Consider the following 45,441-nt stretch of genomic DNA (forward strand, 5'->3'; position numbering starts at 1 on the left):
GCCAGGCGAGTTGCATACGAGGCCAGTTCAACACTTCGGCATCATAGTCCCGAACCGACTGACCTCCCTCACATCGAACTTCGCTCTACCTGAACATCCAATCAACGAGATTTATAAAAAGCTTACTTACTGTTACATTCAAATGATGGATCGTGTACCAAGGCTATTATTCGGAAGCTTTTCTCTTCCAACATGCGCCGTCCACCACTTATGAATAGCGCGACGAGTTGAACAACATCAATCGCCGTCCTCATTTGCCAAACAAATCATGCCATGCTCCGCAGGAGCAATACTAAGTGTTTAAGCTCGATGAACTATAAATAACATTGGAAATCTGGTAAACAGGCAGGAAAGACGGCTTAGCGCCGCACGATTTCTATAAATAGAGGCGACCCATGGCCTTGGAGCACGCGCCGACATCGTTATTCGCTCCATGGAAGCTTGGACGGTTGACCCGCCGTTAGAGAAGCTCGTTTAGTACAGGGTTCAAAGGTGGATACAATCGCTACGGGACTTACGCCGATCCCATAGGGCGTCGGAGGCACCACTCTTAACTTTTAGCCCGCCGGCCCGCATGCACAAGCTGGTACTGCGGCAATCATCGCGCAGATGGCGACCTGATCATCCTACGCCTCAAGTGAGAGGCGCAGCCACCGCTTCCGCCTGCTGGCGCGGGTCTACAGCTCCTGCCCACGCTTTCTAGCAAGCGTCCAGCCCGCCTTCAATTCCTCCAGGCTGCTCGCGCCCGCTGTTGAACCGGCAAAAGTGGTGATTGAGCGTAAGAGTGCTGATCAGTATCCCGTCAGTTCATTGGCCGTGGGGGGTCGTGGGACTTTACCATCAAGCACGCGCGACATAATTGTCGTCAGCGTTGAGGCGTCATTGTCGAAACCGCCATGACTTGTCGATTTCGTATCGTCACTTCTGGAATAGCTGACGGACAGCCGCTCCGACTTGGGCATCTTCTTGGCAAATAGCTCCATTCCAGCTAGAGCGGTATTCGCCTCATTCTCGTAGGCACGTGAGACTAGGTAAAGCAGCGACCGGCCGTAGCCCGGCAGCGATCCGATGCCAACCTTGTCCTCCAGTTCAAGCTGACCGCTGAGGTTATAGAGATAAATCTTGTCCTCCAGCGGCAGCGCGCCGTCACCCGTCAGGTACTTTCCGTAAAACTTTGTAAAAAAAGCGACTGTGCAGGCGGGTGCCATGAGATGGATACTGCCTAGCTGCATGTTCGTCAGTTTGAAACGCTTCAAGGCGCCAAGGAACTGGCCGAGCATGATCGCGCCTGCACTGTGCCCGACGAGGTGCAGCTTTGGGCGACGCTCGGCCTTATCGAGGCCTTTCAGCAGCAGAGAAAGGCCGACGAAGCCCCCGTCATACTCGCTGTCCGGCGTGAACGCTGCGCTGGCATCCTGCTTCATGTTGCGCCACGCGGCGCTACCGAACGGTTTGCCGATGGTTTCAAAAAGCAGGTCGCCGAGAAAGCCACCCGCGCGCCCGGTCTCGGTTTGCGAAAGCCGCCCGAAAGCCTCGTCGACGAAGCCCGAACCCCACATTAGGTGGAAGTTATAAATTTTGTTGCGTGCGAAGATGTCGTTGCGCTTCCAGGTGGCTATCCGGTGCGCTTCGTCGTCGAGCGTGTTGAGGCCGCCATGCGCATAGATAACGAGATGATCGTAGCCCTTGCCATTTTCGTCGCCGGGGTCCTTGTTGGAGTTCGGATCCACGAGCCGCTTGACCGTTTCTTTCATCTCAAGTTCGTTCGGTGATGCGTAGCGGCCGCTGGTGATGTAGCGGCCGTCGTCGATGTTGATAAAGTGCCCGACGATGTCACCGCGGTTTGGCCCGGTGGCGACGTACGGCGTCGTGGCACCGGCCGGCACCGCACGCGGAAGGGCGCTGAACGCCGTGGGCGCGCGCACACCTAGCTGTAACACCCAGCCGTCCATCATTGTGGCGGCCCAGTCCTCGTATAGCCAGTGCGCCATGCCGTTGCGGCCCCATTGTGGCCCCCATGAATTCAGCACCCAAAACCCTTCCGCGTCATAGCCGACGATAACGAAGGCGTGGCCACCCGCCGGGGCGCCGCCGGGCTTGATCTGGCGCTCTATTGACGAACCGCCAGCCTGCGTCGGCCAAGCGCCCGGGTTCTGCCAGTTGGTATGTATTTGGGCGGAGGCATAGATCGCGCCTATCTCCTCAAGGGCGGCATGATAGTCTGAAAGGTCGGGCTGCAGGCGATAATATGCGCCGAGGCGGGTTTCGCGCGCTTCTTTGGCCATCTCGTAGGTCAGTGTCCATTCGCCCTCGGTGCCGTCGGGGGCGAGCGCCTCACTGCAGATGCCGTTCCGAAAAAAACCTTTGACCGCGCCGCGGACGCTCGAGCCAAAATAGGTCGTGCCAATCCATTCGTCGTTGCGCTTAGCCATTTCGTAGAGCATGCGCGCACTCACCCGCTTCGGGGTCGTCAGCAGGTTCTCCCGGTGGAGCAGGCCGTCTATCACGTGAGCCAGAGCATGGCCGGTGCAGCTGGATGCAGCGCCCTGGTCGCGCACCTTGAAGGCAATGCGAGGATAGATGCTCGGGCTCAGCGCTCTCAGACGCGGCTGGTAGATGCGGTCGCGGACGTCCGGGAGGTCAGGCAGAATGTCGAGCGTCCGACCACCGAGCTTCGTCGGCGCGGCACTGAACGTTCTATTGCCAATCTTGATCGAATCTCCGGGCGTCTCCGTCGTGCTGGCCGCAGCATCGGCCGGGATGTTCGCGGCGTCCAATGGCGAGGGTTCGCCGCCGAGCATCTCCTCCGCTTTCTCGGTGGTTAGTGGATCAGGATGAGGGTGCCCGGTTTCGGGCGGCGTGATGGCGGCCTGACGGCGCACTGCCGCTCTGTTTTTGGATGGAGACCTTGCCATGATCAGCCCTCGTTCTTTGCCATGAGCTATGGCTGTTTATATCTGCAACGCCGAAATACCCGCGAACGGCGTCGATGGTCTGTCCAATCAGGGCGAGCTCACAGTCTCAAGCAGCTCTAAGTCGTCCCGCCTGGCATGTATTAACTAGGGGATCCAAGAATCTTCAATGACATTCACAGCTCCAACGTACGTCAGGCGGCTACACTGCGAGGTGACGCCGACAACGCGCGCCCCAAACCTCATGCTGTTCGATATCGCAAAAATAATCATACTATGAGATCGACAGCAATCGGCGAAGAAATGTCTCTGACATATAAATCTGATATCTGACCTTCAGATTGCCAAATGTATGGCTTTCCAAATCATCCCGTAAAGCGCATGATCGTCAGCTGGGGTCTAGGAAGTCCGGAGGAGCTTGTATGACGCATGCGTTGAATCTCACATTGCCGTTGAAACAGGACCGCGCCTCGAAAGACATGTTGAGGGGACTTGCGGAGAACTTCGCAAATACGGTTCAGCCTGAAATTGAGAGGGCCCTCAAGGAATCCCGGATCGTTCACTTCGCTCGCGTTCTAGTTATCGATGACAAGTATATCCAGGTGATCACCGAATACGAGGGCGATCATCAGGAATATACCGAATTCTTTAGGGATAAGCTTACCCCGGTGTTCGCCGCGATTTTTGCGCTCGCCGAAGAGGCGCCCGATGTCAACGACACTAACAAGTTCTGGGACTACGCAAAAAAGCATAACGTTCACAGCCTGGGCATGGCGACCGATGGTGCGCTCGATTTCTCGGGCAGCCCCGCGGGATGGCTGTTTTCTGCCTATGACCACAAAACCGTCCGAACACTGCAGGACGCGCTCGTTCACGCCGGATAATTCTGGTCAAGGGTCAAGCCGCGAACCAGTGAGCAAGGAGGCTGGAATGTTGAGCGGTGTACGTCCGTGATGAAGCCCCGACTATCAAACCTGCAGGGCCTCCTCGTCCACCGCTACCACCAATCCCACTACGCAGTGCTGCTTTTCGGTATCGAGGACGGACGACGCGCGCAGCGGTTTGTCGCAAGATGGCTCGCCCATACGCCGCACGGGGCTCAGGATCCGCTAAGGCTCGCTGGACCAGTGCTAAATTTCGGCTTTACCTGGCTCGGACTGCGCCTGCTGCTGGCCGATCACGTAGCGCTTGATACCGAGACCGGTCGGCTGGAGCTGGATTTCGGGTTCACTGACCAGACGCCACATCACCCGGCCGTGCGGGAGCAGCTTGGCTTTATCGGCGCCAGCGCGCCTGAGCTTTGGTGGGATGGCCGGTTCGGGAGCGACGCCATCCATATGGCGGTCTATGCCGCATTCGATGATGACGGCCAAGCGGCAAGGACGCTGTCTGATCTTCGCCAGTCAGCAAAAACTTCAGGTCTCATAGAATTAAGGCTGAACGCCTTCAGCAACGGCGCGCTGAGCGGGCGGCGTCCAGACGGTGGCGTGCTTCACTTCGGCTATCGCGACGGTGTTACGGCACCCGTGGTGGACTGGGACGATGGGAAGGTGCAGGGAACCACCAACTTCCGGGAATTCGTGATGGGATATCCCAGCCCCGGCTACAAGGTTTCGCCGCAGAGTGCAGGGCCCTGGCAGGACTTCGCCCGCGACGGGTCGTTCGCCTGCTTGGCCTGGATCCACCAGGACGTTGCGGTCTTTAACCGGTTCTTGGACAATAATGCGGCGGCGGGTGACGGAATCGTGTCGCCACAACATCGCCGGGATTGGCTTGCGGCCAAGATGATGGGACGCTGGCCGGACGGCTCGCCGCTGGCGCGGCATCCAACGGCGCCTCCGGCCACCGCGGACCTTGATGACCACTTCGGGTTCGCTGATGATCCGAATGGGGTGCGCTGCCCGTTGTCCGCACATATTCGGATCGTAAACGCTCGCGACGACGAGTTAACATTTCCTAACAGAAGCCGATTCCCCAACGGCCCGCCAAAATTTATTCGTCGCGGGTTCAGCTACGGCCCTCCCTTCGAGGGCATATCGGACGACGGCATAGAGCGCGGTATTGTCGGCGCATTTCTGTGCGCTCGCGTGAATGAGCAGTTCTACACCGTTCTTCGCTGGATGCAGCGCACAGGCTTCGCCGAGCATTTCCACCGAAAGCCATACTCGGAACTGATGCAAGACGCCCTGTTTGGCAACAGGTCAAAATCTGGGGCCGACACCTCATTTCCAATTCGGCGCGAGAACCATGAAGCTGATAACTTAAAACTCTCAAGTTTCATTAATTTTCGCGGCGTTTCGGTACTGCTGGTGCCCAGCATGTCAAGCCTTCGAGTTCTGTCTGCTGGCACAGCATAACTAGATTTTTTGAATCTAAGGGTCCGCGGAAAACGTACAGATCGCCGCCGTGGGGATCGCGCTCCAGGTGCTGCTGCACCAGCAAAGCCAAGCCACGCATACCCTTCCTCATGTCGGTGTGGCCCATCGAGAGCCACACCCGCGCGCCCGGCTACAACTTCTTGCTCCTGCTCAACTGGCTCAGGCAGCTTTTTAGGCTTTTGCTCGCCGAGCTCCAGATCAGGCCGATTTCAATCGCCGCCAAAATCCGCTCATTGTTCACGGTCGACCAGTTAACTTGAAAGCCTGAGCGACCACATTCTCACGTTTAGTGCCCAGTGGGCCGAAACAGCCGCATTCTGGCAATAAAGAGCCAAGAGACACTGCTTAACGGAGGCGGATATCCTCAAACGCTTCACTTTTCCTTATTTGCACAATAGCGCTTTTCAAGCGTCGCTTGTAGCTGTATGTTCCAGAGCTAATTTAATTTGCAACCATTGCTTAGAGCGCGACGATGCCGCTTAGACTCAAGCTGGCTATGCTGTTGTGTGCAACCATTATTATGTTGTTGGGGCGCGCGGCGCTGGCGCAAGTGCCACCACACTATCCCGGCGCAATATGCTTTACCCCCTCTTTCTGGTGTTGGGCGAATCCTCCAGGACCGCCTGGTGCCCCATGTGGCTGCCCGGGGCCGTACGGCTTCGTTCCAGGCGTTCTAGGTTAGGAAGGATCGGGAACCATGTCCGCGGATCCACCGCCTTCGGTACCACCAATTGCTTCTCCCGCGCCACCTGCGGCGCAACCTCAACGATTTTGGCATCGCCTTGCATCATGGGGACAATGGAGGGAAGGCCCGCTACCGAAACCCGCCGTTGATGAACTGATCGAAGAAGCAGAAATAATATCAAAATATGCGGTTCGCGCCGGTTTGCTGGCTGATGGCGAATTCTTCAGGAAAGTCGCGGCGGCGAAAGCCCTGCCGGAGCCGGAACGGAAGTTGACGAATGCAGCAGTGAGTGACCTGCAGGCCGCTATAGCCACAACCCGAGAAAAAATTCCGCTGGCAACCGTCTGCGCACTTCAATCGGGATGGCGGCCGCACCAAGACCGACTTCGCGAAAAAGCTAAGAACTTTGGGTTTGTTGTCGTCGCGTTACTGCTGATGTTTGCCGTTGGGCATCTCACGCTCACCTACAAAAACGGCGTAAATCTCTTCAGTGAGCTCTCATTGCTCAGGGATAGGAGCCCGGGATTGCAATACGGGAGGCTTGAAAGGCAACTTCTAGTCGCACAGCAACGATTGCCGGCAGACATCCTTCGCAAAGATCATGCGCAAACAAACGCAAACGGGACTGTGCCTACACCGACGCCACCAGACGTAAATGCGGCCGCGCCAGCCCCGGCGCAGGAAAGCGGCGACGTGGGCATAACCGAGGAGATCCAACGAGATCTCATCGCCCAGGATGCGTCATTCCAGTACGCTCACGATCTTACTACGCTTGATAAGGAGTTGAGGCTGGTCAAAGAGAAGAGCGATGCCTTCCTGTTCGCTGCTGACGCCCAGCTCGCGGTTCCACAAATGCTGTGGAATTTCAGCGCACGGTTATGGGTAAACCTTAGAGAAGCTGCCGTCTGTTCATTGCGTGTTTTAAAAAGGATCGAATGCACAACCGCCGACGGAAAACCACTATCCGAAACGGAACTCAAGATCCAAAGTGCCGCGATCACGCAACAGTATGAAAAGCAGTATGCCTCGGTCGATGTCAGTTCGGTGCAGAATTTCTGCCAGGATCTTCGACATATCGAGACAGCACAATCGAATGACTGGGATCTGAAAAAAGCAGGTCTCACCACCTTTCCTGCCGATAAATTGGCGTTCATCGGCAGGTCCACATATCTCTTCGAGGACAGGCTCGGCATCAAGACAATGGACCTGATGCGTCAGAATTGCCGTATGAATCTGAGCTATTATTCGCAGTCGATACCAAATATCCTCGACATACAAAACAAGATATCCGGGCGGCTCGCCACTTACTCATACCTAGCGCTTCCAGCGCTGTATGGCGCCCTCGGATCGCTGATGTACTTCATGCGACGGATACTGGACCCGCTTTTACCAAACCCGCCCTTGCTGCGCATGATCTACCGTGTGGCCCTAGGGGCTTTGGCCGGAATGGTCCTAGCGTGGTTCTGGGACGGAACGTTCAACAACAACGAGGCGTTTCAGACCATCGGCTTCGGCCTGTTCTCGCTTGCGTTCGTCTTTGGCTTTGCGATCGACGTGTTCTTCACCTTGCTTGACCGCTTCGTAAACATATCGACGAACGCCGTCAGCAAGATCGGAGCCACCGGATAGCAAATCCGTTGTCATATCGCATTTGAGACTGCGAGATGTATCCAAAAGGGGGATGTCACCGTTAACTCAGAATAGTGCTTTTGGCGGTTCACCACGCCGTTTCGCAAGCCGCTAAATACCTGATTTCATTGCCATGAGATTTTCTGCATGATGAGTAGAACGCAGTACTTCTTGTTAACGTGACATTCCGCAGCGGAGAGGCATTTCCCTAACTGCGGCGCAGTGCAGGTTCGCTTGGCCAGTATAGCACGGCGCGAGACGCATCCTGCTTGCGCCACCCTGCACCGCGCGACCGCTTCGCGCAGATTGGCATCCGGGATGACCGTTTCGGGGCCGTTAGCGGTCGGTCGGCTTGCGGTGCAGGGGATAACGATAGCGGACATTCAACCTGCAAGGCCCCGATGTCGTGGCCTCACCCAAACGCGACCTTCCGGAGCTGTATTCTCTCCTCCGAAGCCGACATTGGCAACGACCAGCACTCATGACCCAATCCCGACCTTCATCAACTCATTTTGCTACCCGATCGCCGACATTCGCGGCAACCAACGCTCCTGACCCGAGACGGCCTACGATAGTCTGTGTTTGAGTGTCAGCTGTGCGCCCCGTTTCGCGACATAGAGGGGCACCCCGCTTCCCGAAGCGGATCAAGGATTTGAGATTTGGCTCCGCATGCATGGCGAATATGGCCCGAGCCGCGACATGGCGTCAGTCGTCCGCCTTCAAATACCATCGACGCGCCACAGCCATGTCCCACATCTACCGACGCGCCGCAGAGCTGACGGTCTGGCCGCATCGCTACAAATGGCACCGACCCTCATGGCTGTCGAAAGCCCAAACCGCCTATGTTCATTGCCGAGGGAGAGGACCAGACCTAAGTAATGCCACTAACCAACTAGTGTCTCCAGGCGACACCTACAATGTCATCCCGCCTCGGTTAGGAGCGTGCCATTGCTGGTCATCGCAATGTGAATCAACTGCTCACTTCGGCGTCCGTGCGCTCGAGGTCGGCTTAGGGCTCCATTGAGCTGTTCGCGGAGCCGACACCAATGGCCACTCCTGGCGCATTGTGCAGATTCGGAATGGATGCCCTGGGGCAGGATCGCTGATCAATATAGGGTCAAGGTTGCATAAGCAGTGCAGAACTCAACCGTGAGGAGCCGTCGCCGCCGCGCGATCCTGATCCTACCCGCCGCGTCAACAGCTGTATCGCAGTGGATAAATTAATTGCACGGTCGCTGCTCCACGCAGCCGGGCTGCCCCTCACCTACGAGCCACCTACTTTGGGCTGGGTGCATCCTTTCCCAAGTCCAACAGCGCCACGAAATTCGGATCAAGAGCCAGAGCGGCGGCAATGTCCTGTGCGGAGACGGTCTGTCCATCGACGCCCTTCAGGTCACGGCCGTATTTGGCGTAGACGGCATCGGCGACAGCGGCCACAACTTCGGGCATGACTGCCAGTTCCCTGTACCGGGTCTCCCAGATGGTGTTCGCGACCTTCCCAACGACGTCCTGACCGATCAACTCCGCAAGAACGGAATCCATCTCGGGCATGGGGCCGGTTTCGCCCTTCAGAAGCTCCACCTTCGCCGGATCTTTGGCAAGCGATGCGGCTATCTGTTCAACCAGCTGGGGCATTTCGACCACCAGTTTGGCGACATCCTCGGTCGAGCCGAGTGCGGCCACCTTCTCGCCTTGCAGTTTCTGCGCCGCGCGCAGTTCATCGACGATCTTGGCCTGGTTTGCCTCGGTGTCACGCAGCTTTACCTCAAGCGCAGTGATGCGCCTGTCCAGCTCTTTTGCCTGGGAACCGAGGTACACGGAAATCGATGCCAGTCCAAGAAAGAGCCCAGCCAGTATCCATCTCATTGCAATTGTCATAACTCTCTCTCCCTGCTCAACTGTTGCTGCCTTTCGATGGCACTTCTTGTTGTTTCAGAATTGCCTGAATTGCGGCGATCGAATTTTCACTTGAAAGCTGCGCAGCCAGAGCGATTAGGATGGCGACCTGCGTCGCCTCGCGCGCCACCCGCACGGCAAACCAGATAAGTCCGCTGATGGAGACGCCGGACGCGCTGGACACCGCCAGCAACACGGTCGTATTCCCGGAATTCACGACCAACAGGTAAAGCATGACGACAAATACGGTCAAGATCATACTGAGCGCGACATAAAACATCTTGTTGGTTTTGCTGGCCTCACGGAACAGTCTGTCTTTCAGCGCTCCCACTTTCTCCTGTGTATCGTCTGGACCTAAATGTCCTTTCGCCGGGGTAACCTCCTCGACCAGGATTGCTCTCAATCGCGGGGACAAAATTTCGTTCATCATTCATACCTCCAAAATCATCGCGCCATAGGCGCGCGAGATTTCTGCCCTCAACTTGATGTATGGCTGCGGCCTTTGTGCCAGACGAAGAAATGTCTCACGAAGCTCCGCTACAGCCCGATCCAGATATTTGGGTTTCCGGTTGGTGATCATACGCCGATCGCACCTGCCGGCGCGCATCTCTTTCGCCAATGCCATCGAGTGACAGACCGCAAGGTCGCATATGCCCGACCAATCGTTCGGCAGGGCGGTGGCCAAAAGCGCCGGCTTATGCACAGCGTCGCGAAACTCAACGGCGTTGCCGGGCGCCAGCGCATCCCCCAACACGGCGTCCAGGGCGTCGCGGACGACGATTCTGCTGCCATCTTGACCGGGAGGGTCGAAGCTCTTGATAAAATCCGAGAGAATGTCGGCAAGCCTGCCGGATGGAATGGCGTCTTCCTGGACACCGCGCCCGTTAAGGAAGGTCGAGAACTGACGTAGAATGCTGGTGGTGTTCTTCGCTATTTGGGACCGCGCGATTGTCCATGCATTTTCGGACAGATCGCGCATTGAAACCGTCGCGCCTCGCCAATGGGCGAGGATCACAATAACCTTCGCTCCGCTTGTTGCTACGTCATCTAGCGCGTCGAGCGTCGCGGCGCGAATGCGAAACTCCGGGATACCGGACCGCCGCGCCGTTTGAAGCAGGTCGTTCACCGCGGCTATCGTATGGGAGCTATCGCCCTGGTTCGTGGCAAAGTCGCCACGGCCATCTGTCGGTGCCTTTTCCCGGAAGGCCAGGTCTGCGGAAAAGGCACCGTTGTCCTGTGGCAGGCCGATCAGCAGCGCCAAATCCTCGACGCCGGTCTCCTGCTCGAAAAGATCAACCCCGTTCATCGCCGCGCCGAACGCCAATTTGATTTTCGACGACAAAGAAATCGTCCGTGCCGTCCCGAAGATGGAACAGCACCTTTTCCGGAGCATCGTCGCCCAGCTTGTCCAGGAACTCGTGCCGTATAAGTTCAATCTGCAAGCCAAGCATTTGGCCGTCTGCTTCGACCGCCACGGTTTCGACCGCTTGCTGGAGGACGGTGGCATCGGCATCGGTCGGCGCGCGACGATCAAACATCGCCACTATTTTTGTGAATATCGACCTTGGTCCGGTCTCGACCGAGCGGAAGGGAATCTCAATGGTAGCATTCAACTGTCCACCATTGCCGGACGCTTTGATACGAATTTCGCCAATGAGGGCTGTCTTCCAGTCGGCGTCGACGCGACCCAACTGTCTGAAGGCATTGCCTCTCCTCGACCAGTAGCCAAGGAATGGACGTCCAGCCCAAGCACCAAACCTAGATGTCCAGCGCTTTGGCGGCTCGCCGTCAAAGACCATGACGCCGCTACGTCCTGTCGGCGGAATCCCGGCACCACCCCGACCCGCCGCGGGACGTCCCGCCCCAGAGTATTTGATGGCTGCCATATCCGACAACGAGAACGAGCCGCTGAGGTCGACAAACGTCATAGTCTGCTTAGCGTGTTTCGCGTTGCCTGCGGCATGCTCTAGGATGCGCATCGTCGCGGCAGGGATATCCTCACGTGAAACAACGTGCACTGCGATGGGTGGGCGTCCATCGGGAAATGAGACCTCTATAACGCCGTTCTCAAGGACCCGGTAGGCACCCTGCGCCCCGGCGGCCTCCACCTTCTGCTTCAACTCCAGTGCAAGCGGGTCGTCCAATAGAATGGCCTCGGCCCGAGCGGTGCGATGAATCCGGGCCGATCCCGTAGAGGAAGCGGCCGTCTCGATTTGATAGCCGCGTTCGGCCTCGACTGTATTCCCCGTTCTTTGAAGCGCGATCACATCAAAGGCTTGAAGAGCGCGGGTATCATGTGCAAGCGCCGCTTCGACGCGCTGTTCGACCTTTGCCTTGAAAGCAGCATCGCCTTCAGCGTAGCGCTTATAGTCGCGTTCAAATGTGCGCACCACGGATGGCGCCTTGTTCATATCGGCGGGGTTTAGTCGGATTGTGCCTGCGTTGTCGTCGATTTGGACCTTGCCCGCCGGCACCGCCTCATCCGGCAATACGCGCGCCGACCGGCCATCTAGGTTGTGCCCGCCGACCGCATCGACAGCTTCACCTGCGGCGTTCGACACCACGATTCCGGGTGTCCGGTAGACTGCCTCCGGAAGCGGCGGAACGCTTTCAACCACAGATCGCCATCCCTTGCTGCAATTCGCAAAAGGCCGCGCCAACTCTCCTATCTGTCTCGCCAAACTGCCAACCTTTTGCGCTGTGGCCTGAAACACCGCCCTTCGCTCGAAAAAGCCTTCTACATCCCTCTCAAATTTGGCCCTTTCCTCATCCAGGTCATTCTTCATCGACTCCAAAATAAATTCAAAACAATTTCTATTTATATTACACTGATCCACTTTATCATTAAAATTTTTAATGCTATCAATTAGGCTTTTCTCTCCATCTATTAGAGATTGACGTTCTTTCTGATCTTTATCGTAAAAATCCCCAGCAACCCTCGTAAAATCAACGCTCATTTCCACCAATTCATCCATCTTCTCCGATTTTCCAAGAAGCGATCTTATTTCCGATTCCTGTTTAGAGTTCTTTAGAAAATCAAAGGTTGAGAAGAGGCAACTGGTTGACGGATTTACAACCAATTTGGGGTTCGTGAACGCGCTTAAACTGGTTGGTATACCAGCCCCAAGATTGCGTAGCATTTCCGCGATGGCGCTCCTGACAACAAGGGTTAGCCCCTGCATCCGGTCGCGATAGGCTTGCGTCGAAACGATGGGTTCAGTCCGCGTTGCTTTGATCGGCACGGCATTGAAGACGATGTGAAGTGCCGCGTAGTGTGCTGCCCGCTCCAGATATGGGTCGCCAAGTCCCGCAAAGAAAGACCAGTATTCGTCCTCGGCCCGCTTGAGCGTCATCTCTGCATCGTCGTCAATGACGAAGGTGCCCTCATCGGGGAAGTAGGAGACCGGCAAAGACCCGGTGCGATATTGGGAAAAGATCTGAATATCGCCAAACGAAGTCCACGAGCCAAATCCCGAAGTGTTCCAGTTGAAAGTCAAACCTTCGAAAGCTTGCGGGAGTTCGGCTTCGAGACGCGAACGAAGACCTTCCGCATCCGGATTTCCAAAAGGCCGCGGATAAGGATACCTAGCATAGCTGATCTGATTGGCCATCGACCAGCCTTTCAACATCTGATCGGTGATGTTCAGCAGCTGCCCATATTCCGTGTGTGTCAGCTCGCGGCTAAGGAGAATTGGCGCCCAATCGACAGCGGTTGAGTAAACAGATCGAATCTCGTCCATATTAAACAGTGAGACGAGAGCTTTACCGTCCTTGCGCAAAGACCCACCTTCCGAGCCGAAGCGCGATTCGAACGCTTGGACGCTCTGGGGATCGTGCATCAAAGACAATAGCGCGGAATCGGTAATAGGCCCAGCGAGGGGCGCATTTCTCTCGTAACTTTGCGCAAGATCCGTGACACCGCTGGACGCAAGTGTCAGCACGGTATCGGTTCGTAAGGGCTCCATCTGGTCCAACGGGGTCGTTCGCTCCCGTCCCACTAGGATGAGCCGATCCTCGTCGGCCCGGGTGACGGCGCCGACCAGCGCATCGGTGTCAACGAGATAGCGGCGAAGAAGCGCGGTCGCGTCGTTCAGGGGCTTGGAGCGAGGTAACGTCAGCACCACCAGCCCCGCCGGGTCGCTGTAATAGACGCCATGCCGATCCAAAGGCAGCCGCAGCAGCGCTACCTTCGAAGCCTGCGGCGTTGCCGCGTCGAGAGGATCAGATGAGAATCGAAGAGCGTTCGGGCCGAATAGCCAGTTGTGGATCGAGGCAGCAGAAATATCGAGACTGGGCGGACCAACCTTGCGGGAGGGAGGGCGTTCGGCGTCCCAGCTCTTGGGTTCGAAGAGCCGGTAGGTCGACTTGTAAGACGCACCGAAATAGATGTGATGTATTTCCTCAACATATTGCCGTACATCGCCTTCGGACGTCGCGGTGGTCTCGACGACGATATCCCGTGCCAGCCCATCAAAGCCTATTGGCTGCTCCTGCACCGTGAAGCCAACAAAACTCGGGCCAAATACGCGTGGCACCCATTCCTCTCGCTTGGCGAACGCGAGTGCCGGAGGCTCCGTCAACACGAAGGTGCGTCGCCCCGCTTCATTCGGCGACACCACGATATCCTGAATAAGAAACGGCTCTGTCTTGCGGAACGATTGTGCGTACTTGATGCTTCCTTGCGAAACATCATTCGCCCTAGCGTCACAAAATGTAAAAACTTGAATAAGTGAGTAAACGACGATGCTGATAAGTCTCATCGCCAGCGCCCTCCGGAAAATCCCTATTCCCATTATTATCATCTTTTTCACATTATGGAAACATGACTCACTTTGATCGTTTTTTTGTTTCAACGAAGTTGCATGTGCAACGCGATGGGGCGGGGCGAAGGGAAAAGGCGGTTTGATGCCGTTGCAAGGACGAACGGTCTGCTGCCGGAACGGCAAGAAAAGGCCGCCGCGGTTGCACGTCCGTTGCGAGAAGAGACAAAAATGTGCAGCGCGATGCGGCAAGAGATTGAGGATAGTGCCCCACGATGAACTGGCGGAACGGCTTCATGGAAAGCTTCAACGGTCGCCTCAGGCCCGCAAGCAGCTGACGTTCTACGGCGAGGATAGCAATGTACTGGCACGGTTTTATTCTTCCGGCGACCAACGGTTCAACGGGCAGTTGACCAGCGGTCAAGCGACTACACTCTCACGCTGAGCAATCGCTCACTCCCTGCTGTCGCTCCTGGGTTATGTGACGGTTCCGCCTACCCACATCCAAGAGAAACACGCGCCAAACAGGAGTCTGCTGCCTTTCTGCTTAGCCAGCGGCGCGATGATTCGAAGGTAGGATGAGACGCTTCGCCAGACCGCTCAGATTTCGCGAGGGGCCCTGCAAAAATGCGGGACCGACTGTGCCGGTCGGCCCCGCAATGAGCGTGCATCGTTTGGAGGAAACGACGCGCCGCGGTAGTAGCTCCCTGTAGTTCGAGGCGCTCGTCTCGCCTCGCTAGGCGGCTTGAAGCGCCGATCCGCGTCTGAATATCTCTTTCACCTTGTCGGCGATTGCCACGTTCACCTTGTCGGCGATTGCCACGCCAAGATCGAGGTTGTTCTGTTCGGTGAAGTGAATGCCATCGCAACCATCTGTCGTGATTAAGTCACCGGCGTTGAGGAAGTCGACTTTCATGAAGTCAGCCATGTCCCTGTACTGCTGTCCGAGCTGAGCCGACTTGTGGGTGGCCATCACCGAACATTCCCTGAAAATAAGGATGGGGCATGGGAGTGAGCGGCGGGGGCGCGACCACGAGACATTTGGGTGCCGGATAAGGCGTGCCGATGCCACCGCCGCCGGTCAGCACCTGCCCCACCAGCTTGGCCATGCCATAGCTGATGTCGTAGGGCGTACGGTTGAAGAACGGTTTAGTGTCGTTCGTACCCAGCATGATGATGACGAGATCGAGCGGCAGGTGGCTGGCGATCGCCGCGGGCAGATACTGGCTTCCGTTTAGCCGCGGATCGTTGGGATCGTCAGCACTCGTGGTACGAGTGCTGAGTCCCTCTTCGATGATATGATAGCTGTCGCCAAGATGCGCCGCCATCGCTCCGGTCCAGCGCTGTTCGAGTGGGTACCGCCGGGTTGGCGATCTTCGCGTACGGGGATCCAGCCCCAGGTAAGCGAGTCGCCAAGGTATAGTATGGACTTCGTTTCAGACATCGACTCCTCCTCGAAATGAATTGCGTCTGGTCAATGGGACTTCGCGGTTCTCACGCCGTAGAAGACCGCGGCCAGCTAGACCTTGCGCGATCAGCTTGCCGGGCTCGCCAATTCCGAGGGTCGTCATCACCACAAATAGCAGCGCAAAGGATAGGACCCCGAAGAAGGGCCCCAGACTCCCCCCTCGCCGCGCCCAAAGACGACGCCGCCGAGAATGGTCGCGGCGACCGCAAGAATCGGCAGGTCGAGCGGCGGATTCCACCAGCTTCTCAGCATAGCTGCTAATCTAGCGCTGAACATTGCGACAATAGCAATGACGATCATTGCTGCTGACGAACAGGGCCGCGAAATGGCCGCTACAAGCGCGTTGCTGCTCGGTACAGCTCTGACGGTTGCAGCGGTAACTCCTCTCATTAACTTTTACGAGGTGGGGTACAGCCTGATGAGCATTGCGGCGCAACTCGTCGTTCCAGGTGGTATGGGCGGCACCGAGATTAGCATAGCCAGCCTGATGCACGATTTCCAGTTGGTGGCGGGTGGCATGGCGACCAAACTTGTACAGGCTGCTGGGGGCTGGTGGATTATCCTAAGCATCTCATTGAACGCATCTGCTCTTTGGCTGCTATCACGCTTAGCCAGCAGTATCAGCGTTCGGAAACCGCTAAAAAAAGCCGTTTCCGTAGGTCCTACTGTGGTCGCAATCCTCTTCTCGATAATAGGATCTTACGATCCTTCGCGTGATCAGTTTTATGCCGCCGATCCTTTTAAGATCGCCCCCATTTGGCATCGATGGAGCGAGCTCATTCCTTGGCTACGACTGAGCGCACCTTCCTTGGCGGCACTCTTCACACTTTGGATTGAGAGTTTACTTGTCTCAAGTCCCAAACTTAGGTCACCTCGGTGACAAGATCTCCGATGACGAGCCGCTGCGCAACTTGGTGGAAGAGCGCAGCCACGACTTCACGGGCCGCTCGTCGATCCAGCAGCGCCCGACATAAGCCTATCCCCAAGGATATCCTTGAGCCTTTCCGCTTACGCCAGGTGTCCGGTCGAAACGGGGCAGTTCCCGTCGGGAAAAGCGGCTTTCGCGAACCGAACTGATGGCAGGAGCGAGGCTCTGAGACGCTGGCGAAGGCCGACAACCGTGCGGGCAATCTCCAGCTTCTTCACTCGGCCTGCGCGGCAACTGCGCGCTACTGTGCAACGCCGAGGCGGACAGTGGTAAAGGGTCCGCTTGCGGCCAGAAATCGGCCGTTCAGGGGCGCTCTTCCAAAGTCAGCTTTTGTGCAGGCGACACGCGCATCAGCCACTTAGCATGCCGAGGAGAGCGTCAAAGCACCGGATCGGGCACAGAGCGGTCATTGGCGAGATCGGTGGTCATTCGAATCCCAAGCTTCGTATGGAAATCCCGGTCTCTGCAAACCAGCGGTTGACCGTCGGGTCATCTGACGTCCAAGTTTGCACCCATTCGTCCGTAGAAGCTTGCTTGAAGTCTGCGATGATCTCCTCTTTCGGGCGGCCCAGATGGACTCGGCATATCGCACGGTTAAATTCATACGCACCGTATCCGGTTTGACCGATACGATCCCGAATCTCAATTGCTTTCGTAAGCGCTAACTCAGCAGCCTCCCAATCCGGCTTCGATTTGTCCTTCAGTGCAAACCCCAATTCGCTGTGGTTCCTGTGGAACCGTTCCTGTTTGTCCGTTTCGATTAACGCCTGCAATACGGGAATTGACTGCTCTCGGCGTTCATCGTCGTTGCGAGCCTTTACCGCCTCATAGAAGATCTTGACTTTCGTTAACTTTGTGGTTTGTGCTATCGCATCGGTTAGGTCCTTTTGAAGGATCCCGGTTTCGCCGCTAGGCGCTATATTCAACTGACGGGTTACTAACAACATTGCCTGATTATCCGCTCGAAGATCTGCTTCAAATTTCTCGATACGCCTGCCGATAAGTCCTTGATCTGCCTCTTTAATTGCGAGTCCAAACGAAAGCCTTGTCCAAAGGTACCCAATAAAGAAGCCAACGCACACAAAGTATACTAATATTCCGAGAACAAATGCTTGCCCAAACACGCCATTTCCGAAACCTATACCCATCTCTGCCGAGAACGACTTCAACCAAGAGCCGATGCTACCAAGTTGGACCAATCCAACGCCTACAATAATCTTTGTGAGCCAATCCGAGATTTGCTCGAGGTTGGTGTTGATTTGATATCCAATCGACTCCTGTCCGGTTGCTAATTGAGTCGCCTGCGGAGCTATATCGTGCTGGAGCGTTCGCGGTATGCCGAAGACGAACCCCAGCAACGAGCCGAGAACCACAGCGCTAAGCGCGAGCGCCAAGCTCGCTCCCACTCGAGCCAAAAAGGTCTGTCCTTCAGAGATGTTGGCCGCGAATAGCAGAATGCAGAGCGTGCCGATCGCCAGCGAAGCAATAGTATAATTTCGAAGCTTCACGTTCGGCCCAGCTAGCTGCCGGGCGCTCGTAGTGACATCCGTCGTCGGCGCAGAATGCTCGCGCTGTCCGATGACCCAGGACCAAATCGACCAAAGCATCATTCCCCCCTTTTGCTGGCTACCTTACATTGAAAACTCTCCACGGGAAATCGTCGGGAGCGCTATTGCCGCACTGATCGGCAATAGCCGGCGACTGAGCGGCAAAATGGCCGGCGATGGACGACCGCAACGTGAGCGTGCCCTTCTTTGCGAACACCGCTTCGGGCTCGACTCCGGCCGTAGCGCGAACGTCTGCAATGGTGACACGCCGCGAACGCCCGCTTCTGGCGCAACTACGACGTCCAGCGTCATCGCCGGCAAGGTCTGCTTCAGGAAGCTGCGAGGCCGATCTCTACGGCTGAGATGCTGAAGGGTTTCGGGTGTCGTCAGGCGTACGAAAGTCTCTCATGCAGGAACCCGCGGGCCGCAGACGATTGCCTATGGGGATTTGTGCCTCGGGATGTGCCAGCGCCTGTCGCGGACTTCCGCATAGGACGTGCCTGGGAGGTCGTGGAAGAAGCTTCCGGGCCAGGTCGCAGAACCTGGAGCGTTGATTCCGGCGGGATTGATGCGCGTGATGACCGGCTTCACGGCAACGTGCACATAGCGTCCCGTTGACCGGCGCCGGCGTGGCGCGGTCGTACGAGCAACTTGGTCATGCCGGGTCATGGCGCGTTCTCCCGGTTCGGCGCTCGTGAGGTAGGCGGCGCACGAGGCTGGCACCACCGTTCGAACCTCTCGATGACGACCATGCGTCCACCGCAGCAAGGGCAAGGCGGGTGGACGTCAGCCGGTCCTTCCGGAGTATCGTCTTCGGGCGGCGGAGTGACGTTCAGCAGTTCGCGCGCGAGTGCGAGGCTGGCCTTGCGGGCGGAGCCGGCAAGCAGCCCATAGTGACGGATGCGATGGAACCCACGCGGCAGGACATGGAGCAGGAAGCGGCGGATGAACTCATCGGCGGCAAGCGTCATGGCGCGCTGGCGCTCGACACCATCGCGACGATAATCCTTGTAGCGGAAGGTGACTCCCTTTTCGTCGAAGGCGATCAGGCAGCGGTTCGAGATGGCGACTCGGTGAGTGTAGCGCGATAGGTAGGCAAGCACCGCTTGGGGTCCGGCGAAGGGCGGCTTGGCATAGACCACCCAGCGTTTGCTGCGAACAGGCTTCAGATGACGCAGGAAGGCCCGACGGTCGGCCAGGTGCGCCGCCGATTCGAAGAAGGCGAGCCGACGGCGTCGTGGAGCGCGACCAGCCGGGTCAGGAACAGGCGGCGGAACAGCTTGCCCAGTACTCTGACTGGGAGAAGGAAGGCCGGCCGCGACGATACCCAGCGTGACCCGTCCGGCGCGATGCCGCCGCCCGGCACGATCATGTGGACATGGGGATGGTGGGTCATTGCCGAGCCCCATGTGTGGAGCACGGCGGTGATGCCTATGCGCGCGCCGAGGTGCTTGGGATCCGCCGCGATCGTCAGCATCGTCTCCGATGCCGCCTTGAACAGCAGGTCATAGACCAGCGCCTTGTTGTGGAAGGCGATGACGGCAACCTCGGCCGGCAGCGTGAACACGACGTGGAAGTATCCCACCGGCAGCAGGTCGGCTTCACGCTCGGCAAGCCATGTACGCGCGGCCGCGCCCTGGCACCTGGGACAGTGCCGGTTGCGGCAGCTGTTATAGGCGATCCGACGACATGGCCACCCAATGCAGCGGTGCGGCAGTGTTCGATCGCTGACATGACTTTGAGCTGCTGCAGGCTCAGATGCCGGGCGTAGGCGACCCGGTATCCGGGGGCCGGCAGCACGGAAGATATCGGCGACCTCCAGGTCAGCGCGCACCCGTTCAGCCGGGAGGCGTCTTGCCTTCCATCAGCGCCATCAGCCGGTCGAGCGGCCCTGCGACCGCGTGGATCGTCCGGGTCGAGACCTTGGTGTAGAGCGCGGTGGTCTCGAGCTTGCTGTGCCCGAGCAGCACCTGGATGACGCGGATGTCGACATCCTGCTCAAGTAAGTGGGTGGCGAAGCTGTGACGCAGCGTGTGCGGGCTGACGCGCTTGCGGATGCCGGCGACTTCGGCTGCTTCCTGGACCGCGCGATGCAGTTGCCGCGACGAGATCGGCGCGATGCAACTACGCCCCGGGAACAGCCAGCCATGTGGAAGCATCACCCTGCGCCGCTTGCCTTCGCGCCACCACAGCCGCAGCAGTTCCAAGAGTTGCGGCGAGAGCATTGCGTTGCGGTCCCTGCGTCCCTTGCCCTGCTCGACGCGGATCAGCATGCGTGTCGAGTCGATGTCGTCGACTTGAGGTGCGCGACCTCGGACACGCGCAGGCCAGCGCCATAGGCGACACCGAGCGCGGCCTTGTACTTGATGCCTGGCGCCGCCTCGAGCAGCCGCGCCGCTTCCTCGACGCTCAGCACCTCGGGCAGCTTGCGCGGATATCGCGTGACCACCAGCGCGCGTGCCAGATCGCGCCGCTTCAGCGTCACCGTGAACAGGAATCGCAGCGCCGAAACCGCGCCGTTGATCGTCGCAGGGCCCACGCCGTTCGCGTGCTGATACAGCTGGAAGCGCCGGATGTCCTCGGGCGCCGCTGTGTCGGGCGCGCGGCCAAGGAACGCGGCGAAGCGCCGGACATGACGAACGTAGTCCTGCTGCGTATGCGGTCCCAGGCCCCGCATCAGCATGTCCTGCTGCATGCGCTGGCGAAGCGGGGTTATCGGAGCATCGGTCGACAAGGTAGCCATGGCAAGTTCCTCTCGTTGAAGGGAACTCCATGGTCGGATCGCGGTCTCTACCCGCTCAAGACCTATGAATGCCGCGCCATCTCAGAATCAGGCGCCCCTCCCGCGAAGCGGGTTCGTGCTTGCGGCGCAAAGCGGCCATCCACCCGCTTCCCTCCGCCCCTTTTCGGGTGTCAAAAACGGAGCTTATGTTGCTGTGTAACAAACTGAGTAACAGGGAACGAAAAAACACAAATATTTTCAATGCGGTGGCTCGGGAGTCGAAAGACGCTCTCTACGTCGAACACTCCAGCATTTGCCGGAGGAGCAAGAGACTCGAACGTCTGCGCGCCGACGGACCCTAACCCACTGTTCCCAAAATGAGAATGCTTGAGAAACAGGCCTGAGGTTCCGCTAGGGAATGCTCCCCTTGATGAGGTCTTGGTCAAAGACGACGATGTGGTCGTAATTGAGAGCTATATCGGAATTGGGGCAGACACGCGATCATTCGCTCCCAAGGAGTCTTCCCGGTCATAGACATGGTCAAATGGCAGAAGTCTATTCAACCCGAAAGCTGCCAAAGCATACCAGAAGACGGGTCCCTCCCCGTTTTGCCGCACATTCAGGCGCGACAAGTCGTGCGCACTGTCCGCCGGTCACAATTGCGAGAAATCGTCCCCTTATCGGACACGACCATTTATGAGATGGAACAGCGTGGCGAGTTCCCACAACGCTTCAATCTGACCCCCCGCTGTGTTGTTTGGGATCTGGCGGAGGTCGAAGCCTGGGTTCAGGCAAGGCGAAACGCATCGTCTGCCGGCGCGATCGAAATTGCCCCAGGTCCTGACGTGCGGTCGCGGAAGACGAGACCTGTCAAATCGGATCGAGGATGATCGCCGCCCCGGCAGCCGGCTGGAGTACGGGCTTGTGCTTCTTGCCGGCCGCCCATGCCTCAACCATGTCCGCCCATTCCTGCAGTATATGACGACGCTGCGGCTCATATTCAGCCTTGTTATAAACACCGCGCGAGGTACGGCTGTCTTCGTGGGCAAGGCATTTTTCGATCCAGTCGCGATTGAATCCGATCTCGTTTAGGAGTGTCGAGCCGGTCCGCCGTAGGTCGTGCACTGTAAAGGGCGCAAGCTGCAATTCTTGTTTTTTTGCGCGGTCGACAATGGCCATGGTGACCCGATTGAAGGTGGCGCGCGACATGGGTTCGTCGGCGTCATAGCGAGATGGCAGCACGTATCGCGAGTTCGCTGCGCAAGTCTTGAGCGCAATCAGGATATCGAGGGATTGGCGGGACAGGTAGACGTTATGCGGCTTTTTCCGTTTCATTCGCTCTTTGGGAATGCTCCAAACAGCGTTCTCAAAATCGACCTCGTCCCACGTCGCGTCCAGCAGCTCACCCTTCCGAACCATCGTGAGCAGGATCAGCTTTAGGCCGAGCCGTATCGTCGGCAACGTTGGCACATTTTCCAACTCGTTCAGCATGATTCGGATTTCTGCGGGGGACAAGGCTCGGTCTTTTGCCTCGAACGTGGCAATCGAGGCCGGTCCTACCTCGTCCGCTGGATTGGGAATCTTCTCGCCGTGCAGAATTGCATGATCATAGATCTGCTTAACAATATCCCGGACATGAATGGCTGTTGCCGGCGCGCCGCGGTCGCGCACCTTTGCGCAGAGCGCCCGCAAGTCGTCAGCGGTTATTTCTGTGAGGAGCCTTTTGTCCCAAATCGGCAAGATGTCTCGATCGAAGATGGCTTTGCGCATTGAGCGCGTGCTATCCGCCATCTTGGCCTCCTTAAACCAGCCCCCGCCGGCATCGCCGAAGGTGGCCATTGCAGACAGGCGCCGCTTTTCACGCTGCTTTTCATGCGCCGGCGATCGTCCGGCTGCCACCATTTTTCGGGCGGCAATGCAGCGGTCACGCGCCTCTGCTAGCGAGATGCCACCCTCACCATAGCGGCCCAGCGTGACTGTCTCTCGCCTTCCATTCATTCGGTAGTCGTATCGGAACGAGATCTGCCCGGCCGTGGACACCGTGGCGTACATACCGTCACGATCAGCGACCTTGTATATTTTGTCTTTTGGTTTCAGCTTCTTAAGTGCAATGTCGGTCAGCATGGCGAGGGCAATCCGAGCGCGTGGCCGCATATCCAGCGCCAGATTTTACCGTCATCAATTTTACCGTCAAGGCATGATAATTTCGTTTGAAATGCAATAACTTACCTAAACATTACCCAACGCGCTAGGAAGTAAGGTGGTGACGGTATTAGCTTCGAGTGAGAATGATGGGGAAAAGGATGCCGTCACGTCTACCGCCAAATGATTCCGCTTGCGGGCGATAGTTAGCGATAGGAAACGAGGGGAAAATGATTACAAGTCAGCTAGTTACGTATATGGCGTCGATAGCCATCGAATGCTGGCGAACGACCGAGCTTTATTCCCACTCGATTGTGCCCGGCGGCTTGCTCGTCACGTCGTAGACGACGCGGTTGATGCCGCGCACCTCGTTGATGATGCGGGTGGCGGCGGCGCCCAGGAACGCCATGTCGTAGTGGTAGAAATCCGCCGTCATGCCGTCGACCGAGGTGACGGCGCGCAGCGCGCAGACGAATTCATAGGTGCGGCCGTCGCCCATGACGCCGACGGTCTGCACCGGCAGCAGCACGGCGAAGGCCTGCCAGATGGCGTCATAGAGGCCGGCCTTGCGGATCTCGTCGAGATAGATGGCATCGGCCTCGCGCAGGATCTCCAGCTTTTCGCGGGTGATGCCGCCCGGGCAGCGGATGGCAAGACCGGGTCCGGGAAACGGGTGCCGGCCGACGAAGCTGTCGGGCAGGCCGAGCTCCTTGCCGAGCACCCTGACCTCGTCCTTGAACAGTTCGCGCAGCGGCTCGACCAGTTGCATGTTCATGCGCTCGGGCAGGCCGCCGACATTGTGGTGCGACTTGATCGTCACCGACGGGCCGCCGGTGAAGGAGACGCTTTCGATGACGTCGGGATAGAGCGTGCCCTGCGCCAGGAAATCGGCGCCGCCGAGTTTCTCGGCCTCTTCCTCGAACACCTCGATGAACAGCCGGCCAATGGTCTTGCGCTTCTTTTCCGGATCCGACTCGCCCTCGAGCGCGCCGATAAAGCGGTCCGAGGCGTCGACCAGGATGAGCGGCAGATTGTAGTGCTGGCGAAACATCTCGACCACGCCTGATGCCTCGTCCTTGCGCATCAGCCCGTGGTCGACAAGGATGCAGGTGAGCTGGTCGCCGACCGCCTCGTGGATCAGGAGTGCTGCGACCGAGGAATCGACGCCGCCCGAAAGAGCGCAGATGACCTTGCCCTTGCCGACCTGCTTGCGGATCGTCTCGACCGCGTGCTCGCGGTAGGCGCGCATCGTCCAGTCGCCTTCGATCCCGGCGATCTTGTGGACGAAGTTTTGCAGCAGCCGGGCGCCGTCCGGCGTGTGCACCACTTCGGGGTGGAACATGATGCCGTACATCTTGCGCTCGACATTGCCGAAGATGGCGAAGGGCGAGCCTTCCGATTTGCCGAACACCTCGAATCCCTTGGGCAGCGAGATGACCCGGTCGCCATGGCTCATCCACACCTGGTGGCGCTGGCCGGGCGCCCACAGGCCCTCGAACAGCGGGCTGTCCTTCTGGATCTCGACGAAGGCACGGCCGAATTCGCGATGGTCGGAGCTTTCGGCGACGCCGCCCATCTGCACGCACATGGCCATCTGGCCATAGCAGATGCCGAGCACCGGCACGCCGGCGTCGAAGACAATCTGCGGCGCGCGCGGGCTGCCGATGTCGCCGGTCGAGGCCGGGCCGCCGGAGAGGATCACCGCCTTCGGATTGATGCGCATGAACGCCGCTTCGGCCGACTGGAACGGCACGATCTCGGAAAAGACGCCGGCCTCGCGGATGCGCCTGGCGATGAGCTGCGTGAACTGGCTGCCGAAATCGACAATCAGGACGGTGTCGGGCAAGACGGTGTCGGGACGATTGGCTATCTTCATGGCGAGCGTTTAGAGAAAGAAACGAGTCGGCGCAATGGGTTGCGAAGGCGTCTCCCTCACTCCGTTTCCGCGTCATGCGATGGTCCAAACTGCAGCGCATCGGAGCCGATCGCCTGTTCCAGCCGCGTCACCGCATCCGCCAGCTTCTCGTCGATGACATGGAGATACTCCTTCCAGTCCCCGACATGCCTGAGATCGGCAGCCCCGTCGGAAATGCCGCGCAGGCCGACGAGCGGCACGCCGAACAATTGGCAGGCACGCAGGCAGGCGAAGGTCTCCATATCGACCATGTCCTCGCCAATCGCATCATAGGCGCTGCCGGAGATGATCGCCGCGCCCGTCGACAGCGTCGCCTCGCCTATGCCTGGAATCCTGAACGGCAGCGGCACCGTCACCGGCAGGTCGAGAAACGGCGTCGCGCCCTTCTCGAAGCCCAATGGCGAGGCGTCGATGTCGCGGTAGGCGACCGAAACGGCCTGGTAGATTTCCGTTTGTTCCAGTGTCCGGCTGCCGGCCGAACCGAGCGAGACGACGAGATCCGGCAGCGCCTTTTCAGCTTTGAGCCATGACAGTTCCGCGCCCAGCCTGACACCCGCTTCGACCGGCCCCACCCCTGTCATGACAGGCGTGAACAGCCGCTGCAGATGCGGCCCGTATTCGGCCTGCGCCGCCATCACGAAAAGGACGTCCCTGCCGGCAATTCTGACGGCCTTGTGCATCGGATCAGCCTTCGATGCCATCGCGACCGACCACCGTCATCATCGTTCCAGTCATGGTGGCGATCAGCTTGGCCTCGCCGTCGACGGCGAAGGCATAGGCCTGGCCGTCGGCAACGATGATGGTGCGGCCGGGCTTGGTCACCGAGCCGCGGAACAGAAAACGCTCGCCCCGGCCCGGCGCCAGCAGATTGACCTTGAACTCGATGGTCAGCACACTGGAGCTTTCCGGCATCAGCGAGAACGCGGCATAGCCGCAGGCCGAGTCCAGCGCCGTCGAAATGACGCCGGCATGGAGGAAGCCATGCTGCTGAGTCAGCGCCGCCGAATAGGGCATCTCGATCTCGATGATGCCCGGCGTCACCAACGTCAGCTCGGCGCCGATCGTCATCATGGCGTTCTGGCGCGCGAAGGACGTCCTGACACGATCCTCATAATTGGGGGCGGGTACGATCTCTGCTGCCATAGCTTGTCACGCTCCTGTCAGAAAAGCTTATTGCAGAGGTATGAGCGGCAGGCAATCGCTATTGCTGCACTGCAGCAATCAGCCCGCCGGCAAGGTTCAGCCACCCTTGCGCAGTGCGCAGACATAAAACCCATCGGTACCGCTCAACGCCGGCGACAGCGAAATGCCGCCTGCGCCGATACGCGCTGCCGCCTCGTGGCCCGGAAAGCGGCTGTCCCAGAGCTGGCGGTGATCGACCGGGACAAAGCCGCTGTTATGATCCCTGAAGGCAGCGACCTGCTCGCCATTCTCCTCGTCGAACACCGAGCAGGTGATATAGACCAGCAACCCGCCCGGTTTGACGAAGGTTTTGGCGACATCGAGGATCGCCGATTGCTCGCCCTTGCGCGCATCAAGCTGCTTCTGCGTCAGCCGCCATTTTGCATCGGGCCGGCGCCGCCAAGTGCCGCTGCCGGTGCAGGGCGCGTCGACCACGACGATGTCGATGTGGCCCGCGAGAGGCCTTAGCTCCGTCGGCTTGGTGACGATTTGGACGTTGCGGTTTTCCGAGCGGCGGATGCGGTCGAAAATCGGCGCCAGCCGCGCTTTTTCGGAATCATGGGCAAACACCTGGCCGCGATTGTCCATCGCCGCCGACAAGGCCAGCGTCTTGCCGCCGGCTCCGGCGCAAAAGTCGAGAACCTGCATCCCGGCCTCGGCGCCAGCCAGCGTGGCGGCAATCTGCGAGCCTTCGTCCTGAACCTCGAACCAGCCTTTCTGGAAGGCCGGTTCGGCCTGCACGTTCGGGTGCCTGCCGTCGCCCGCGATCGGCGGGATGCGGATGCCGTGCGGCGCAATTCGTGCAGCCTTGGCGCCGGTCTCGGCCAGTTCGGCGAGCACCTTGTTGCGATCGGCCTTCAGCGTGTTGACCCTGAGGTCGAGCGGCGGGCGGGTCGCCAGCGCCGCACCTTCATCGACCCAGCTGGCACCGAAGGCCTGCTCGAACAACGGTTCGCACCAATCCGGAATATCGGCGCGCACCGCCGGCGGCGCATCGTTTACCTGGCGGTCAGCGATGGCCTTCAGTTCATCGTCGTTCAACAGCGGCGGCGCAAACTTGTCACCGTCGAGCGCTTCGTTCAACGACTGCGCCGTCTGGTTCCATTCGAGCAGCAGCGCGCCAAAACCGATGGCGCGCGGCGTATCTTCGCCCAACAGCCAGCCGGCCGAGCGCTTTCGCCGCAGCGCGTCATAGACGATGTTGCCGATCGCGGCGCGATCGCCGCCGCCTGCGAAGCGGTGCGACAGGCCCCAATCCTTCAGCGCATCGGCGACCGGCCGGTGCCGCCGGCCGATATCCTCCAGCACTTCGATGGCTGCTGCCAGCCGTCCGCCCAGTCGCATCTTGTTATTCCGTTACTCAGCAAATCAATTCCGGGGTCCTGCTCTAAAGCGCGCGACCGGCGCGCACAAGCGGGGAGAGTCTTGCGGGCAGAGGGCGCTCGCTTCGGGTTTGCGCTGCCCCCTCACCCTGACCCTCTCCCCGTGAGAACGCCAGATCAAACGCAGCTTTCTTGATATCAGCGACCCTCGCATTGCTATGCTTTCAAACTTTTGAAGTTGCGATAGTCTTCCGCTGCGTGATTCGCCAAGAACTGCAAGCGGATCGGCGGGAAATTACAAGGAGAGGGCAATGAAGACTTATCTGGCGGAAGTTCTAGGCACATTTCTACTGGTGTTCATCGGCACGGCTTCGGTGGTGACGGGCGGCTTCGGCGGCGCGCTGCCGCTCGGCCAGGAAGGCATCGGTCTGGCATTCGGCATCGGCCTGATCGCGGCGGCTTATGCGATCGGCCCGATCTCGGGTGCACATCTCAACCCGGCGGTGACGCTCGGCGTGTTCCTCGCCGGCCGAATGGAGGCTAAGGACGTCATCCCCTACTGGATCGCGCAGGTCATCGGCGCCATCATTGCGTCGCTGGCGCTGTGGATCATCGTCTCCGGGCAGGTCGGCGGCCATACCGGCGGCTTCGGCGCCAACGGCTGGGATGCGACGAAGTGGGGTGTCAGCTCGGCGCTCCTGTGGGAACTGATCGGAACCTTCACCTTTGTCACGGTCATCCTCGGCGTCACCAGCGGCAGCCACGCGACGGCCTTTGCCGGCCTCGTCATCGGCCTGACGCTGGCGGGACTGCATTTTGCCATCATTCCGGTGACCGGCACGTCGCTCAATCCGGCCCGCTCGATCGGCCCGGCGCTGTTTTCGGGAAGTGCGGCGATCGGCCAGCTCTGGCTGTTCATCGTCGCACCGCTGATCGGCGGCGCCATCGCCGGCGTGGTCGCCAAGACCCGTATCTTCGAGAAGGACTGATTTTCCAAGGCTTCAATACAAAAAGGCGCGGGTCAAGGCCCGCGCTTTTTTGTTAGAGAATCACTTGCCGCCTCAGGATCGGGCAAGATCGAAGCGGTCGGCGTTCATCACCTTGGTCCAGGCAGCGACGAAATCCCTAACGAACTTCTGCCCGGCGTCCGCCGACCCGTAGACCTCGGCAAGCGCACGCAACTGCGCGTGCGAGCCGAAGATCAGATCTGCGCGGGTGCCGGTCCACTTGACCGCCTTGGTCTTGCGGTCGCGCGCTTCGTAGACTTCATCGGAGCCGGCGGCCGGATCCCAGACCGTGTCCATGCTGAGCAGGTTGACGAAGAAATCGTTGGTCAACGTGCCCGGCCTGTCGGTGAACACCCCGTGCTTCGACTTGCCGGTGTTGGCGCCGAGCACCCGCAACCCGCCGACGAGCACCGTCATCTCCGGCGCCGTCAAGGTCAGCAGCTGCGCCCGATCGACCAGCATCGCTTCGACCGACATCGGCTGCTTGCCCCGGACATAATTGCGGAAGCCATCGACTTTTGGCTCGAGCGCGGCGAAGGACTGGACATCCGTCTGTTCCTGCGAGGCGTCCATGCGGCCTGGCGTGAAAGGCACCTCCACGTCATGGCCGCCGTCCTTCGCTGCCTTCTCGACCGCGGCGACGCCGCCGAGAACGATCAGGTCGGCAAGCGAGACCTTCTTGTCGCCTGTCTGCCCGGCGTTGAACTCGCTCTGGACGCCTTCGAGCTGCGCAAGCACCTTCGACAGTTCGGTCGGCTGATTGACGTCCCAGTCCTTCTGCGGCGCCAGGCGGATGCGTGCGCCGTTGGCGCCGCCGCGCTTGTCGGAGCCGCGGAAAGTCGAGGCCGAGGCCCAGGCGGTCGAGACCAGTTCGGAAACAGACAGGCCAGAGGCCAGGATCTTCGCCTTCAGCGAGGCGATGTCCTGCTCGCTGATCAGTTCGTGATCGATGGCCGGGACAGGGTCCTGCCAGATCAGCTCTTCCTTCGGCACGAGCGGGCCGAGATAGCGGACAACCGGACCCATGTCGCGATGGGTCAGCTTGAACCAGGCGCGAGCGAAGGCATCGGCGAAGTGATCCGGATTCTCATGGAAACGCCGCGAGATCTTCTCATAGGCCGGGTCGACCCGCAGGGCGAGGTCGGTGGTCAGCATCGCCGGCGCGCGGCGCTTCGACGGATTGTGCGCGTCCGGCACGGAGCCTGCACCGGCGCCGCCCTTCGGCGTCCACTGATGGGCGCCGGCCGGGCTCTTGGTCAGTTCCCATTCGTAGTTGAACAGATTATCGAAGAAGTTGTTGCTCCACTTGGTCGGCGTCGTGGTCCAGGTCACCTCGAGGCCCGAGGTGATGGCGTCGCCTGCAATGCCGGTGGCATGCTTGCTCGACCAGCCGAGGCCCTGCGCCTCGATGCCGGCGCCTTCCGGCTCCGCCCCCACCAGCGATGCATCGCCGGCGCCGTGGGTCTTGCCGAAGGTGTGACCGCCGGCGATGAGCGCCACGGTTTCCTCGTCGTTCATGGCCATGCGTGCGAAGGTTTCACGGATGTCGCGTGCCGAGGCCAACGGATCGGGCTTGCCATTCGGCCCTTCCGGGTTGACGTAGATCAGCCCCATCTGCACGGCGCCGAGATGGCCCCGAAGTTCGCGGTCGCCGGAATAACGCTCGTCGCCGAGCCACTTGGTTTCCGACCCCCAATCCACGTCCTGCTCGGGCTCCCAGACATCGGCGCGCCCGCCAGCGAAGCCGAACGTCTTGAAGCCCATCGATTCCAGCGCGACGTTGCCGGTGAGGATCAACAGGTCGGCCCAGGAGATCTTCCTGCCGTATTTCTGCTTGATCGGCCACAGCAGCCGGCGTGCCTTGTCGAGATTGGCGTTGTCCGGCCAGCTGTTGAGCGGCGCGAAACGCTGCTGGCCGGCGCCGGCGCCGCCACGGCCATCGCCGATGCGATAGGTGCCGGCGCTGTGCCAGGCCATGCGGATGAAGAGCGGGCCGTAATGGCCGAAATCGGCCGGCCACCAATCCTGCGAATCGGTCATCACCTGGTGCAGGTCCTTGATCACCGCATCGAGATCGAGGCTCTTGAACTCCTTGGCGTAGTCGAAGTCCTCGCCCATCGGGTCCGAGACGCTCGACTGCTGGTGGAGAACGGCAAGGTCAAGCTGGTTTGGCCACCAGTCACGGTTGGTCCTGCCGGCCGACCCATGCGCGACCGGGCATTTGCCGGCGCTGGTGTCATCGGTCTTTGCGTCCATCGTTCTCTCCGACTTGTTGATTTCCGGGATTTGTTGATTTCCGGGATTGTTGATTTTCCGGACGGGCCCTGAGCCACGCCATTCTGGAATGGTTCCAGACTAGGCCGCCTTGCCGATAAAAACAAATTGCCTTTCCTGTTTGTTGCGATAGGTTTTGCTTATGATAGGTCTCACCGTCCGGCAGATGCAATATTTCGAGGCACTGGCGCAGACGCTGCATTTCGGCCGTGCCGCGAAACTGGCCGGCGTCAGCCAGCCGGCGCTGTCGTCGCAGATTGCAGAAATGGAGTTGCGGCTGAATTGCCGGCTCTTCGAGCGCGGCGGCAAATCGGTGCGGATGACCGACGAGGCACTGGCCATGCTGCCACGTATCGAGCGCATTCTTGCCGACATCCGCGAGATCGAGACCACGGCCCGGCGCGGCCGCCCCGCCATGGAAGGGCGCTTCCGGCTCGGCATCATCCCGACGGTGGCGCCCTATCTGCTGCCGCATGTGCTGCCGGAACTAAAACGGCATTTCCCGGCCTTGCAGCTCGAATTGCGTGAAGCGGTGACCGCCTCGCTGGTCGAGGACACCGCCCTGGGAAAGCTCGACGCCTTCATTGCGGCCCTTCCCCTCGATCAGCCCGGACTGATCACCGAGCCGCTTTTCTCCGACCGGTTCTTCCTTGCCGTGCCGGCCGGCGATCCCGCCTTCGCCTCGCCGCCGGTGCCGCCGGAAAGCCCGGCATTGGAAAGGCTAATGCTGCTGGAGGAAGGCCACTGCCTGCGTGAACAGGCGCTTGCCGTCTGCGGCAGCGTGCGGCCGGTGGCAATGGCGAGCTATGGCGCGACCAGCCTGACGACGCTGCTGCAGATGGTGGCGCACGGGCTCGGCGTCACGCTTATTCCGGAAATGGCGGCAGGGCCGGCCAGCGCCATGCGCGATTTGAAGATCGTGCCGTTCCAGGAGCCGATGCCGCAGCGTACGATCTGCCTCGCCTGGCGACGCAACAAGGTCCGGCATGACGAATGCGTCGAACTGGCCAAGATCATCCGCGGCCTGGACGAGGCGGTGCTGGCGGCGTGAGGGTGGGGATGTCGGCCAGAGGGTCCGACCGCCTTGGCATGCCGCGCAGCAGTCCTACATTCGTTATGGAGGCCAGAACAAGGATAAGCGCCGACTAAAAAATCGTCGAATGCGGAAACATATTGGCGCCTGTGCCAGACCGAAGCCCGATGCCCGATGTCACTGGCAGCGAAACTGGTTGCGCAAGGGGCGAGTTCGCATATTCTGGTTGTGGCAGAAGCGTTTACAACATGGGAGGAGTAAATGTCCGACAAGAAAATCTCGCGTCGCGGGTTCCTGGAAAAGTCCACAGCCATCACCGCCGGTGCGGCTGCAGCGACGACGCTCTCGGCCCCGGCCGTACTGGCGCAGGCGCCGGTCACTATCAAGATGCAGACCTCCTGGCCTGCTTCGGACATCTGGATGGATTTCGCGCGGCAATACATAGAGCGCGTCGAAAAGATGTCCGGCGGCCGGCTGAAGTTCGAGCTCCTGCCCGCGGGTGCGGTCGTCGGCGCGTTCCAGGTGCTGGATGGCGTCAATGACGGCGTCATCGACGCCGCGCATACCGTCCCCGTCTACTGGTACGGCAAGCACAAGGCCGCGTCGCTTTTCGGAACTGGCCCTGTGTTTGGCGGCAGCGCCACCACCATGCTCGCCTGGTTCCACCAGGGCGGCGGCAAGGATCTCTACCGCGAGCTGACGCAGGAGATCATGGGCCTCAACGTCGTCGGCTTCTATGGCTTCCCGATGCCGGCGCAGCCGTTCGGCTGGTTTAAGAAGCCTGTCACGACCACCGCTGAACTGCAGGGATTCAAGTATCGGACGGTCGGTCTTGCCGCCGATCTCATGCAGAACCTTGGCCTCAGCGTGGCGCAGCTGCCCGGCGGTGAAATCGTGCCGGCTATGGAGCGCGGGGTTATCGACGCCTTCGAATTCAACAATCCGTCGTCCGACCTTCGCTTCGGTTCGCAGGACGTCGCCAAGCACTACACCTTGTCATCCTACCATCAGGCGAGCGAGTCGTTCGAATTCCTGTTCAACAAAGACGTGTTCGACGACCTCGACGATGATTTGAAGGCCATTCTCGAATATGGCGTCGAGGCGGCCAGCACCGCGAACACCGCGCTCGCCCTCGACAACTATTCGGCCGACCTGCAGAAGCTGCAGACCGAGCACGGTGTCACCGTGCACCGCACCTCGAAGGAGATTCTCGACGCACAACTCGAGGCTTGGGACAAGATCATCCCGACGCTGGAGGCGGATGAGTTCATGAAGCGGGTGCTCGACAGCCAGCGCCAATGGGTCGAACGCGTCGTCTACTACGAGCTTATGAATTCAGCCGACCTGACACTGGCCTACGAACATCATTTCCCCGGCAAGCTGAAGCTCTAATTCGCGCCTCCGCTTCGGCAAATCCGGCGGTCTTGCGGGCCGCCGGATTGCACCTGACGGAACCCTGCACATGCTCCGCTACATTGCATTCGCCGATGAACTTTCGGCATGGTTTGGAAAGGTGTTCGCCTGGAGCGTCGTCGTCATGACGCTCGGCGTGAGCTATGAAGTTGTCGTGCGATACCTGTTCAGCGCGCCGACCGCGTGGGCATTCGACCTCAGCTACATGCTCTACGGCACCATGTTCATGATGGCCGGCGCCTACACCTTGTCGCGAGACGGGCATGTGCGGGGCGATTTCATCTACCGTCTGTGGAGGCCGCGCGTGCAAGCGGCGGTCGAACTTGTCCTCTACATCATCTTCTTCTTCCCAGGCGTCACGGCGCTGATTCTGGCCGGCTGGAAGTATGCCGCGCGCAGCTTCCGCTATCTCGAGGTAAGCTCGAACAGTCCGGCCGGGATTCCGATCTTCCAGTTCAAGGCCGTCATCGTGGCGGCAGGCATCCTGCTCTTCGTGCAGGGGATTGCCCAGGTATTCCGCTGCGTCGTCTGTCTGCGAACCGGAACATGGCCGCGCGCGGCTGAAGACGTGGAAGAAACCGAGAAGGTGCTGATGGAAGCCAAGACGCTCGATGTTCTGCATCACGGTTCGGAAGCAGTCGACCTCCCATTCCTCCATCCCGACAATCAACCCGACCGCGACGGAGAAGACAGATGAGCGATCCTCAGGTCGCCGTCGCGATGCTGCTCATTCTGCTTCTGGCGATCTTCCTTGGCTTCCCGGTTGCGTTCACTTTGATGGCGCTCGGGGTCGCCTTTGGCTACTACGCTTATTTAAATCCGGGGCGGATGTGGCGCGCCTACGAACGGGCGGTTGAGGATGGTGCCGACGGCTGGACGCTTGCGGAGCATTGGGTCGGCGGCTTCTTCAACAACCGCATTTTCGATCTGTTCGTGAATCAGACCTATTCCGTGATCTCGAACGACGTGCTGACCGCCATCCCGCTGTTCCTGTTCATGGGCTACATCGTCGAGCGGGCCAATATCATCGAGCGTCTTTTCGGCACCCTCTATATCGCCACCCGGCACGTTCCTGGCTCCATGGCGGTCGCCGCCCTCATCACCTGCACGCTTTTCGCAACGGCCACAGGCATTGTCGGGGCGGTCGTGACACTGATGGGCCTGCTGGCATTTCCCGCCATGCTGAAGGCGCGTTACGACATCAGCTATGCCTCGGGAGTGATCTGCGCGGGCGGAACCCTCGGCATCCTCATTCCGCCGTCGATTCTGCTCATCGTCTATGGCGCGACGGCGGGTGTGTCGGTAGTTCGTATGTATGCGGCAGCCCTGCTTCCAGGACTGCTGCTTGCCGGCCTTTATCTGATTTATGTGGTGACGATGGCGGTGCTGCAGCCGCAGGTGGCGCCGAAGCCGACCCGAGACGAGGTAGGGCACTATTCGGTCCTGCAAATCAGCTGGATGCTGCTGACTTCTTTCGTCCCTCTGGCGGCCCTGATCCTCGCGGTGCTCGGCGCCATCCTCTTCGGCCTCGCCACGCCCTCGGAGGCTGCCGCCATCGGCGCGCTCGGCGGCGTCGTGCTGGCCGCCGCCTACCGGGCGCTGACGTGGCAACGCCTGAAGGAGTCCGTCTATTTGACGGCGCGCACGACCGCGATGGTGTGCTGGCTGTTCGTCGGCTCCGCGACCTTCGCCTCAGTCTTTGCCTATCTGGGAGGCCAGCAACTGATCAGCGATTTCGTCACCGGCCTCGACATGTCGCCGCTGATGTTTCTGATCGTCGCCCAGATCATCATCTTCATCCTGGGCTGGCCGCTGGAATGGACGGAGATTATCGTGATCTTCGTTCCGATCTTCCTGCCGCTATTGGCGCATTTCGAGATCGATCCGCTGTTTTTCGGCGTGCTCGTCGCAGTCAACCTTCAGACGGCCTTTTTGTCGCCGCCCATGGCGATGTCGGCCTACTACCTCAAGGGCATTTCGCCGCCGCATGTTCAGCTTTCGGATATTTTCCGCGGAATGATGCCCTATATGCTGATCGTTATCCTGTGCATGGTCATCATCTACGTCTTCCCGCAGATCGTGTACGGGCTGCCCAACATGATCTACGGGGGCTAAGGACGGGCGAATGGAGGACAACAGATGAATTTGAGCCGCTTCCTGGCCGTCCTGGCGTTTGTAGTCTTTCTGGCGTTTTTCGGCGTCGTAGTCCGTTTCGTCCCACATCCCGATCTGGGCGTTGCGGTCGGCATCGGCGTCCTCCTTGCGGGCTACGATCTATGGAGCCAGTTGAGGTCTCGCGCGAGGTAACAGCCGGCTTGGGGCGGTCGTGGAAAGCTGCATGGCTGCAGCGTCGATGCGGGCAAAGAGCCGAACCGTCAGCTCGGCCGAGAAACATCAACTTCAATCAAATCCTCGTGAATTATACCCGACGTCCGGAACCGCCGACGCGTTCCCAGCATTGATTTTACGGAGGAATCTGCATCCAGAACAGGGAGCAGTGCTATGGCTTACCGTGATTATGTCCATACACCGGTGACGCCGCGCGAGATCCGATGGGGTTTCCAGCAGGGGGCTGTTGCGGGCATCGTCGCTGGCCTCGTCTTTGCGGCATTCGAAATGGCGGCGAGTGCGTTCATGATGGGGGCGGAAGCGTTCTTCATGCCCCTGCGCATGATCGGCGCTATCGCGCTTGGATCGGAAGCCCTCGATCCCGGTTACCCGCTCTTGACGGCCAGCATCGCCGGCGTTGTCGTGCATTTGATCCTGGCTATCGTTTATGGGATCGTGTTCGGGGAGATTGCCGCCATGCTGCGAGGGCGAGCCGCCTTCATCGGTCTCGGGAGCGTCTTTGGACTCGCCTTGTGGCTCGTCAATTTCTATGTGATCGCGCCGATCGCATTCCCCTGGTTCCTGCAAGCAAGCCCGGTCGTGCAGTTCATTGCCCACACATTCTTCTTCGGTACCGTCCTCGGCTTGTACCTGTGGAAGTCGCACGAGAGAAGCGGGCTCGAAGGACCGGCGGTTTAGCATTGCCAGCACCGAGCTGGCACAGTCGGATTGAAGCGGAAAGACAGCGGTGATCACCGGCGCTTCTTGGCATCGGGCGTGCGCTTCGCACGAGTGTGCGAAGGTCGCTTTGATCGCCCGCGACTCGACGCTGCTGCAGATGGTGGCGCATGGGCTCGGGCGTCACGCTCATCCCGGAAATAGCGGCAGGACCAGCCAGCGCCATTGCGCGATCTGGAGATCGTGCCCACTCCAGGAACCGATGCCGCAGCGCCATCTGCCTCGTCTGGCGGCGCAAGAAGATGCGGCACGACGAATGCGTCGAAGTGGCAAGATCATCCGCGCAATGGCTGAGGTGGTGTGCAATTAATCAGGTAGAGTAGAAGAGAAACTGAGCAGTCAATCGACGACACGTCGCGGGCCGTCCGTGAGCAGACGCTCGGCTTGTCCGATCATGTCGTCGATCACGCGTCCAGCCGACTCCACGCTTCGGATCACTCCGGCCACTTCCCCCATCAAAACGCCGGTGTTCTCGGCATCGCCAGCGTAAAAGGCGTCCCAATAGTCGCTGCTCTGGATGGCCAGCGTCGGCGCTTCAGTCAGCTGACCTTCGCGGCCATGCCAGGCGGCGACAAATCGAGTCCTCAGCACGCGCGCGACGAATTCGTCTGTCGGCCAACGATAGTTGCGGGCGATGTCGACAGTTGTGGTCTTGATCGTCGCATCGCCATCGGCGGCGATGATAGCCTCCTGGAATCCGCGCGGCGCAGCGGACTCTGCAGTCGCCATGAACCGCGTGCCGACCAGGACGCCGTCGGCGCCGAGCATCAATGCCGCGGCAAGCGCTCGACCGTCGCCAACGCCACCCGCCGCCACGAGAAGCGTCTGAGGCGCCTGTTTCGCGAGAAGATCGGCAATCTCGGGAACGAGTGTGAAGGTCGAGCGGGGACCGCTGTGGGCCGCCGGCTTCATTGCCCTGCGCCACAATTGCATCTGCGCCGACGTCGAGCGCCTCGCGGGCGTGCAACATCGACTGGACTTGGCAGATGAAAGGCACTCGCGCTTCTCTGATATGCGCGGCGAAGGGTGCTGGCGAGCCGAATGAAAGCATCAGCGCCGCGGGTTGCCGCTCCAGCACGCGGTCGAGCAGATACGGCCTGGTTGCCAGCGACCATGTAATAAACCCACATCCGACACGGGCGTTGACTGCGGCGGCAAACTCCTTGTCCAGCCAGGCTTCGTCGCCGTAGCCGCCGCCGATCAAACCGAGCCCGCCGGCATGCGACACCGCTGCTGCAAGCCGTCCGCCTGCCATCACGCCCATAGGAGCGAGGAGGATGGGATGCCTGATCGCAAAACGTTCGGTCAGTCGGGTTTTGAGTGGCACGGTTCGCGCTCGCCAAATCATCGAAGGGATACCGAAGATGCAGCATACGCGACGCACTGTAGCAGGATAGTGGTCCCGCTTGAGACTCGAACCGGAAAATCAGACCGTTTTTAGTGGTAAGTGACTGATGGTCGCCGCAACGCAAAGCTGGCGGCTGGACGGCCGCACTGGGTGGCGAGCTGACACACTCTGGCAGCAATTTGGCAGCAAGACGCGATTGAGCATCAACCGCGTCGCGCCGCCTCGATCGCGGCGACGTCGATTTTCTTCATAGTCATCATGGCATCAAACGCGCGCTTTGCCTCGTCGCCGCCAGCCGCCATCGCGTCAGTCAGCACGCGCGGCGTGATTTGCCAGGAAATCCCCCATTTGTCTTTGCACCAGCCGCACACGCTCTCCTGGCCGCCATTGCCGACGATGGCATTCCAATAGCGGTCGGTCTCCTCCTGATCGTCGGTGGCGATCTGGAACGAGAAGGCTTCGTTGTGCTTGAACTCGGGACCTCCGTTGAGGCCGATACAAGGAAGGCCCGCGACTGTGAATTCGACCGTCAACACGTCGCCCTCTTTGCCGGCCGGGTAGTCACTGGGTGCACGGTGCACGGCACTCACCACGCTGTCGGGAAAGATCTCGGAGTAGAAGCGGGCGGCAGCCTCGGCGTCCTTATCGTACCAGAGGCAAATCGTATTCTTTGCCATTTGCGGGTTCCTTTCGCTTGAGGCCAAGATTTCGGCCTTGTTTCCCCATCCGCTCTCTTCCGAGATAGGTAGCCAACCGCTTTTCTCCACCCCGGAAGCGTCCGTCTCGCCCGCGCGAACGCAAAGAGCAGCTTACCCTAATGTCGCTGTCGCTTTGGCACGGGTTCCGGACGATAAGCGAAGGCCCGCCCCTGAAATGCGTCGCGAATGTCTGGAAAATCCACAAAGCAGACCAACTTTCCGACCAGACGACAGGGCCACGATCCGGCACCCGCAGACCTCGCCCACCGGCGCTCCAGTCCGACACGTCATGTTCACCTGCGGCTCGGAAAGGCACAGTGGTGCTATCCAGGCGTGTTCGCCTTGACGACCTTTTGGCATTCGGGCGTCAGCTCACTCATGTGATCGGCCAGGCATTTGATGATGTGGCCGCCGCCCGGCAACACGCCCTCGCAGATCTTCTGGTAATCTGCCTGGCAGGCCTCACGCTCGGCCGCCGTCTGCGCCAGCGCCACGGTGGTTGCCATCTGAGTTGCCAAGAAAAGCACGCTCAACGCAATCCGCATGACAAACTCCCCTCAAACATGTAGATTAGCTCACTTTTATATAATGCGATATACACCGGGAAGTATATAGAGGGGGGAAATGCTTTTACTATCGGGTAGAATTGCGCAGGCGGCAGGCTTGTTCGCCGCGACACTAGTATTGTCCGCTTGTAGCGAGGAAAACACATACGTACCGCCCCCTCCGCCCAAGGTCGACGTGGCGCTTCCATTGAAGCAGAGCGTGACCCCATATCTCGAGGCTACCGGCAGTGCCGCGGCGGTGAACACGACGCCCCTGGTTGCGCGCGTCTCGGGCTTCATCCAGGAAATCGATTACAAGGACGGCGACGAGGTCAAGGCCGGCGCCCGGCTGTTCCTGATCGAGCCCGATTCCTACCAGCTGGCGCTCGAGCAATCCGAGGCCGGGCAGGGTTCATCCGATGCCGCCGCCAAGCAGTCCGGTGCTGACCTAAAGCGGCAGCAGGAGCTGCTGTCCCAGAAAATCATCTCGCAATCGACCGCCGACCAGGCCGCCGCGGCAGCAGACGTCGACATCGCCAAGCAGAAGCAGAGCGCGGTCGACGTCAAGCAGGCTCAACTCAATCTGAGCTACACCGAGGTCAAGGCGCCGTTCGCGGGCACCGTCACCTCCCGCCAGGTATCGATGGGGCAGCTTGTCGGCGCCGGCAGCGCCACCACCCTGGCGACCATCGTTCAGACCGCACCCATCTACGTCAATTTCAATATCTCGGAGCAGGATGTGCTGCGCATTCGCACCGCCATGGCGAAGCGTGGAATGACCGCGCAGGATCTCAAGAAAATACCGGTCGAGGTCGGCTTGCAGAGCGAGACGGGTTATCCCCACGCGGGAACGCTGGACTACGCCGCGCCAGAGGTTACCGCTGCCACCGGCACGCTAGCGGTCCGCGCAGTGCTCCCCAATGAAGGCCGGGAACTGCTGCCTGGCTATTTCGTGCGTGTGCGCGTGCCGTTGGGCGTAGAGCCGGACATGCTGCTCGTTCCCGACCGGGCGATCGGTAGCGACCAGAAGGGTCGCTACGTGCTCGTCGCCGGAAAGGACGACGTGGTCGAACAGCGTCCGGTTGAGATCGGCCAACTGGTCGGCGCGTTGCGTGTGATCACCAAGGGTATCGGGGCGGACGACCGCGTCCTGGTCTCCGGCCTGTTGACGGCAGTCCCTGGCCAGAAGATCGAACCGCAAGAAAAGAAACTGGAAGCAGTCGCCACGGACGGCGCAGCGCAATGATCTCCAAATTCTTCATCGAGCGGCCGGTCCTGGCGAACGTAATCGCCATCCTCATGGTCGTCATAGGCGTCATCTCGCTCTTTGCCCTGCCGGTGGCGCAGTATCCCGACGTGGTGCCGCCTACCGTTTCGGTGACGACGCGCTATCCGGGAGCGAGCGCGCGTGCGGTGATCGACACGGTGGCGTTGCCGATCGAGCAGCAGGTTAACGGCGTCGAGGGCATGATCTACATGCAGTCCTATGCTGCATCGGATGGCACCTACAATCTCACCGTCACGTTCGCGATCGGCACCGATCTCGACCAGGCGCAAGTGCGTGTGCAGAACCGTGTGTCCTCAGCCCTGGCGACGCTGCCGCAAGCGGTGCAGGTGCAAGGCGTCACCGTTCAGCAGAAGTCGACCTCGATCCTCGAGATCGTCACGCTGACTTCACCGAACGGGGAATATGACAGCCTTTATCTCGCCAACTACGCGACCATCCGGCTCAAGGATGAGCTCTCCCGAATACCGGGGGTCGGCAATGTCAATGTGTTCGGCGCCGGCCAGTATTCCATGCGTGTCTGGCTTGATCCCGAGAAGATGCAGGCGCGCGGCCTTACCACGCAGGACGTCGTCCAGGCGCTGGGGCAGCAGAGCGAGCAGGTCACCGCAGGCCAGGTCGGCGCGCCGCCGGCGCCCGACGGCCAGTCCTTCCAGTACACGATCGAAGTGTCCAGCCGCCTTGACGATCCCGGCCAGTTCGGCACCGTGATCGTCAAGACCGGCGCCAATGGCGACATGACGCGCGTGCGCGACGTCGGCCGAGTCGAGCTCGGCGCCCAGACCTATGGGCAGTTCTTCAATCTCGACGGCCAGCCGGCTGCGGGCATGGCCGTTTTCCTGTCGCCGGGCGCCAATGCGCTCGATGTGGCCGGCAAGGTCGAGGCCAGGATGAAGGACCTGTCACGCGAGTTTCCGCAAGGCCTGGCATACTCGATCCCCTTCAACACCACGATTTTCGTCAGCCAGGCGATCCACGAGGTCTACAAGACGCTGATCGAAGCCGCCGTCCTGGTGCTCATCGTCATCCTGCTTTTCCTGCAGGACTGGCGGGCGATGCTGGTGCCGGCAACGACCGTTCCGGTGACGATCATCGGGGCGTTCGCGGCGATGGCCGCGCTCGGCTTTTCGGTCAACCTGTCGACCCTGTTCGCCATCGTGCTTGCCATCGGCATCGTCGTCGACGACGCCATCGTCGTGGTCGAGGGCGCCACTCACAATATGGAGCGCGGCATGTCGGGCCACGACGCGGCCATTGCCGCCATGAACGCCCTCTTCGGGCCGATCATCGGCATCACCTTGGTGCTGATGGCGGTGTTCCTCCCGGCTGCGTTCCTGCCCGGCCTCACGGGGCAAATGTATGCGCAATTCGCACTGGTGATTGCGGCAACTGCCATAATCAGCGCCATCAACGCGGCAACGCTCAAACCGACGCAGTGTGCGACATGGCTAAGGCGGCCGGTGCCGCCGGACCAGCGCAATGTCTTCTTTCGCGGCTTCAACGCGGTCTACCAGCGCCTGGAGAACCGTTATGCCGGCCTGATCGGTGCCATGGTGCGTCACAGCACGGTGATGGGCATCATCGCGCTGCTGATCATCGGGGCGGCAGGCTATGGCATATCGCGCGTGGCCACCGGCTTCATCCCGATCGAGGACCAGGGCTACCTGCTTGCTTCGGTTCAACTGCCCGACGGCGCCGCACTTGGCCGTACACAGGAGACGCTGCAACAGGTTTCGAAGCTCGCCAAGGCCACGCCGGGCGTCGATCAGGTCGTGACCATCGCGGGCATCTCGGCACTCGACAATAACTCGACGCTGGCAAACGCCGGCGTTGCCTACATCATCCTCAAGGACTGGAGCTTGCGCGGCAAGGGCGAGGATCTTGCCTCGCTCTACGCAACGCTCAACAAGAATCTGTCCGACATGGGTGACGGAACTGTACTGGTGCTGCCTCCACCGCCGATCCAGGGCATCGGCAACGCCGCCGGCTTCACCATGCAGGTCGAGCTGCGTGACGGCAGTTTCGACCTCGCCAAGCTGCAAGGAGCAGTCGAGGCAATAACCAGGACCGCTCAGACGCAGTCAGGTATCCAGCGCGTATCGGCGCCGTTCCGGGCCAACGTCCCGCAATACACGGTCGAAATCGACCGCGAGAAGGTGCAAACCCTGGGGCTGACCACGGACCAGGTCTTCCAGACGCTCGCCGGTTATCTGGGCTCGACTTATGTCAGTCAGTTCAACAAGTTCGGGCGGGTGTTCCAGATCTATGTGCAGGGCGATGCGCAATTTCGCCTGACGCCCGAGAATATCGCCCGCCTGAGCGTGCGCAACCAGAGCGGCGACATGATCCCGCTCGGGACATTGCTGACAGTCACGCCAAGCGTCGGCCCATCACTGATCAGCCTCTATAACCTCTATCCCTCGGCATCGATCATCGGTGTGCAGGCACATGGCTTCTCGTCGGGCGACGCGATCAAACTGATGGAAGGGGTTGCGGCCGACACATTGCCGCCCGGCACCGGCTTCGACTGGACGGCGCTGTCCTTCCAGGAAAAGCTTGTCGGCAGCCAGATCTATTTGGTGTTCGGCATGGCGCTGCTCTTGGTCTATCTGGTGCTGGCAGGCCAATATGAGAGCTGGCTGGCCCCGATCTCGATCTTGCTCGCCGCGCCGCTGTCGCTGGTGGGTCCGGTCCTGGTTCTCAACGGCCTCGGCATCGACAACAATCTCTACGTGCAGATTGGCCTGATCCTGCTGATCGCGCTATCCGCCAAGAACGCCATCCTGATCGTCGAGGTCGCGCGCGAATTGCGCGCCGCCGGCAGACCGATAGTCGAAGCGGCGATCGAGGCGGCACGAGCGCGCTTCCGGCCCATCCTGATGACGTCCTTCGCGTTTATCCTTGGTGTCGCGCCGCTGGTGTTGGCGACAGGCGCCGGGGCCAGCGCGCGCAAGTCGATCGGCATCACGGTCTTTTCCGGCATGATCGCCTCGACCTGTCTCGCCGTTCTCTTCGTACCGTCCTTCTTCGTCATCCTGCAACGGTTCGAGGAATGGCGCGCCGCGCGAAAGACGAGGCGTGAGTACACACCTACACTTCCCGGGTAGCAGTACGATCTTATCGCGGTCTGTCACTGGTGCTGGCTCGGGTCCGTCGTCGCAGATCTCAGCGGGGAGGCCGCGTTCGACCGGGTCATTGTGCCCGACATTGAGACAACGCCTCTGTTCTTCAAACGCGTAAGTACGAACGGGAGCCCGTTGCCCGCTCAGGCGGTCTTCGGCGTCACCAGCCCCAGTTCGTCAACCATCGCCTCGCGCATCAAAAACTTCTGCGGCTTGCCGGTCACCGTCATTGGCAATTCGGTGCGAAAGCGGATGTGGCGCGGGATCTTGTAATGGGCGATCTGGCCGGCGCAGAAGGCCTTGATCTCCTGCTCGGTGGCGATCTGGCTCGGCTTGAGCACAATCCAGGCGCAAAGCTCCTCGCCATATTTCGGGTCGGGAATGCCGAACACCTGCACTTCCTTGACCTTGGGATGGCGATAGAGGAACTCCTCGACCTCGCGCGGATAAACGTTCTCGCCGCCGCGGATGACCATATCCTTGACCCGGCCGACGATGTTGCAATAACCCTCGGCGTCGATGGTGGCGAGGTCGCCGGTGTGCATCCACCCGTCGGGATCGATCGCCTCGCGGGTTTTTTCCTCGTCGTCCCAATAGCCCTTCATCACCGAATAGCCGCGCGTGCAGAGTTCGCCCGGCGCGCCGACCGCAACGGTCGCGCCATCGGCATCGATCGCCTTGACCTCAACATGCGGGTGGACGCGGCCGACGGTCGAGACGCGCTTTTCCAGCGGGTCGGCGACGCTGCTCTGGAACGACACCGGGCTGGTCTCGGTCATGCCATAGGCGATTGTCACCTCCGCCATGTGCATCAGTGACACTACCTTCTTCATCACCTCGATCGGGCACGGCGAGCCGGCCATGATGCCGGTGCGCAGGCTGGTGAGATCGAAGGTGTCGAAATCCGGATGGTCGAGCAGGCCGACGAACATGGTCGGCACGCCATAGAGGCCGGTGCAGTGCTCGCCCGCCACCGCTCTCAGCGTGGCGCCGGCATCAAACCCCTCGCCCGGGAAAACCATTGTCGCGCCCTTGGTGACGCAGCCGATCGTGCCCATCGACATGCCGAAGCAGTGATAGAGCGGCACCGGGATGCACAGCCGGTCCTCGACGGTGAGCCTGATCGCCAAGGTGACGAAATTGCCGTTGTTGACGATGTTGTTGTGGGTCAGCGTCGCGCCCTTGGGCGCGCCTGTCGTGCCTGAGGTGAACTGGATGTTGATGGCATCGCCGGGTTTCAGCCCCTCGGAGATCCGGTCGAGGCTATCATGCTCGTCGCGCCCGCCCATCGCCAGCACGTCGGTGAAATTGAGCATGCCGGGCGAATGCTCCTCGCCCATGCGGATGACGATTTTTAGCGCCGGCAATTTTTTCGCATCGAGCTCGCCCGGTGTCGCCGTCGCGATCTCCGGCGCCAGCGTCTCGATCATGCCGAGATAGTCGGAGCTCTTGAATTTGACGGCCGTGACCAGCGCTCGGCAAGCGACCTTGTTCAGCGCATAGTCGAGTTCGGCCAGCCGATAAGCCGGGTTGATGTTGACCAGGATCAGGCCGATGCGGGCGGTGGCGAATTGCGTCACCAGCCACTCCCAGCGGTTCGGCGACCAGATGCCGACGCGGTCGCCTTTTGCCAGGCCGAGAGCCAGGAAGCCTGCGGCCAGCGCGTCCACCGTGTCTGAAAGTTCGCTCCAGGTGAAGCGCTTGTCCTGGTCGACGAAGACGGCGGCATCGAGCGTGCCGTATTTGCTGACTGTGTCCGAAAGCAGCGCCGGGATCGTTTGCTGCAGCAGCGGCACGGTGCGCTCGCCCGACACATGCGCCCTGCCGTCGACCGGCGCGACAAACGTGGCCCCATTGCCCGGGCGACGGCCGCGCAGGCTGGTGGCATTCTTCAACTCGTCGAGATTGATCGGCATCGCCGTCTCCTCCGCAGGCGACCCGAGTCTATCAGCCTGCCGGGGTGGTGGAAATCCCGTTGAGGGTACTGGAGCGCAATGCCTCCCCCTTGAGGGCAGAGTGCCTCGCGAAGCGAGGCGGGGGGGGGGGGGGGGGGGGGCGGCCCCGGCCCCCCCCCCCCCCCCCCCCCCCGCCCCCCCGGGGGGGGGGGGGCGCCCCCCCCCCCCCCCCCCCCCCCCCCCCCCCCCCCCCCCCCCCCCTCGATGAT

Annotated in this window: 35 protein-coding genes and 3 pseudogenes (1 of these 38 cut by a window edge); 16 read left to right on the plus strand and 22 right to left on the minus strand. The window is 60.2% G+C overall.

Annotation, left to right across the window (positions count from 1 at the left end; genetic code table 11):
• Positions 1-93, plus strand: the 3' end of a protein-coding gene (locus AC0L3D_RS15305; protein ID WP_473644865.1) for a catalase family protein. The gene continues 993 nt to the left of window position 1, outside the view; the window shows 93 of its 1,086 coding nt (coding positions 994-1,086); its start codon lies beyond the left edge, outside the window; it ends in the stop codon at positions 91-93.
• A 698-nt stretch (positions 94-791) separates the two neighbouring features.
• On the opposite strand, the gene AC0L3D_RS15310 is transcribed toward AC0L3D_RS15305, so the two are convergent.
• On the minus strand, positions 792-2,915 hold the full coding sequence (locus AC0L3D_RS15310) for a C1 family peptidase (protein ID WP_473644867.1): 2,124 nt from the start codon (positions 2,913-2,915) through the stop codon (positions 792-794).
• Between the two features lie 419 nt (positions 2,916-3,334).
• On the opposite strand from AC0L3D_RS15310, the gene AC0L3D_RS15315 reads away from it, so the two are divergent.
• Positions 3,335-3,796, plus strand: a complete 462-nt coding sequence (locus AC0L3D_RS15315) for a hypothetical protein (protein WP_127209895.1) — start codon at positions 3,335-3,337, stop codon at positions 3,794-3,796.
• Positions 3,797-3,862: 66 nt separating this feature from the next.
• Entirely contained in the window at positions 3,863-5,269 is a 1,407-nt protein-coding gene (locus AC0L3D_RS15320) for a hypothetical protein (protein ID WP_473644868.1), read from the plus strand.
• Here the strand turns inward: AC0L3D_RS15320 and tnpB are convergent.
• Positions 5,193-5,408, minus strand: coding sequence for an IS66 family insertion sequence element accessory protein TnpB (gene tnpB, locus AC0L3D_RS15325; protein ID WP_473644870.1), 216 nt, complete (start codon positions 5,406-5,408; stop codon positions 5,193-5,195). The two genes, AC0L3D_RS15320 and tnpB, sit on opposite strands and share 77 nt — an antisense overlap.
• 579 nt (positions 5,409-5,987) lie before the next feature.
• Between tnpB and AC0L3D_RS15330 the strand changes: the two genes are divergently transcribed.
• Positions 5,988-7,604 carry a hypothetical protein gene (locus AC0L3D_RS15330; RefSeq protein WP_473644872.1) on the plus strand — a complete coding sequence of 539 codons (1,617 nt, stop codon included), beginning with the start codon at positions 5,988-5,990 and terminating at the stop codon, positions 7,602-7,604.
• Positions 7,605-8,879: 1,275 nt separating this feature from the next.
• Here the strand turns inward: AC0L3D_RS15330 and AC0L3D_RS15335 are convergent.
• The 6 genes from AC0L3D_RS15335 to AC0L3D_RS15360 all read right to left on the minus strand — a co-directional run bounded on the left by AC0L3D_RS15335 (position 8,880) and on the right by AC0L3D_RS15360 (position 15,588).
• Positions 8,880-9,482 carry a hypothetical protein gene (locus AC0L3D_RS15335; RefSeq protein WP_473644874.1) on the minus strand — a complete coding sequence of 201 codons (603 nt, stop codon included), beginning with the start codon at positions 9,480-9,482 and terminating at the stop codon, positions 8,880-8,882.
• Between the two features lie 16 nt (positions 9,483-9,498).
• The gene (locus tag AC0L3D_RS15340) at positions 9,499-9,930 is read right to left on the minus strand and encodes a hypothetical protein (RefSeq protein WP_473644876.1); all 432 of its coding nucleotides are present in this window, start codon (positions 9,928-9,930) and stop codon (positions 9,499-9,501) included.
• The gene (locus AC0L3D_RS15345; RefSeq protein WP_473644877.1) at positions 9,931-10,842 is read right to left on the minus strand and encodes a hypothetical protein; all 912 of its coding nucleotides are present in this window, start codon (positions 10,840-10,842) and stop codon (positions 9,931-9,933) included.
• Positions 10,793-14,260, minus strand: a complete 3,468-nt coding sequence (locus tag AC0L3D_RS15350; RefSeq protein WP_473644879.1) for a hypothetical protein — start codon at positions 14,258-14,260, stop codon at positions 10,793-10,795. Before AC0L3D_RS15350 ends, AC0L3D_RS15345 begins: the two co-directional genes overlap by 50 nt.
• Positions 14,261-14,996: 736 nt before the next feature.
• The gene (locus AC0L3D_RS15355; protein ID WP_473644880.1) at positions 14,997-15,188 is read right to left on the minus strand and encodes a hypothetical protein; all 192 of its coding nucleotides are present in this window, start codon (positions 15,186-15,188) and stop codon (positions 14,997-14,999) included.
• Positions 15,181-15,588, minus strand: a complete 408-nt coding sequence (locus AC0L3D_RS15360) for an SGNH/GDSL hydrolase family protein (protein WP_473644882.1) — start codon at positions 15,586-15,588, stop codon at positions 15,181-15,183. The genes AC0L3D_RS15355 and AC0L3D_RS15360 overlap by 8 nt, the downstream gene beginning before the upstream one ends.
• A gap of 429 nt (positions 15,589-16,017) precedes the next feature.
• On the opposite strand from AC0L3D_RS15360, the gene AC0L3D_RS15365 reads away from it, so the two are divergent.
• Positions 16,018-16,608 (plus strand): hypothetical protein, encoded by a 591-nt coding sequence (locus AC0L3D_RS15365; RefSeq protein WP_473644884.1) that lies wholly within the window; start codon positions 16,018-16,020, stop codon positions 16,606-16,608.
• A gap of 473 nt (positions 16,609-17,081) precedes the next feature.
• Here AC0L3D_RS15365 and AC0L3D_RS15370 read toward each other — a convergent pair whose 3' ends face one another.
• The 3 genes and pseudogenes from AC0L3D_RS15370 to AC0L3D_RS15380 all read right to left on the minus strand — a co-directional run bounded on the left by AC0L3D_RS15370 (position 17,082) and on the right by AC0L3D_RS15380 (position 20,946).
• A complete protein-coding gene (locus AC0L3D_RS15370; protein WP_473644886.1) occupies positions 17,082-18,266 on the minus strand; it encodes a tetratricopeptide repeat protein in 1,185 nt (394 codons plus the stop codon).
• A 602-nt stretch (positions 18,267-18,868) separates the two neighbouring features.
• Positions 18,869-20,037 (minus strand): annotated as a pseudogene (locus tag AC0L3D_RS15375) (IS91 family transposase).
• Positions 20,038-20,041: 4 nt separating this feature from the next.
• A pseudogene (locus AC0L3D_RS15380) lies at positions 20,042-20,946 on the minus strand (tyrosine-type recombinase/integrase).
• 515 nt (positions 20,947-21,461) lie between these two features.
• On the opposite strand from AC0L3D_RS15380, the gene AC0L3D_RS15385 reads away from it, so the two are divergent.
• Positions 21,462-21,815, plus strand: a complete 354-nt coding sequence (locus AC0L3D_RS15385; RefSeq protein ID WP_473644888.1) for a helix-turn-helix transcriptional regulator — start codon at positions 21,462-21,464, stop codon at positions 21,813-21,815.
• On the opposite strand, the gene AC0L3D_RS15390 is transcribed toward AC0L3D_RS15385, so the two are convergent.
• The 5 genes from AC0L3D_RS15390 to AC0L3D_RS15410 all read right to left on the minus strand — a co-directional run bounded on the left by AC0L3D_RS15390 (position 21,796) and on the right by AC0L3D_RS15410 (position 27,508).
• On the minus strand, positions 21,796-23,049 hold the full coding sequence (locus AC0L3D_RS15390; RefSeq protein ID WP_473644890.1) for a tyrosine-type recombinase/integrase: 1,254 nt from the start codon (positions 23,047-23,049) through the stop codon (positions 21,796-21,798). The genes AC0L3D_RS15385 and AC0L3D_RS15390 overlap by 20 nt on opposite strands.
• A gap of 316 nt (positions 23,050-23,365) precedes the next feature.
• Positions 23,366-24,943 (minus strand): glutamine-hydrolyzing GMP synthase, encoded by a 1,578-nt coding sequence (gene guaA, locus AC0L3D_RS15395; protein ID WP_473629396.1) that lies wholly within the window; start codon positions 24,941-24,943, stop codon positions 23,366-23,368.
• 56 nt (positions 24,944-24,999) lie between these two features.
• Entirely contained in the window at positions 25,000-25,662 is a 663-nt protein-coding gene (locus AC0L3D_RS15400; protein ID WP_473644892.1) for a 5'-methylthioadenosine/S-adenosylhomocysteine nucleosidase, read from the minus strand.
• A 4-nt stretch (positions 25,663-25,666) separates the two neighbouring features.
• Positions 25,667-26,125 carry a PaaI family thioesterase gene (locus AC0L3D_RS15405; protein ID WP_023800372.1) on the minus strand — a complete coding sequence of 153 codons (459 nt, stop codon included), beginning with the start codon at positions 26,123-26,125 and terminating at the stop codon, positions 25,667-25,669.
• A gap of 96 nt (positions 26,126-26,221) precedes the next feature.
• Positions 26,222-27,508: an RsmB/NOP family class I SAM-dependent RNA methyltransferase gene (locus AC0L3D_RS15410; RefSeq protein WP_473629394.1), complete on the minus strand. Its 1,287-nt coding sequence runs from the start codon at positions 27,506-27,508 to the stop codon at positions 26,222-26,224.
• 289 nt (positions 27,509-27,797) lie between these two features.
• Here AC0L3D_RS15410 and AC0L3D_RS15415 point away from each other — a divergent pair, with 289 nt between their 5' ends.
• The gene (locus AC0L3D_RS15415) at positions 27,798-28,475 is read left to right on the plus strand and encodes an MIP/aquaporin family protein (protein WP_027152432.1); all 678 of its coding nucleotides are present in this window, start codon (positions 27,798-27,800) and stop codon (positions 28,473-28,475) included.
• A gap of 72 nt (positions 28,476-28,547) precedes the next feature.
• Here the strand turns inward: AC0L3D_RS15415 and katG are convergent, their stop codons facing one another.
• Positions 28,548-30,749: a catalase/peroxidase HPI gene (gene katG / locus AC0L3D_RS15420; protein WP_287120507.1), complete on the minus strand. Its 2,202-nt coding sequence runs from the start codon at positions 30,747-30,749 to the stop codon at positions 28,548-28,550.
• 160 nt (positions 30,750-30,909) lie between these two features.
• Here katG and AC0L3D_RS15425 point away from each other — a divergent pair, with 160 nt between their 5' ends.
• The 6 genes from AC0L3D_RS15425 to AC0L3D_RS15450 all read left to right on the plus strand — a co-directional run bounded on the left by AC0L3D_RS15425 (position 30,910) and on the right by AC0L3D_RS15450 (position 36,240).
• A complete protein-coding gene (locus tag AC0L3D_RS15425; protein WP_023800368.1) occupies positions 30,910-31,818 on the plus strand; it encodes a hydrogen peroxide-inducible genes activator in 909 nt (302 codons plus the stop codon).
• Positions 31,819-32,061: 243 nt separating this feature from the next.
• The gene (locus AC0L3D_RS15430; RefSeq protein ID WP_473629393.1) at positions 32,062-33,192 is read left to right on the plus strand and encodes a TRAP transporter substrate-binding protein; all 1,131 of its coding nucleotides are present in this window, start codon (positions 32,062-32,064) and stop codon (positions 33,190-33,192) included.
• 70 nt (positions 33,193-33,262) lie between these two features.
• Positions 33,263-33,910 (plus strand): TRAP transporter small permease subunit, encoded by a 648-nt coding sequence (locus tag AC0L3D_RS15435; RefSeq protein ID WP_236390380.1) that lies wholly within the window; start codon positions 33,263-33,265, stop codon positions 33,908-33,910.
• Positions 33,907-35,328, plus strand: a complete 1,422-nt coding sequence (locus tag AC0L3D_RS15440) for a TRAP transporter large permease (protein ID WP_473629392.1) — start codon at positions 33,907-33,909, stop codon at positions 35,326-35,328. Before AC0L3D_RS15435 ends, AC0L3D_RS15440 begins: the two co-directional genes overlap by 4 nt.
• Before the next feature lie 24 nt (positions 35,329-35,352).
• Positions 35,353-35,520 carry a hypothetical protein gene (locus AC0L3D_RS15445; RefSeq protein WP_473644894.1) on the plus strand — a complete coding sequence of 56 codons (168 nt, stop codon included), beginning with the start codon at positions 35,353-35,355 and terminating at the stop codon, positions 35,518-35,520.
• Positions 35,521-35,715: 195 nt separating this feature from the next.
• Complete coding sequence (locus AC0L3D_RS15450) at positions 35,716-36,240, plus strand: hypothetical protein (RefSeq protein WP_473644896.1); 525 nt, start codon at positions 35,716-35,718, stop codon at positions 36,238-36,240.
• Between the two features lie 378 nt (positions 36,241-36,618).
• On the opposite strand, the gene AC0L3D_RS15455 is transcribed toward AC0L3D_RS15450, so the two are convergent.
• The 4 genes and pseudogenes from AC0L3D_RS15455 to AC0L3D_RS15470 all read right to left on the minus strand — a co-directional run bounded on the left by AC0L3D_RS15455 (position 36,619) and on the right by AC0L3D_RS15470 (position 38,831).
• A complete protein-coding gene (locus AC0L3D_RS15455) occupies positions 36,619-37,191 on the minus strand; it encodes an NAD(P)H-dependent flavin oxidoreductase (protein ID WP_473644898.1) in 573 nt (190 codons plus the stop codon).
• Between the two features lie 313 nt (positions 37,192-37,504).
• Positions 37,505-37,627: pseudogene (locus AC0L3D_RS15460) on the minus strand (hypothetical protein); the annotation flags it as partial.
• A 203-nt stretch (positions 37,628-37,830) separates the two neighbouring features.
• The gene (locus AC0L3D_RS15465; protein WP_023800362.1) at positions 37,831-38,304 is read right to left on the minus strand and encodes a VOC family protein; all 474 of its coding nucleotides are present in this window, start codon (positions 38,302-38,304) and stop codon (positions 37,831-37,833) included.
• Positions 38,305-38,648: 344 nt separating this feature from the next.
• Positions 38,649-38,831 carry a cysteine rich repeat-containing protein gene (locus tag AC0L3D_RS15470; RefSeq protein WP_473629389.1) on the minus strand — a complete coding sequence of 61 codons (183 nt, stop codon included), beginning with the start codon at positions 38,829-38,831 and terminating at the stop codon, positions 38,649-38,651.
• A 118-nt stretch (positions 38,832-38,949) separates the two neighbouring features.
• Here AC0L3D_RS15470 and AC0L3D_RS15475 point away from each other — a divergent pair, with 118 nt between their 5' ends.
• Together AC0L3D_RS15475 and AC0L3D_RS15480 are read left to right on the plus strand one after the other, a co-directional pair.
• Complete coding sequence (locus AC0L3D_RS15475; RefSeq protein WP_128166187.1) at positions 38,950-40,116, plus strand: efflux RND transporter periplasmic adaptor subunit; 1,167 nt, start codon at positions 38,950-38,952, stop codon at positions 40,114-40,116.
• A complete protein-coding gene (locus tag AC0L3D_RS15480) occupies positions 40,113-43,262 on the plus strand; it encodes an efflux RND transporter permease subunit (RefSeq protein ID WP_023800359.1) in 3,150 nt (1,049 codons plus the stop codon). The genes AC0L3D_RS15475 and AC0L3D_RS15480 overlap by 4 nt, the downstream gene beginning before the upstream one ends.
• Positions 43,263-43,420: 158 nt before the next feature.
• On the opposite strand, the gene AC0L3D_RS15485 is transcribed toward AC0L3D_RS15480, so the two are convergent.
• Positions 43,421-45,193: an AMP-binding protein gene (locus AC0L3D_RS15485; RefSeq protein WP_023800358.1), complete on the minus strand. Its 1,773-nt coding sequence runs from the start codon at positions 45,191-45,193 to the stop codon at positions 43,421-43,423.
• 59 nt (positions 45,194-45,252) lie between these two features.
• On the opposite strand from AC0L3D_RS15485, the gene AC0L3D_RS15490 reads away from it, so the two are divergent.
• A partial coding sequence (locus AC0L3D_RS15490; protein WP_473644900.1) for a hypothetical protein occupies positions 45,253-45,441 on the plus strand: 189 nt, incomplete at its 3' end.

It is taken from the genome of Mesorhizobium sp. WSM4837 (assembly GCF_055811435.1).

Bases quoted from the DNA above. Each gene is read 5' to 3' on its own strand.
- AC0L3D_RS15405 (WP_023800372.1), bottom strand. From the start codon at position 26,125: ATGGCAGCAGAGATCGTACCCGCCCCCAATTATGAGGATCGTGTCAGG.
- AC0L3D_RS15390 (WP_473644890.1), bottom strand. From the start codon at position 23,049: ATGCTGACCGACATTGCACTTAAGAAGCTGAAACCAAAAGACAAAATA.
- AC0L3D_RS15415 (WP_027152432.1), top strand. From the start codon at position 27,798: ATGAAGACTTATCTGGCGGAAGTTCTAGGCACATTTCTACTGGTGTTC.
- AC0L3D_RS15480 (WP_023800359.1), top strand. From the start codon at position 40,113: ATGATCTCCAAATTCTTCATCGAGCGGCCGGTCCTGGCGAACGTAATC.
- katG (WP_287120507.1), bottom strand. From the start codon at position 30,749: ATGGACGCAAAGACCGATGACACCAGCGCCGGCAAATGCCCGGTCGCG.
- AC0L3D_RS15365 (WP_473644884.1), top strand. From the start codon at position 16,018: ATGACGATCATTGCTGCTGACGAACAGGGCCGCGAAATGGCCGCTACA.
- AC0L3D_RS15425 (WP_023800368.1), top strand. From the start codon at position 30,910: ATGATAGGTCTCACCGTCCGGCAGATGCAATATTTCGAGGCACTGGCG.
- guaA (WP_473629396.1), bottom strand. From the start codon at position 24,943: ATGAAGATAGCCAATCGTCCCGACACCGTCTTGCCCGACACCGTCCTG.
- AC0L3D_RS15330 (WP_473644872.1), top strand. From the start codon at position 5,988: ATGTCCGCGGATCCACCGCCTTCGGTACCACCAATTGCTTCTCCCGCG.
- AC0L3D_RS15410 (WP_473629394.1), bottom strand. From the start codon at position 27,508: ATGCGACTGGGCGGACGGCTGGCAGCAGCCATCGAAGTGCTGGAGGAT.
- AC0L3D_RS15430 (WP_473629393.1), top strand. From the start codon at position 32,062: ATGTCCGACAAGAAAATCTCGCGTCGCGGGTTCCTGGAAAAGTCCACA.
- AC0L3D_RS15360 (WP_473644882.1), bottom strand. From the start codon at position 15,588: ATGGCGGCGCATCTTGGCGACAGCTATCATATCATCGAAGAGGGACTC.
- AC0L3D_RS15475 (WP_128166187.1), top strand. From the start codon at position 38,950: ATGCTTTTACTATCGGGTAGAATTGCGCAGGCGGCAGGCTTGTTCGCC.
- AC0L3D_RS15455 (WP_473644898.1), bottom strand. From the start codon at position 37,191: ATGAAGCCGGCGGCCCACAGCGGTCCCCGCTCGACCTTCACACTCGTT.
- AC0L3D_RS15355 (WP_473644880.1), bottom strand. From the start codon at position 15,188: ATGGCTGACTTCATGAAAGTCGACTTCCTCAACGCCGGTGACTTAATC.
- AC0L3D_RS15445 (WP_473644894.1), top strand. From the start codon at position 35,353: ATGAATTTGAGCCGCTTCCTGGCCGTCCTGGCGTTTGTAGTCTTTCTG.
- AC0L3D_RS15385 (WP_473644888.1), top strand. From the start codon at position 21,462: ATGGTCAAATGGCAGAAGTCTATTCAACCCGAAAGCTGCCAAAGCATA.
- AC0L3D_RS15470 (WP_473629389.1), bottom strand. From the start codon at position 38,831: ATGGCAACCACCGTGGCGCTGGCGCAGACGGCGGCCGAGCGTGAGGCC.
- AC0L3D_RS15400 (WP_473644892.1), bottom strand. From the start codon at position 25,662: ATGCACAAGGCCGTCAGAATTGCCGGCAGGGACGTCCTTTTCGTGATG.
- AC0L3D_RS15340 (WP_473644876.1), bottom strand. From the start codon at position 9,930: ATGATGAACGAAATTTTGTCCCCGCGATTGAGAGCAATCCTGGTCGAG.
- AC0L3D_RS15440 (WP_473629392.1), top strand. From the start codon at position 33,907: ATGAGCGATCCTCAGGTCGCCGTCGCGATGCTGCTCATTCTGCTTCTG.
- AC0L3D_RS15465 (WP_023800362.1), bottom strand. From the start codon at position 38,304: ATGGCAAAGAATACGATTTGCCTCTGGTACGATAAGGACGCCGAGGCT.
- AC0L3D_RS15335 (WP_473644874.1), bottom strand. From the start codon at position 9,482: ATGACAATTGCAATGAGATGGATACTGGCTGGGCTCTTTCTTGGACTG.
- AC0L3D_RS15450 (WP_473644896.1), top strand. From the start codon at position 35,716: ATGGCTTACCGTGATTATGTCCATACACCGGTGACGCCGCGCGAGATC.
- AC0L3D_RS15485 (WP_023800358.1), bottom strand. From the start codon at position 45,193: ATGCCGATCAATCTCGACGAGTTGAAGAATGCCACCAGCCTGCGCGGC.
- AC0L3D_RS15350 (WP_473644879.1), bottom strand. From the start codon at position 14,260: ATGAGACTTATCAGCATCGTCGTTTACTCACTTATTCAAGTTTTTACA.
- AC0L3D_RS15435 (WP_236390380.1), top strand. From the start codon at position 33,263: ATGCTCCGCTACATTGCATTCGCCGATGAACTTTCGGCATGGTTTGGA.
- AC0L3D_RS15370 (WP_473644886.1), bottom strand. From the start codon at position 18,266: ATGATGCTTTGGTCGATTTGGTCCTGGGTCATCGGACAGCGCGAGCAT.
- AC0L3D_RS15315 (WP_127209895.1), top strand. From the start codon at position 3,335: ATGACGCATGCGTTGAATCTCACATTGCCGTTGAAACAGGACCGCGCC.
- AC0L3D_RS15310 (WP_473644867.1), bottom strand. From the start codon at position 2,915: ATGGCAAGGTCTCCATCCAAAAACAGAGCGGCAGTGCGCCGTCAGGCC.